Source organism: Alcanivorax sp. VBW004, from assembly GCF_009718865.1.
Lineage (GTDB): Bacteria > Pseudomonadota > Gammaproteobacteria > Pseudomonadales > Alcanivoracaceae > Alcanivorax.
This window is the reverse complement of sequence record NZ_WNHC01000001.1, coordinates 2,344,505-2,402,175: the sequence shown is the minus strand read 5'-3', so window position 1 is coordinate 2,402,175 and position 57,671 is coordinate 2,344,505. Positions and strand designations below refer to the sequence as shown.

48 protein-coding genes and 1 tRNA gene (1 of these 49 cut by a window edge) are annotated in these 57,671 nt (G+C 56.5%); 22 read left to right on the top strand and 27 right to left on the bottom strand.

Annotation, left to right across the window (positions count from 1 at the left end):
* Window positions 1-2,220, top strand: partial view of a TRAP transporter large permease subunit gene (locus tag F1529_RS10925; RefSeq protein WP_007150199.1) — the 3' portion only. 108 nt of this gene lie to the left of the window's left edge; 2,220 of the gene's 2,328 nt are visible here — the last part of the coding sequence; its start codon lies beyond the left edge, outside the window; the stop codon is at window positions 2,218-2,220.
* 797 nt (window positions 2,221-3,017) lie between these two features.
* Here the strand turns inward: F1529_RS10925 and F1529_RS10920 are convergent.
* The 4 genes from F1529_RS10920 to F1529_RS10905 form a co-directional block, all read right to left on the bottom strand.
* A complete protein-coding gene (locus tag F1529_RS10920) occupies window positions 3,018-3,707 on the bottom strand; it encodes a hypothetical protein (protein ID WP_155134674.1) in 690 nt (229 codons plus the stop codon).
* Between the two features lie 26 nt (window positions 3,708-3,733).
* Window positions 3,734-4,078 (bottom strand): STAS-like domain-containing protein, encoded by a 345-nt coding sequence (locus tag F1529_RS10915; protein WP_155134671.1) that lies wholly within the window; start codon window positions 4,076-4,078, stop codon window positions 3,734-3,736.
* A gap of 13 nt (window positions 4,079-4,091) precedes the next feature.
* Window positions 4,092-5,288 carry a hypothetical protein gene (locus F1529_RS10910; protein WP_155134668.1) on the bottom strand — a complete coding sequence of 399 codons (1,197 nt, stop codon included), beginning with the start codon at window positions 5,286-5,288 and terminating at the stop codon, window positions 4,092-4,094.
* Between the two features lie 359 nt (window positions 5,289-5,647).
* Window positions 5,648-6,742, bottom strand: coding sequence for a DUF4238 domain-containing protein (locus F1529_RS10905; protein WP_155134665.1), 1,095 nt, complete (start codon window positions 6,740-6,742; stop codon window positions 5,648-5,650).
* A 250-nt stretch (window positions 6,743-6,992) separates the two neighbouring features.
* Between F1529_RS10905 and F1529_RS10900 the strand changes: the two genes are divergently transcribed.
* The 6 genes from F1529_RS10900 (at window position 6,993) to F1529_RS10875 (ending at window position 11,445) form a co-directional block, all read left to right on the top strand.
* Window positions 6,993-7,325: a hypothetical protein gene (locus tag F1529_RS10900; protein ID WP_155134662.1), complete on the top strand. Its 333-nt coding sequence runs from the start codon at window positions 6,993-6,995 to the stop codon at window positions 7,323-7,325.
* Window positions 7,326-7,401: 76 nt separating this feature from the next.
* Complete coding sequence (radC, locus tag F1529_RS10895) at window positions 7,402-7,896, top strand: DNA repair protein RadC (RefSeq protein WP_155134659.1); 495 nt, start codon at window positions 7,402-7,404, stop codon at window positions 7,894-7,896.
* Between the two features lie 42 nt (window positions 7,897-7,938).
* Window positions 7,939-8,907: a DUF932 domain-containing protein gene (locus F1529_RS10890; protein ID WP_155134656.1), complete on the top strand. Its 969-nt coding sequence runs from the start codon at window positions 7,939-7,941 to the stop codon at window positions 8,905-8,907.
* 68 nt (window positions 8,908-8,975) lie between these two features.
* The gene (locus tag F1529_RS10885) at window positions 8,976-9,401 is read left to right on the top strand and encodes a hypothetical protein (protein ID WP_155134651.1); all 426 of its coding nucleotides are present in this window, start codon (window positions 8,976-8,978) and stop codon (window positions 9,399-9,401) included.
* 91 nt (window positions 9,402-9,492) lie between these two features.
* Complete coding sequence (locus F1529_RS10880) at window positions 9,493-10,500, top strand: YqaJ viral recombinase family protein (RefSeq protein ID WP_155134648.1); 1,008 nt, start codon at window positions 9,493-9,495, stop codon at window positions 10,498-10,500.
* Between the two features lie 72 nt (window positions 10,501-10,572).
* On the top strand, window positions 10,573-11,445 hold the full coding sequence (locus F1529_RS10875) for a hydrolase or metal-binding protein (RefSeq protein ID WP_155134645.1): 873 nt from the start codon (window positions 10,573-10,575) through the stop codon (window positions 11,443-11,445).
* Here the strand turns inward: F1529_RS10875 and F1529_RS10870 are convergent.
* On the bottom strand, window positions 11,442-11,774 hold the full coding sequence (locus F1529_RS10870; protein WP_155134642.1) for a helix-turn-helix domain-containing protein: 333 nt from the start codon (window positions 11,772-11,774) through the stop codon (window positions 11,442-11,444). The two genes, F1529_RS10875 and F1529_RS10870, sit on opposite strands and share 4 nt — an antisense overlap.
* Window positions 11,775-11,941: 167 nt before the next feature.
* Here F1529_RS10870 and F1529_RS10865 point away from each other — a divergent pair, with 167 nt between their 5' ends.
* A complete protein-coding gene (locus tag F1529_RS10865; RefSeq protein WP_155134639.1) occupies window positions 11,942-12,286 on the top strand; it encodes a hypothetical protein in 345 nt (114 codons plus the stop codon).
* A gap of 44 nt (window positions 12,287-12,330) precedes the next feature.
* Here F1529_RS10865 and F1529_RS10860 read toward each other — a convergent pair whose 3' ends face one another.
* Both F1529_RS10860 and F1529_RS10855 read right to left on the bottom strand, forming a co-directional pair.
* The gene (locus F1529_RS10860) at window positions 12,331-12,525 is read right to left on the bottom strand and encodes an AlpA family transcriptional regulator (RefSeq protein ID WP_102790838.1); all 195 of its coding nucleotides are present in this window, start codon (window positions 12,523-12,525) and stop codon (window positions 12,331-12,333) included.
* 54 nt (window positions 12,526-12,579) lie between these two features.
* Window positions 12,580-13,299, bottom strand: a complete 720-nt coding sequence (locus F1529_RS10855) for an inovirus Gp2 family protein (RefSeq protein ID WP_063520886.1) — start codon at window positions 13,297-13,299, stop codon at window positions 12,580-12,582.
* Window positions 13,300-13,695: 396 nt separating this feature from the next.
* On the opposite strand from F1529_RS10855, the gene F1529_RS10850 reads away from it, so the two are divergent.
* Window positions 13,696-14,316: a hypothetical protein gene (locus F1529_RS10850; protein WP_063520675.1), complete on the top strand. Its 621-nt coding sequence runs from the start codon at window positions 13,696-13,698 to the stop codon at window positions 14,314-14,316.
* A 7-nt stretch (window positions 14,317-14,323) separates the two neighbouring features.
* Here the strand turns inward: F1529_RS10850 and F1529_RS10845 are convergent, their stop codons facing one another.
* Complete coding sequence (locus tag F1529_RS10845) at window positions 14,324-15,679, bottom strand: site-specific integrase (protein ID WP_063520676.1); 1,356 nt, start codon at window positions 15,677-15,679, stop codon at window positions 14,324-14,326.
* 308 nt (window positions 15,680-15,987) lie between these two features.
* On the opposite strand from F1529_RS10845, the gene mutS reads away from it, so the two are divergent.
* Both mutS and fdxA read left to right on the top strand, forming a co-directional pair.
* The gene (mutS, locus tag F1529_RS10840; RefSeq protein ID WP_230457771.1) at window positions 15,988-18,543 is read left to right on the top strand and encodes a DNA mismatch repair protein MutS; all 2,556 of its coding nucleotides are present in this window, start codon (window positions 15,988-15,990) and stop codon (window positions 18,541-18,543) included.
* 355 nt (window positions 18,544-18,898) lie between these two features.
* Window positions 18,899-19,222: a ferredoxin FdxA gene (fdxA, locus tag F1529_RS10835; RefSeq protein ID WP_155134633.1), complete on the top strand. Its 324-nt coding sequence runs from the start codon at window positions 18,899-18,901 to the stop codon at window positions 19,220-19,222.
* Window positions 19,223-19,827: 605 nt separating this feature from the next.
* Here fdxA and F1529_RS10830 read toward each other — a convergent pair.
* The 4 genes from F1529_RS10830 to arsS form a co-directional block, all read right to left on the bottom strand.
* Window positions 19,828-20,172: an Hpt domain-containing protein gene (locus tag F1529_RS10830; protein WP_230457770.1), complete on the bottom strand. Its 345-nt coding sequence runs from the start codon at window positions 20,170-20,172 to the stop codon at window positions 19,828-19,830.
* A 111-nt stretch (window positions 20,173-20,283) separates the two neighbouring features.
* Complete coding sequence (locus tag F1529_RS10825) at window positions 20,284-20,910, bottom strand: TIGR04282 family arsenosugar biosynthesis glycosyltransferase (protein WP_370457003.1); 627 nt, start codon at window positions 20,908-20,910, stop codon at window positions 20,284-20,286.
* Window positions 20,907-21,593: a TIGR04283 family arsenosugar biosynthesis glycosyltransferase gene (locus tag F1529_RS10820; RefSeq protein WP_155134630.1), complete on the bottom strand. Its 687-nt coding sequence runs from the start codon at window positions 21,591-21,593 to the stop codon at window positions 20,907-20,909. The genes F1529_RS10825 and F1529_RS10820 overlap by 4 nt, the downstream gene beginning before the upstream one ends.
* Complete coding sequence (arsS, locus tag F1529_RS10815) at window positions 21,590-22,546, bottom strand: arsenosugar biosynthesis radical SAM (seleno)protein ArsS (RefSeq protein WP_155134627.1); 957 nt, start codon at window positions 22,544-22,546, stop codon at window positions 21,590-21,592. Before arsS ends, F1529_RS10820 begins: the two co-directional genes overlap by 4 nt.
* Window positions 22,547-23,288: 742 nt before the next feature.
* On the opposite strand from arsS, the gene F1529_RS10810 reads away from it, so the two are divergent.
* From F1529_RS10810 to F1529_RS10800, 3 genes are all read left to right on the top strand, one after another.
* Window positions 23,289-23,365, top strand: a tRNA-Arg gene (locus F1529_RS10810).
* Between the two features lie 114 nt (window positions 23,366-23,479).
* Window positions 23,480-24,691, top strand: coding sequence for an MFS transporter (locus F1529_RS10805; RefSeq protein ID WP_155134624.1), 1,212 nt, complete (start codon window positions 23,480-23,482; stop codon window positions 24,689-24,691).
* 82 nt (window positions 24,692-24,773) lie between these two features.
* Window positions 24,774-24,950 carry a PLDc N-terminal domain-containing protein gene (locus F1529_RS10800; RefSeq protein WP_007149801.1) on the top strand — a complete coding sequence of 59 codons (177 nt, stop codon included), beginning with the start codon at window positions 24,774-24,776 and terminating at the stop codon, window positions 24,948-24,950.
* Here F1529_RS10800 and F1529_RS10795 read toward each other — a convergent pair.
* Both F1529_RS10795 and F1529_RS10790 read right to left on the bottom strand, forming a co-directional pair.
* Entirely contained in the window at window positions 24,907-25,662 is a 756-nt protein-coding gene (locus F1529_RS10795) for an START domain-containing protein (RefSeq protein ID WP_230457769.1), read from the bottom strand. The genes F1529_RS10800 and F1529_RS10795 overlap by 44 nt on opposite strands.
* A gap of 215 nt (window positions 25,663-25,877) precedes the next feature.
* Complete coding sequence (locus F1529_RS10790; RefSeq protein WP_155134617.1) at window positions 25,878-27,329, bottom strand: phospholipase D-like domain-containing protein; 1,452 nt, start codon at window positions 27,327-27,329, stop codon at window positions 25,878-25,880.
* Window positions 27,330-27,697: 368 nt separating this feature from the next.
* On the opposite strand from F1529_RS10790, the gene F1529_RS10785 reads away from it, so the two are divergent.
* Both F1529_RS10785 and F1529_RS10780 read left to right on the top strand, forming a co-directional pair.
* Window positions 27,698-29,089, top strand: coding sequence for a KamA family radical SAM protein (locus F1529_RS10785; RefSeq protein WP_196220398.1), 1,392 nt, complete (start codon window positions 27,698-27,700; stop codon window positions 29,087-29,089).
* 230 nt (window positions 29,090-29,319) lie between these two features.
* A complete protein-coding gene (locus F1529_RS10780; protein WP_007148671.1) occupies window positions 29,320-29,751 on the top strand; it encodes a DUF3332 family protein in 432 nt (143 codons plus the stop codon).
* 158 nt (window positions 29,752-29,909) lie between these two features.
* On the opposite strand, the gene F1529_RS10775 is transcribed toward F1529_RS10780, so the two are convergent.
* Entirely contained in the window at window positions 29,910-31,310 is a 1,401-nt protein-coding gene (locus F1529_RS10775; RefSeq protein WP_007149247.1) for a PLP-dependent aminotransferase family protein, read from the bottom strand.
* A gap of 155 nt (window positions 31,311-31,465) precedes the next feature.
* Here F1529_RS10775 and F1529_RS10770 point away from each other — a divergent pair, with 155 nt between their 5' ends.
* From F1529_RS10770 to recD, 4 genes are all read left to right on the top strand, one after another.
* On the top strand, window positions 31,466-32,167 hold the full coding sequence (locus F1529_RS10770; RefSeq protein WP_007150010.1) for a LysE family translocator: 702 nt from the start codon (window positions 31,466-31,468) through the stop codon (window positions 32,165-32,167).
* A gap of 257 nt (window positions 32,168-32,424) precedes the next feature.
* Window positions 32,425-35,829, top strand: coding sequence for an exodeoxyribonuclease V subunit gamma (gene recC, locus F1529_RS10765; RefSeq protein WP_155134610.1), 3,405 nt, complete (start codon window positions 32,425-32,427; stop codon window positions 35,827-35,829).
* Entirely contained in the window at window positions 35,826-39,422 is a 3,597-nt protein-coding gene (gene recB, locus F1529_RS10760) for an exodeoxyribonuclease V subunit beta (RefSeq protein ID WP_155134606.1), read from the top strand. The genes recC and recB overlap by 4 nt, the downstream gene beginning before the upstream one ends.
* A 169-nt stretch (window positions 39,423-39,591) precedes the next feature.
* Window positions 39,592-41,529 carry an exodeoxyribonuclease V subunit alpha gene (recD, locus tag F1529_RS10755; protein WP_155134603.1) on the top strand — a complete coding sequence of 646 codons (1,938 nt, stop codon included), beginning with the start codon at window positions 39,592-39,594 and terminating at the stop codon, window positions 41,527-41,529.
* Window positions 41,530-41,664: 135 nt separating this feature from the next.
* Here recD and F1529_RS10750 read toward each other — a convergent pair whose 3' ends face one another.
* The 11 genes from F1529_RS10750 to F1529_RS10700 all read right to left on the bottom strand — a co-directional run bounded on the left by F1529_RS10750 (window position 41,665) and on the right by F1529_RS10700 (window position 54,349).
* Complete coding sequence (locus tag F1529_RS10750; protein ID WP_155134600.1) at window positions 41,665-42,771, bottom strand: OmpA family protein; 1,107 nt, start codon at window positions 42,769-42,771, stop codon at window positions 41,665-41,667.
* 204 nt (window positions 42,772-42,975) lie between these two features.
* Window positions 42,976-43,299 carry a YdbL family protein gene (locus F1529_RS10745; protein ID WP_007150870.1) on the bottom strand — a complete coding sequence of 108 codons (324 nt, stop codon included), beginning with the start codon at window positions 43,297-43,299 and terminating at the stop codon, window positions 42,976-42,978.
* 9 nt (window positions 43,300-43,308) lie between these two features.
* Window positions 43,309-43,503: a YnbE family lipoprotein gene (locus F1529_RS10740; RefSeq protein WP_007150851.1), complete on the bottom strand. Its 195-nt coding sequence runs from the start codon at window positions 43,501-43,503 to the stop codon at window positions 43,309-43,311.
* Window positions 43,500-46,145 carry a YdbH domain-containing protein gene (locus F1529_RS10735; RefSeq protein WP_155134597.1) on the bottom strand — a complete coding sequence of 882 codons (2,646 nt, stop codon included), beginning with the start codon at window positions 46,143-46,145 and terminating at the stop codon, window positions 43,500-43,502. Before F1529_RS10735 ends, F1529_RS10740 begins: the two co-directional genes overlap by 4 nt.
* A gap of 92 nt (window positions 46,146-46,237) precedes the next feature.
* Window positions 46,238-46,798, bottom strand: coding sequence for an FMN-binding protein (locus F1529_RS10730; RefSeq protein WP_155134594.1), 561 nt, complete (start codon window positions 46,796-46,798; stop codon window positions 46,238-46,240).
* A complete protein-coding gene (locus tag F1529_RS10725) occupies window positions 46,795-48,420 on the bottom strand; it encodes a lipoprotein insertase outer membrane protein LolB (protein WP_230457768.1) in 1,626 nt (541 codons plus the stop codon). Before F1529_RS10725 ends, F1529_RS10730 begins: the two co-directional genes overlap by 4 nt.
* 71 nt (window positions 48,421-48,491) lie before the next feature.
* Window positions 48,492-50,162 (bottom strand): class I adenylate-forming enzyme family protein, encoded by a 1,671-nt coding sequence (locus F1529_RS10720; RefSeq protein ID WP_230457767.1) that lies wholly within the window; start codon window positions 50,160-50,162, stop codon window positions 48,492-48,494.
* An 11-nt stretch (window positions 50,163-50,173) separates the two neighbouring features.
* Complete coding sequence (locus tag F1529_RS10715) at window positions 50,174-51,064, bottom strand: oxygenase MpaB family protein (protein WP_155134588.1); 891 nt, start codon at window positions 51,062-51,064, stop codon at window positions 50,174-50,176.
* 166 nt (window positions 51,065-51,230) lie between these two features.
* Entirely contained in the window at window positions 51,231-51,857 is a 627-nt protein-coding gene (locus F1529_RS10710; protein ID WP_007149012.1) for a TetR/AcrR family transcriptional regulator, read from the bottom strand.
* A gap of 137 nt (window positions 51,858-51,994) precedes the next feature.
* Window positions 51,995-53,119, bottom strand: a complete 1,125-nt coding sequence (locus F1529_RS10705; RefSeq protein WP_155134585.1) for an acyl-CoA dehydrogenase family protein — start codon at window positions 53,117-53,119, stop codon at window positions 51,995-51,997.
* Between the two features lie 27 nt (window positions 53,120-53,146).
* Window positions 53,147-54,349, bottom strand: coding sequence for an acyl-CoA dehydrogenase family protein (locus F1529_RS10700; protein WP_155134582.1), 1,203 nt, complete (start codon window positions 54,347-54,349; stop codon window positions 53,147-53,149).
* Between the two features lie 205 nt (window positions 54,350-54,554).
* Between F1529_RS10700 and ylqF the strand changes: the two genes are divergently transcribed.
* A complete protein-coding gene (gene ylqF / locus F1529_RS10695; protein ID WP_155134579.1) occupies window positions 54,555-55,493 on the top strand; it encodes a ribosome biogenesis GTPase YlqF in 939 nt (312 codons plus the stop codon).
* 337 nt (window positions 55,494-55,830) lie between these two features.
* On the top strand, window positions 55,831-57,171 hold the full coding sequence (locus F1529_RS10690) for a site-specific integrase (protein WP_062817548.1): 1,341 nt from the start codon (window positions 55,831-55,833) through the stop codon (window positions 57,169-57,171).
* Between the two features lie 205 nt (window positions 57,172-57,376).
* Here the strand turns inward: F1529_RS10690 and F1529_RS17535 are convergent.
* The coding region (locus tag F1529_RS17535) for a DUF3147 family protein (protein ID WP_196220397.1) at window positions 57,377-57,671 on the bottom strand (295 nt) is incomplete at its 5' end.

Genomic DNA, 57,671 nt, shown 5'->3' with positions numbered 1-57,671 from the left:
GTGATTCATTCCCAGTTACTCAAGATTGGTGAGAGCACATGGGAAGGTTACTTCAAGCTGCGAACAGCGGGACTTGTCGGCGCCCCCACCTGTAATTCAGATCCTAACATTGAACAGGAGATCCAGAAGGCCATCACCGAGAAGAAAGCACGAATGGCGGCCGATCCATTAGCCGGAATTTTGGGATCAGAGGTGAACGAAGGAGCGATACGTCAATCGCTGGAGTCATCCCGCTCCATTTGTCGCAATAAATGGAGCGACTACAGGATGGTTCAAGAGAACGCCACTCCTGGAGTGATTGCCTTCCGCAACCTGGAAACAGGGGTCGCCCATCTGGTCACCACCCTTGGGGGTTACAAGCGCCTTTTACTCTGCCTACTTATCATAATCTGTGCAGCAACAGCTACATTCTCCCGACACCACATCGCACTTCGGCCTGCTCAAACGCGCAAGGATCATTTGGTCTCAACTGTTGGTCAGCTAAGTGCAAACCTGATGCTATTGGCGTCAGCATGGGTTTATCGCAGTGCAGAATTATCCGCAGTGGCAGATGGAGTCAACGTTGATCACTTCTATCTTCATCAGTTCTGGATTGCAGGATTTAGTATTCTCAGCCTGGCAGCGTTCTACCAGTTGCTCCGTCCGCCGAAAGATCTAAGCGATGGCGGCTCTTGGGGGAAATCGCTGCTGACCATTCCGCTGTACAGCATCATGTGTATTTCCGCAGGTATCCAGTTCGCCCAACAAGGTTACTATCACGGAATAAGTGTATACCTAGGTATGCTCATGGAGCTTTCCACACTGTTTTTGAGCCTCGCGCTGTATATCTGGATAGGCATGATGTTACGTCAAACCAAACTCGCCCACCTGGTATTTGATGTACTGCGACCCTGGAAAATGTCTCCAGAGCTCATGTGTTTTGTCGTGCTAGCAATTACCGCAATCCCGACAGCGTTCACCGGCGCTTCAGGTATTTTTGTAATCGCAGCTGGCGCCACCGTTTACCATGAGCTGATTCGCGCCGGAGCCCGCAAGCAGTTAGCTCTGGCAGCCACTGCTATGTCTGGCTCTCTCGGCGTCGTTCTTCGACCTTGTCTTCTGGTAGTGATTATTGCCGCATTGAATAACGCAGTGACGACAGATGAGATGTTTTCCTCAGGCTTGAAGGTTTTCTCTTTGTCTTTGTTCTTGTTCTTCGTTTACAGCCAGTTTGTACGCACATCACCCGCCCGTATTGCACCCTTATCTGAAGCAGTACCCGCCAGTCTTAAACGCCTGGTCCCACTGCTTCCCTATATAATCATCATGGGCACGGTGGTAGTATTTTTCCGAGATATTCTGGGTGCGGAGTTAAACGAAATCTACGCCCCCATCATTTTGCCTGTAATGATGCTGTCGATTCTGTGTTACGAGAAACTTAGCGTAAAATCTCTACACGTCTTCTCGTTGACGCTAGTCCCCCTCATTCTCTACTCCTCTTACAATATGGCTGGTATGCAGGAGGCCCTGAATAGCGGCAACATTCCTACTGGCACTTCAAAAAATGAACTTAACAGCCTGTTCTGGGAGCTTTTCTGGCGCAATATGTTACTTAGTGTCAGCCTGATTCTGCAGCATCTAGTAAAAAAACCCTCGGCAAAACCTCACCACCAGCCTGAACCAGGCACAGGAGAGAAGCTAGAGTCTTCACTGCGTTTTGCCACCAATGAAACCACCGGACATATCGGTGCCTTGTTGATTTTGATGGGCATGTCGGTAAGCCTTGGTGGCATCGTAGAACGTTCTGGGATGATGGAAAACTTACCTGAAACTTTTGCCAATATCTGGGTTGCAATGACTATATTGGTGATCACTATGGTAATCATTGGCATGACCATGGATCCGATGGGCGCGGTGTTACTGGTGAACGCCACGATAGCTCCTGTGGCGTTCGCCAATGGAATTGAGCCCCTGCACTTCTGGATGATCACTCTAGCGGCCTTCGAACTGGGCTACTTGTCACCACCGGTGGCACTTAACCACTTATTAACAAGACAGGTGGTCGGCGACGAGGAAGTGGAATCCGCCAAAGTTCACGGAGGCAGCTTTTACCGTCGCCACGAGAAGTATCTTCTGCCTATTGCCGTGATGCTGACCGCTCTATTGATGGTATCCTACCTGCCACTGATGTCAGATACGCTCCACGGCTATATGTTCCAGAAAATATCGCACGGTGGTTAATCGCGAGTCAATTTTAAAAGTTGGCTTTCAATAACTGATTCCATCGCTCAGCGAAAATTAAAATGTAAACTGATTGCATTTACAATAAGACGAAAAATTTTGGTCAGGAATAATCAAACTTTATCTGAACTCCTGACCAAATCCGCCCCCCCATCAACAGATGATGACCAGGGCAAACTCGACCGGCAACGTGCCGGGTTTGAGGCCCCAGCCACACCGCCGTGATACGCCCCTACTCCTATTTTGTATATCACACTCTGTCGTGACTGGATGCCTACGAAATCTGCCGCTTTTGCATTAGAAAAGACGATGGAGAGGGCGATGCCATTACCTATTTCTGAGGTGGCAGGCTCAATGACGCACATTCACTGATCGGCGCGGGCAAATGTGGTGTCGCTCTGTACCATGCATCACCCAGAGAGCAACGCCAGCATGACTGAAAACGATTCGCCGCCGCGCCAACTGATAGAACTCATGCCGGATAGTCGCGTGAAACCCCAATCGCCCCCCTGATTTAGTACTGACGTGCGTTTTGGGGATGTCCTCAATTGAGAAAGGAAAAATCTCGCTCCCTAGAGCAATTTTCATATCATGCCCACTTTTATTTAATGAACCAATATTCGGAGGTAAAGTGAGTTTTTTCTGATTCAACATACATCAATAATACAAAGGTGTGTAAGGCAATTAGAACAAGCCTAATATTTTATATAAAATAAAAAGTCATACTTTTTACTACACTTATTTATTTCCCAAGGCCTCCACGCAAATCATTACATTCATCAAAAACCAAAAACTGATCAGCAATTGGTACACTCAAGCTTTGAAATCAACGAGTGACACTTCTGAGATATAAGCGTTGCCCTCCATACATCCACCGCCCTCTCATCTTTACCGTATTCCTCTCCGCCAGTAGCCAAATCATAAATCTCAAAAAGCTGATCCAATGTATTGAAACCTTCTTTTCGAGTTTTAATCAATGGGAGCACCCACCCCTTGGACTCCGCGGTGCTTTTTACTGATATCTTTTCTTGTAAAACCTGAGAATATCGAAATAGTGGCTTCATTTTTACTTCAAGCCTAGACTGCAACTTCAAACTATCTATAGCACTAAGACTGTCATCACCCCAGTATTCCCAAGCATCACTTTCGAATTTTTTTATAGAAAGAATCATCGACTTTTTTATGCTTTGAAGGTGCTCATTATCTTTTGTTAGCTTCCAATGAATTCTTGTAAAAATATAAGCAAAAACCGAACCACAAAACGCGCCAATAAGTGCCACCAAAAACGCTATATGAATATCAGTGTTGGGCTTGGCATCTTCAGCAATCTTTGCCAACTCCACACGAATTATTCCATCCCCCCCATCAACTTTAACCGCCGTGGTATTTTTTTCTTCTACAATCTGATCCAAGACATCATAAAAGTCATAGGTACAGATTTCGCTATCCTTGTAGCCTTTCTTCTCACCCCCGATAACAGATGTCATTATCTTCCCCAAAAAATCCACCAATATCATTTATTAGAGTTATAAGGAGTTTCTTTAATATAAGAGACTATTCTTTTTTCAAAAAACAAAAAATCCGGATCGTTGTATTTAAATTCCAAAATACTTAAAAACTTATCCGACTTTATATACCCACATTTAATCATTCCCCCAAACCCTTCTGAAAGAAAAGATGAGCCATAGCCATCAACTCCGTCATCCAGAATAATCATCAACTTCTCACCGGGCTGAAGTTTATCAACAGCCGGTTTTAAAAGCTTCTCCCGAAAGGCCTCTCCATTTAGAGGGCCATTTCGAGGCCCTCTACCGGTTGGATCACGACCGAAATCTTGCCCGATATTTAATATTGCCATCACAGCCTCCAAGCTAGGCAGCCAACTTGGTTTTCCATATTATCAAAGTCCCATACACTCTATTATCAAAACTTTGTGTTTTAATTTTTACATCATCATTAACAATTTCATATTTATAGAGTCCTCTACCACTCATTATAGAAAGGTAGCCATTGCCTCTCTCATTGATAAATTCTAGCATATCTGGAAGACCCCGCCCCCTATCTTCTTGCCCCGTACGGGTGCGGTGCATCTCTACCGCGGCCTTCAGAAGATGCTCATCTTTGTAACCATGACTCAAATGCCGCCGACTCAACCAATCCAGCAGTTTTTCACCCAATTTAGACGCCGGCAAAGATGCCGGTATGCCAACGCCCTGATCGTAGAAAACAATTTTCAGCTCTGCTGTTTTTTTGTTATAGCCACCAGTAAGATACCAGTTCTTATCTTTATCCCTAAACCCTTCTCCATCTGGATATGCGTGATCCGCCACATTATTTATTGCCTCATCAAGCCCACACTTCAGAATCGGCCATTTATTAATATCCTCCCCAACAATTGACGTAACCTCCTCCTTAAAATCCCTCACCTGGGCAACACCTAATTGGTTTCTTTTTATATACTTCACTAGCGACAAACCAGTTCCCTCCCCAAGCCCTTCCACATATTTATGATCGATATCGCAGTCAAACAAATCAAAAAAACCAAGCCTATAAAACCTTCTTATAATTTCTTTATCCCAACTTTCTAGCAAAGGCCTTAAACTCATACTCTGCGAGTCTTCCCACTTTGCCAGCTCAGCTGTCAACACAAGCCCTGCCGAAGTCGAAACTTTTTTTAGATTACTAAAATCAACTTTTGCCAACCTGTACTGCTTTATTGACCTCACCTTTTCTGCCAGCCGCCTGATGGACTGAATAACCAAGGTGGTTTCTTCGTATTTTGTTGAAAAATTCATCTCTTCGGGAAGAATAACTGAAACTTTGTTGGTGCCAAGAAATTCAATATTAAGGCCATCCTTCCTCTTCTTATCTACCCAACTATTTCTCTCTAGGCAGTAATCTGACAATCCAGCCCCACCCCTCCCCTTTGATATCTTTTTCCAGTTCCTTCTTAATCGTAAATCTCTCTGGATATCGAACTGCCGCTGTTTTTTTGAAATCCTTCTCATCTCTTCCCCATCACAAATACTGGACCACCCAACATGCGATCCATGATTCATTAAATCCATTAAAGGTTATTACTAATTCAACAAAGTAATAAGCAATAATTTCAGAAGCCCAATATCATCGTGCATTGGTTACTGCAGTTTCAACGCCCATCCTCGCATTCACAATGCGCCCTCACCTTTACCATAGTGCCTTAGCCTGATTAACCAACAGCCAAACTTGCAAAATCCCTACTTCACACACTTCATGACAGAAAAAGGAACGACATATCACCTTTCATCGCCACTCACGCCCCGATATTACACCCTCCTCTCAATAAGTATGGAAGCTTTTCCTCAAACAACCTTTCAACGCGGAGGACTCCTGCCCAAATAGCGTCCATAAAGATACGGACGGAAACTCTACATTACCAACCCAGGCATCAACGCTTCGTATATAGCTTTCTATATTTAGGCCCTCCACGCACTTCACTTTGTGAACGACGGACACATCCAACACCTGTTCCATTCACCATACCAAACCCCTTTTTCCTCCAACGTAGAAAACTTGGCCACATTGTCGGCTCAGGGAAAAGAGCTTGAGAATGTACAATCGCCTCCTGGTGCTCTTCTTCATCAGCACTGGCAACCACTCTAAACCTTTTATGCTCATCTTCTATACCATCCAATACTGCATATTGAAGAACGTGGCGTTCCTCGATTCTATTTTGTCGGCATGAGTTATAAACTTCAATCAAGGCCTGATCACATTGATGTTCGCCCGGAAAAATATTTGCCCGGCAGTTCAAAAACTGAAATTGATTTAATGCTCTGATATCGTCAGACTTCTTAGATTTAAAAATTCCATTCTTTTTTGAAACAGAATACACATCTGGATCATACGCAATAAAAACCATTTGTGCCGACAAAGGAAGAATCGCGATGATGCCTGCAGACCCCAGCCCATAACCTGCCTCCTTAAGCTTAGGGTCAGCCTTAAACCAACGATTAGTTAAAATGGCCGGATCATCGGAAGCGACAACCTTCATCTCGGAGTTCAATTTCACCAAGCAACCACGAAGATCGTCGGTTATTTTCATAACCTCTGCATAGGTCCGCATTGACTCGATTACCGCCTCCTTAATTTCCATTCGATAAGATTGATCCTCTCCGACCATTTCACCAAGCTTGCTATTCATTTCCACCATACGTCGTGATGCGGCTTCAGTTCGCATATACTGAAAGAGCCAGAATCTCTTGAGAAGCAATTCATCGCCCTCTTCAAGTTTATTATAACAATCCAGTCTGACTCTACGAAGGACTCCAGCATAAGCCTGCTCTAATGATTGTATAGATTTTTCTAAATCCTCATCATCTCCATAGAAGTAGTCTCCTGAGCATTGTTTTTTTACTGCCGCTTTATCAATAAAGATTTCCCTATCTATGTTAAATATCTTAATCGCCTTCCCTTCCTCGTCATTCGTAAATGGCCTCAGATAACATCTTGGAACGAAATGCTGATTTTTATTTGTCGGCATATTATCTATCCCCGATTTAACATCTTTCTCTATTTTTAGCAGACGATTTCAGCCAGGCTATATACGAAATCTCTAGAGACACCTAAAGCTCAACACCCAGATAAATCACTTGGAAATTGATTCCCTCTCGTCAATAAACCTCTAATAGCTTCAACCATAACAACTTTAATGATTCTAGATAGTTTCAAACACATATCACCTCCATGAAGCCAGGAAGGAAGACTTCCTGTCCCCACTTCATGGAGGTTTCATGATCATTCAATGTCCGTCCTGCCGCTCTATCCGGGCCGTCGCCCTGCAAAATGGCCGCAAGGTTGGCGGTTCTGTCGGCACGGTTGCTGGAGCTGCCAGCGGCGTTGCCATGGCGACTAGCGGGGCTCGCGTCGGTGCGACCGTCGGCATGGCGTTTGGGCCTGCTGGGTCTGCGATTGGCGGCATCGCCGGTGCCGTGCTCGGCGGTCTGGCTGGTGGCGTTGCCGGCGGTGAAGCCGGTGCTGCGCTGGGTGCCAAGCTCGACGAGATCTATCTCGACAACCTGGAATGCCTGGACTGCGGACACAGCTTTCGCCTGGATTCCGAGTAACCCCTTCTCTTATCTCTTTCTCTCACCCTAGAAGCCCGCCTAGCGCGGGCTTCTTTATGCCGCTTTGGAGGCCTGAATGGATATTCCCACTTTCGTAAAGAACGAGCAGGGCCTGTATCACGTACAGGGCTGCGTTAAGCCTGAGGAGATTGTCAGCACCGCTGCCACCATCCTGCTGGATGAGCTCACTGATCGTGAAGCACTAACGGCACCCACCGATGTTGCCCAGTTCCTGCAGTTGGCCCTGGCCCAGGAGAAGAACGAGGTCTTCTCGGCCATCTTCCTCAACAACAAACACAAGGTGCTTCGTTTCGAGACGTTGTTCAACGGCACCATTGATAGCTCTGCGGTTTACCCCCGTGTGGTGGTGCAGCGTGCTCTGGAGTGCAATGCCGCTGCCGTCATCTTCGCCCACAACCATCCCTCTGGTTGTAGCGAGCCCTCTAATGCCGACCGGCAGATCACCAAACGCCTCACCGATGCCCTCGCGCTGATTGATGTCCGTGTACTGGACCACTTTGTGGTGTCCCGTTCCGGCTACGTCAGCCTGGCCGAGCGCGGCTGGCTATAACCCTGCCCTTTTGGGCATTCCTTCTTTAACAGGAGATTCACCATGGCACATCTTGTCGAAAACATGGCCTATCTGGGCCGTACCCCCTGGCACGGGCTGGGTAACCAGCTGGCCACCCAACAACCGCTTGAAGTCTGGATGCGGGAAGCCGGCATGGATTGGGAGATCCGTGAGACGCCAGTCCGCTTTATTAGTAGCGAGGCCGGCGCTCTCGGTCAGATCTCGTCATTCCCGGATCAGAAGGTGCTATTCCGTTCTGACAATCAGGAGCCCCTGTCGGTAGTGAGTAACCGCTTCAAGGTGGTTCAACCCCGCGAGGTGCTGGAGTTCTATCGAGATCTCACCGAGCAGTCCGGCTTTGAGCTGGAGACCGCTGGTGTCCTGAAAGGGGGCCGCAAGCTGTGGGCCCTGGCGCGTACCGGGCAAACGGGTACTTTGGCGGGTAATGACCAGACCAACGGCTATGTGCTGCTGGCCACGGCCTGTGACGGCACCTTGGCGACCACGGCGCAGTTCACCAGTATCCGGGTGGTCTGCAATAACACCCTCGCCGTCGCACTGAGTGGCAACACCCATGCGGTGAAGGTACGCCACAGCACCACCTTCGATCCGCAAGCGGTGAAGCAGCAGCTGGGGATTTCGGTCTCTGCCTGGGATGACTTCATGTATCGCCTGAAGGCCCTGAGCGAGCGGCGCATCACGCGCAAGACCGCGGAGAAGGTCATGCAGACCATTTTCACGGATACCGGCTATCCGCCACAGGGCATGCCGGTGAAGGGCAACGAACAGGCCATGAAGAAAGCCATGACTTTGTATGACGGTGCCGGTCGCGGGTCGGATCTGGCGTCCGCCAAGAACACGGCCTACGGCCTGCTGAATGCTGTCACCGAGTTCGTGGACCACGAGCGCCGCGCCCGCAGCACGGATAACCGGCTTGACTCTGCCTGGTTCGGGAAGGGTGCGCAGATCAAGCAACGGGCTTTGGAGCAAACTTCTCTGCTGGTCGCCTGATCCCGCCTGACCACTTGCCCCTCCCTTCTCTCTAACTCCTCTTTTTAATAGAAAACCTGGAGAACACCATGAACTTGAAATGGCTCTACCGCCTGTTGGCGGTATGGGACTGTCGCCCTATGCCTGCTGAATTGTCAGCGGTGTGGGGCGCGTTCCTGCATGAAGGCCTGATGTGCCATCCCGGCGATCCGGGCCGGACTCGTCGCATCCTGGAGACCTGGGACAGTGGCTGCATCGAGTTGATCATCGCCACCTGTGAGTACCTGGACCCGCTCTGGCAGACGGTCTCCCACATCTGGTTCGAACCCCGTGGTCGCCCTGGCGTCTTCGAGTACGAAGTGGTCAGCGAGCTGGGCGAGTGGCTGGGTGAGCAATTACTGACTCACGGCCACCTTCCCAGCAATAAAGAAACGGAGCGTTACATCGAAGCGTTGGTGAATGACTTCTTCGAGATTGGCGAGGAAGGCCCTTCTTCTTCAGGTCGAGCCGCATGATGCCACTTAGCCATCATCCTCATTCACCTTTCCTTCCTTACCCCTAGCCCCGGCCACTGTGCCGGGGCTTTTCTTTGTCTGGAGCATTCTCATGGCACAACCGAAAAGTACCTCACCTGGCCAGCGCCCTGCCCTGCGCCTGGTGTCCACCAAACGCATGAACCGCGAAGACTGGCTGAAGATCCGTAAGCAAGGCATCGGTGCCAGTGATGCCGCTGCGGCGGTAGGCATCAGCCCGTACCAGTCCCCACTGGAACTGTGGATGATCAAGAGCGGACGGGATGGTCTGTTACACGCCCCTGATCCCGATGACATTCAATCCCCCCTGTACTGGGGCACGCTGCTGGAGCCTAAGGTGGCCGAGGCTTACGCCAAGATCACTGGCAACAAGGTTCGGCGCGTGAATGCCGTGCTGCAGCACCCGGATGACGACAAGCCCTGGATGCTCGCCAACCTGGATTACGCTGTCGTCGGTAATGACGATGTGCAGATTCTGGAGTGCAAGACCACGGGCCAGTACGGGGCCAAGCTCTGGGCGGACGGAGTTCCCGAGTACATCCAGTGCCAGGTGCAGCATCAGCTGGCCGTCACCGGCAAGCAGGCTGCCGATGTGGCCGTACTGATCTGTGGGCAAGAGTTGCAGATCCACCGGATCGCGCGGGATGAAGCACTGATTGCTCACCTGTACGAGCTGGAGCGGGAGTTCTGGCAGCTGGTGGAAGCGGACACCCCTCCGGACCCGGATGGCTCCGACTCTGCCGGGAACGCCCTGCAAGCCCTCTACCCCCAGGACAAAGGGGAAACCGTGGACCTCACGGATAACCCCGCCATGGAAGGCGACTTCAATGAGCTGCTGGATCTGCGTGACACCCTGGGTCGACTGACCGAGCGGGAATCCACCCTCAAGCAACGTATCCAGCAGACCATGGGGCTGGCCAGCAAGGCCACCTTCACCGAGGGCTCTGTGACCTGGAAGCGCAGCAAGGACTCCACCAGCCTGGATAGCAAAGCCCTACTTCAGGATCAGCCTGATTTGATCAAGCACTACCCCAAGCACAAGGCGGGCAGTCGCCGGTTCCTGGTGCGCCCCAACCCCTAACCCAAACCTCAAGCGGCATAACAGCCGGGCCAAGCCCGGCTGTGTGTCTGTGCCTGCTATCAGGAGAACCTCATGATCAAAGGACTCGCCATTACCCCACCCGTGATCGGCCGTATCAGTATTGGCCGCGTGGTGGAGAAGAACGGCAAGCGTATGCCGGAGAAAGACGATCAGTTCACCATCACCACCCAGATCCAGACCAGGGAGGGTTGGCTCCCTCACCCGCTCGATGAGGCCCTGCGTAAGGAAACCCAAGGCAGCAAGCTGCGTAGCATTCCCATTACCCTGCCCTTCAATGACCCAGACCTGAACTTGAGGGCTGAATACACCTTCTTCGAGCGCAAAAGTGGCAGACCGCTGTGTGCCGGAGACGGAGAGACATGCCGACGTCATACCGACAAAGGCCTGGAATCCCTGCCCTGCCCTTCACCGGATTTATGTGACTACGGCAGCCATGGGCTGTGCAAACCTTACGGGCGGCTTTATGTGCGGATCGGGGAGGAAGATGAACTCGGCTGCTTCGTATTCCGCACCACCGGCTACAACAGTATTCGCACCTTGGCCGCACGGCTGCGTTACTTCCACGCTATCAGTGGCGGCAACCTGGCCACACTGCCCTTAGAGCTGAAACTCAGAGGCAAGAGCACCACCCAAAGCCACCGGGCACCGATCTACTACGTGGATCTGACCTTGCGAGCAGAGCAATCCATGAAGGAGGCTGTCACCCATGCACGGGAAGAAGCGAAGGGGCGTGAGAGTCTGGGGATCAGCCAGTCCGAGTTGGATAAGGTCGCTCAGGCGGGGCTGATGAATGCGCAGTTCGAGTATGCGGAGGACGAGGGGCTGCAGGTAATAGATGAGTTCGCTCATGGGGAACAGAAGAACCCGGCAACCCAACAACCCTCTCAGGCGCTGAGGCAAAAATTAAGCGAGAAACAAGGCTAGCCAAGCATGGCGAGCAGACCTGCTCGGCGCTCTTTCGACAACCCCCGGTAGCGCTTGACCAAGGTGGCCTCTTCTTCGGAGTTCACCTGTGCACCATAGCGCTCAACAGGGTCAGCAATGCTATCTGGCTCCAGACCACAAACCAGCCGATCCAGCGATACTCCAAGCACCTCTCTCAACGCAGGCAAAAGCGCGAACCGAGGCTTCTCTCGACCACTTTCCCACGCAGAAACCGATGCCTTGGTGACGTGAAGCATCTCGGCAAGCTGTTCCTGTGTTAACCCCAGCTGCTTTCGCGCAGACCTTAACCGCTCAGGAAACCCTGACATGCAGGACCTCACAACAAAAGTGAAGTCACCAAACTACGGCCAAGCCTAACACCTGTCGTATGGCATTTCTTGACTATAGATATTCAGATTAACCATACTTCATGGTTTGGCATTGCCTGACCATTAGACAAACCACCGCAAAAGGACTCAACAACAAGGAGTTAACCATGAGAAAAACAACTTTCGCTGCCGCCCTAATGGCCATCACTCTTTCCGGCTGCTCCGATCTCTCGGAGGTCATCGAAGTCGGCACCGCAACAAGACACACCGCATATGCCGCAATGAACCCCCAGTTCGTGACCATCAGAAGCCTCGTAGAGGAAGTGGAAATCCAGGAGGTCACAGTTAACCGGGGGGAATGCCGCGTCATCAAATACAACGGAAGAAGCCAGCTGCCCAAGACAATCAAATTTGGGAAAACAGCCAAGATCCAAGTCAACAATGACTGCGACGTTCTTGAGGCTGAAATCGAAACCGATCAAGGGGCTGGCACCTACAGCTTCGGCAGTTAACCCCCCCCAATACAGCGGCTCGACAGAGAGCCGCTGCCTACCTTTTACTCCCCCGCCAAACGATCCCTTTCTTCAATTCTCTCCAAAATCCAGGATTCCACCTCGTCAGACACCCACCCAGAGGCTCGCCCGCCCAACTGCACCGGCTTGGGGAAGGCACCCTCACTGGCCAACTTGTAGATGTACGAACGGCCCAACCCGGTGGTGTCCATGACTTCCTTCAAACGCATGATCTTCATGAGACTCTCCTTCAACTCATGAGATAGCGCTCGCCTGTATTTTTTTACTCACTCCTATCTCCGGCTGGTACCGAAGTGTCTGATCCCCATCCCATATTGCTTGGTCTTGGCTTTCGCCAAGTAGCTGATGCGGCTAAACAAACCCGCCACCTCAGCTTCCCCACCAGCTGAACCCACATTGACTCGGTATACGCAGCTGTAGGGGAAGTGAACCAATCCACTGCCCTCATCTGGCCCCAACCCGACGGCTCGTGACCACGCCTTCACAATGCGCTCGGCAAGGTTCTTCGCTGGCCTGTCCGCCAGCGAGTCTCGCGGCACGTCCGGATCAGGCATTGCAGCCCCTTCCCCCTTCGCAGAAGGCAGGCTCCCTAGCTGCCGGTAAGTATCCTTGTTAAAGAACAGGCAGACGTGGAAATGAGGTTGATCGCTGCTGTCCTGCTCTCGTACCCAGATATACCGGACAGCGGTGTCATGGACCCGCTTACCTTCGCTACGTCTACGATTAACGTCAGCTTTTATTTGTTCTCGCAACGAGCTGATAAATCGACCCATCACAAACTCCAGCTGAAAGGGATGACGCTCAGGCAGACGCAGATCGAGTCTCACAGCCAACGTTCGAGGGTGTTCAGACAATGACCAATCCAGGGTCTCTTTGAAGCGGTACAGGTATTCATGCACTAAAGGTCCATGCTGAAGCTGGACCTCATAGCCATGCCAGGAGCCTGTGTGGTGTAGGGAAAGATTGGTGTTAAGAGGGTGCCGGTTAATCATTAATTTCTCCTATGAGAATTGTTTGCTCATAGGAGATGCCTGTGTGTAACTTTCGACCGGCACCAAGGTGGATAAATAGCGCTGCCCGGCTTTAGGGAGCCGGACAGCTAATAATCCTGATTGGGTATCCCAGCCTTCAACAAGTGGGCTGGATGGAAAACCCTATATATCTATTACCGACAAGCCAATGCTGGCCAACGCCATGCACAATCAAGCTCTTATGATCATGAAAACTATCATTTTAAAATACCCAACCCCTTGTTTTTATTAAACTATAAATAATTTAATTATTCTTAAATTAGACATGCATTAGACATTAACTTGACGTTAATGCAACTTTATTGCTACTTTTTTTTCACTTAAATATTACTATGTAATAAAGATTGGAACAGGCCCATGATCACTCAAAATGATGAGATCGAGCTATCTCGACAAACATTCAGTCGCTGGCTAGCCAGAAACAATAGGGAGCAAATCTCTTGGCTGGCACGCTACCTGAACGAGAACAAAACAGCCCAACGATTACTCCTTAAACAAGTAGAAGGAATGCTAGAGGGATCAGGGCATCAGGTAGTTGTGGTTGAAAAATACGACGCGCTTGTTCTACGAATGGCAGAGCTTGATGTTCTTTGCGGGAGAGAAGGAGCCAAACTTACAGCGAGAATCAAGTCAGCCTGGAGTCAGCACAAATACAGGACAAAGCTACGGCTAACCGACTATAAGAACATCAATATGGTCCTCAGCATGAGGGCAATTAACAACTTGAAGAAACTGTCTGAGAGCATCAACAAACCCCAAAACAAGGTTATTGAAGATCTGATAGAGGAAAAGCTCGAGCTCTTATTGAACACAGGGCAAATACACCAGCCCCCTCCCCAACATCGGGAACTCCAAGTGAGCGTACCTGACCTCGCTTCGACAACACCTCCTGCGACACCATTGCCAGGAGAAGACCTTCATGAGAGTGAGACATCCCATGACAATGCGAGCACACCCGGAAAAATCTCTTCGGTATGAATGCTAGCTATGTCTCGTAGAACAACTGTATATGATCAGCCCACCGCTGCAGCCACTCACGGCACTCCGCCTCGTAGCTATGCAGGTCATAGGTTCCTTCAATACCCTTACGGGAGTGCCCCAACACCGCTTCAGCGACCTCGCTGGGGCAGCCCAATCGGGCCAAGCCAGTCCTGACGGTCCGCCGTAGGTCATGGGGTGACCAGTCAGGAATGGAAGTTAGCCAAAGCTGCGCAGCTGTGTAACTCCGTCCAGATTTCAGTTTTTCGGGGTTCTTCAGGTGCCATTTTGTCTCGGTTAGCGACTTTTGCTGGATTGGCTTCCTGGTGCGAGTTGACGGAAAAGGGTAATTATCCGTAGTCAGCTTCAGCTGACTCAGAAATTCGATGGCCTGTGTTGGCAACTGAACGTATCGCTCCGCTCCATTCTTTGAGTCCCTCAAATGCCAAGAACCTGCCTCCAGGTCGATATCCTTCCACTCAGCGTTACACACCTCCCCTGTCCGGCAACCAGTCCAAAGAGTGAACCGCATGACATTCTTCTGAGTGGTGGAGTAGCCCGAGCCCGGCAGCCAAGCCAGAACCGCCGCCAGCTCTTTGTCCGAAAGCACCCTCTTGCCCTTGTTCGGGCTCATACGGATCCTGGCAGTCTTCAAGCTGGCCTTGGCCAACCAGGCCGGGTTAGGGAAATCGTCAGGTAGACGCTCCAGCCCAATGGCGTACTCATAGGCAGCAATGAACTCCCGGAGCACATTCCCAGCTTGGACCCGCGCGCCTCGATCCAGGATCTCCTTGATCAGGTCGACCACATCCTTTCGCTTTACCTCCGCCGCTGGCTTATCGCCTAACACCCGGACAGCGTCATTATGGAGAGTACGTCGCACCTCCCACTGTCCTTTGGGCTTCCTGGCCCCAGGCATCCGTCTCTTCTCCCCGGTTCTCGGATCTGTCACCGTCCGATCCTCAATGACTTCCGTCAGATACTGCTCGACCAGATCTGTCACAGTATAAGCGGCCACGGCTTCGGCTTGCGCCTGTGCAGCCTTTGCCTCCTTTTCTGCCTGGAGCTGACGATCCCGTTCGGCTTTGGGACAAATCCCTTTGGCTCTGAGCTCCTTCATTTTGGAGACCTCAAGGCGGGCTTCTGCAAGCTTCACACCAGGGAAATTGCCGATCTTGACCTGAACCAGCTTGCCCGTCTCGGGGCTTCGGTAGCGATACGTGAAGGTTTTCAGACCCGAGGAACCGCAGGTAACTCGCAACCCGGCGTTCTCAGCCCCGTCGGTTTTGACCTTGTCTCCTGGCCGCATTGCCTCAATGGCACGGACCGATAGTTGCTTGCTTCCTTGTTTGCTATGCTCCATCGCTTTGATCCACCAACACTAACGCTTTCAAGCAAATCCCCGCATCGCAGGCCCCGTCTGGCCTACAGAGGATTTGGTATAGGTTTTTGGCAGTATACCACCTTCAAAACCACCTTTTCGAAGGAAAAACCAAAAACCTATACTAAAACCTATACTAATTTTGCGGATTTGGATGGATTTCCGTGGACACCCACGGACACTACCGGAAATCACATATTTCGCTAACTGTTTGAATATATAGCGAAATAAAAGGAAAAACAGGCTGAAACGCACATATGACGAACCCCAATTTATCCGCACACACACCTATGATGCAGCAATACCTCGGTATCAAGGCCGAGCACCCGGATCAGCTGGTGTTCTACCGCATGGGCGATTTCTACGAGTTGTTCTTTGGTGATGCACAGAAGGCGGCGCGGTTGCTGGACATTACGCTGACCCAACGGGGCCAGAGCGCCGGCAAGCCGATTCCCATGGCGGGGATTCCCTATCATGCGGCGGAGAACTACCTGGCCAGGCTGGTGAAGCTGGGCGAATCGGTGGCGATTGCCGAGCAGATTGGTGACCCGGCGCTGGCCAAGGGGCCGGTGGAACGCAAGGTGGTGCGTATTGTTACCCCCGGCACGGTGAGTGACGAGGCGCTGCTGGAAGAGCGTCGCGACAATCTGCTGTGCGCGGTGTTTGATCACAATAATCAGTACGGCTGCGCCAGCCTGGATTTGGCTGCCGGGCGCTTCGTCGTGACTCAGGTAGAAGGTACTGAACAACTGCAGGCTCTGTTGGAGCGCTGGTCACCGGCGGAGCTTCTGCTCAGCGAGGAACACGGCCTGCCAGGCCGCTGGGCCGAGCGCCCGGGCACCCGCAAACGCCCCGGCTGGGAGTTTGACGAAGACGCCGCCCGCCGCCAGTTGTGTCAGCAATTTCAGGTACAGGATCTAGCCGGCTTCGGTGAACCAACCGCCGTGGCGGTGGCCGCTGCCGGCGCCCTGCTGGGGTATGCCAAGGAAACCCAGCGCGGTGAGCTGCCGCACATTACCGGCCTGGCCGTGGAAAGCTTTGATGATGCAGTGGCCATGGACGCAGCCACCCGCCGCAACCTGGAGCTGACCGAAACCCTGGATGGCCAGGAGCAGCACACCCTCGCCTGGGTACTCGACAGCACCCAAACCGCCATGGGCGCGCGCCTGCTCAAGCGCTGGGTGCACCAGCCGCTGCGTAACCGCACCACCCTCACCCAACGACAGGACCAGATCGACGCCCTGCGCCAGGGCTGGTGTTTCGAATCCGCCCGCGATGTGCTCAATGACATCGGTGACATGGAGCGTATTCTCGGCCGCGTGGCCCTGCGCTCCGCTCGCCCCCGCGACCTGACTCGCTTGCATGCCAGCCTGAAGGCGCTACCGTCGTTGATTGGCACTTTGCCCGCCGCCGACTGCTTCTTTGAGTTGATCGAGCGCATCGGTCAGTTTCCGAATCAGGTGGCATTGCTGGGCACTGCGGTGATTGAAAACCCGCCCATGCTGATTCGCGACGGCGGCGTGATTGCCCCCGGTTACAGCGAAGAGCTGGATGAACTGCGCTCCATCAGCGAAAACGCCGGTGCTATTCTAGTAGACATTGAAACCCGAGAGCGCGAACGCACCCAGCTGTCCACCCTGCGGGTGAAATACAATCGCGTGCACGGTTATTACATCGAGTTATCACGCCGGGAATCGGACCAGGCGCCGGCCGATTACCAGCGCCGGCAAACCCTGAAAAATGCCGAGCGTTTTATCACCCCGGAACTGAAAGAGTTTGAAGACAAGGCGCTGTCTGCCTCCAGCAAGGCACTGGCCCTGGAGAAGCGTCTCTACGAAGCATTGCTGGAAAAAGTGGCCGCCGAGCTGCATGCCCTGCAACGTAGCGCCGCCGCCGTGGCCGAACTGGATGTACTGACATCCCTGGCCGAGCGCGCCGAAGCACTCAACTGGGTACGCCCACAGTTAGTAGACGAAGAAGCCATTATCGAAATCGTGGATGGTCGCCACCCGGTGGTCGAGCAGGTGCTGGACGATGCCTTTGTCCCCAATAGCCTGCACCTGGATGACGCCCGCCGCATGGTGATCATTACCGGCCCAAACATGGGTGGTAAATCCACCTACATGCGCCAGACTGCGCTGATCGCCCTGCTTGCCCACTTGGGCAGCTGTGTGCCTGCAGCCAGTGCCCGCATCGGCAGCCTGGACCGGATCTTCACCCGCATTGGCTCCTCGGATGACCTGGCCGGCGGGCGCTCCACCTTTATGGTGGAGATGTCCGAAACCGCCAACATCCTCAACAACGCCACCGCCCAAAGCCTGGTGCTGATGGACGAGATCGGCCGGGGCACCAGTACCTTTGATGGCCTGAGCCTGGCCTGGGCCGCCGCCGAGCACTTGGCGCGTAATCTCAAGGCGTTCACCCTGTTCGCCACCCACTATTTCGAGCTGACCCAACTGCCGGAGCAACTGCCCGGCATCTACAACGCCCACCTCACCGCCAGTGAACACGATAACCGTATTGTGTTCCTGCATCGGGTGCAGGAAGGCCCGGCCAGCCGCAGCTATGGTCTGCAGGTGGCGCAGCTGGCGGGTGTGCCGGCCAGCGTGATCCATGAAGCGGGGAACAAGCTGCGCGAGCTGGAAGAAGGCAAACCCCTGGCGGCGTCTGGCTCTGCCGTGAACACCACGCCCGCCAGCACCACACCGGCGGCAGCAACGCCGGCCCAGGCCAGCCTGTTCAGTGAGCCCAGTGCCGTGGAGCACGCCCTCAAGGAACTGGACCCAGATGATTTGACGCCGAAGCAGGCGCTGGAGGCACTCTACAAACTGAGGGGACTGCTTTAGCGCTGCAGGAACGGCGCTGGGTTGGTGGCGCGACAAGCCCGGTGACGAGAAGCGAAAACCGTCAGACTTTACCGTGTTTTCGGGTTTGCCTTTCGAAACTCGCTTCTCGCAACTCGACACTCTATCTATCTACAGGCTGTCTATCCGCAGGGCACAGCGAGCGACGCCCCTAAAGGCGGCAGGCGGCGAGTTGTCCTCTGATAACACTCTGGGCTATTACCTTATATCAACGCTGCGTTTGCCTGCCTCTGGGCATATCGCTAGACTAGCGCCACCCCAAGCGAGACCGTGCCTATTGCTGCTATAATCAGCCCTTGGCGCTGTACAAAATGAAGACACCTGGCGAGGACAGGATATGACGTTCGTAGTAGGTGAGAACTGCATTAACTGCAAACACACCGATTGTGTGGAAGTGTGCCCGGTAGACTGTTTCTACGAAGGCGAAAATTTTCTGGTCATCCACCCGGACGAGTGTATCGACTGTGCACTGTGTGAACCGGAGTGCCCGGTTAATGCGATCTTCTCGGAAGATGAACTGCCGGACGACCAGCAGGACTTCCTGGAGATCAACGCGGATCTGGCAGAGAAGTGGCCGAACATTACCGAAATGAAAGATGCGCCGGACGACGCTGAAGAGTGGGACGGTGTGCCGAACAAGCGGGAGCAGCTGGTCCGCTAAGCGCGGATCACTTTTCTCCAGGCAAAATAAAAGGGCGGCATCCTGCCGCCCTTTTTGCGTCGAGTCATCCTGACCCTTTTGCGCTCACCGCAACATCCCTGTACTGCATTCCTTGCAAATCCTTGTGCTCAATTCCCTGAAGCACGGAAACACTATATCAACCGTATTTTGCTCTGTGGGTAAAATAAATATTAAAAGTCTGGGCAAAAACCACACAAAACCGAAAAACAGCATAAAAAACAAAAGGTTAGCTTTTAAAGATTTGCTTTTGAACGCCAAAAACAGCAGAAAAAAACTGTTTTTTCCTACAGTCTTGTAAGAGATCTCTTACAAGCTCGTCCCACCGCACCAGACCCGCGCCCCAGAAGACTACATCCCGACGCCAAAAGGCGCCCAAGCTTTTACATTTCCTCACTGCTTTTTACAGCACGACGTCACACTTCTGGGTAGCATTAATTCTATGGAAAACGTGGTGTTACACAGCATCACCAAGCCAACCAGTATCCCCCCAAGGCGCTAGCAATAGCGCTCACAACCCCCCTCTTCCACCCCAATTTCGGAAGAGGGTTTTTTTTGCCTGAAATTTGCCGCTGCACGGCCCCATTTCACGCCAACGTGGCGTTTAACGCCGCACAGGCCTGCTGGAAATGTTGTTTCAGGGAGTGAATCAAAGCGGGCGCATTGGCAAGATCACCGCTGGAAGCCAACGTTTCCAGCCCCATACACAGACCTGCAACATGAATGGCCCCCAGGTTGCTGCTGCTGCCCTTGAAACTGTGCGCCTGGCTGCGCAGGGTATCCGCATCGTCCCCCGCAAACGCCTGATCCAGCGCGGCCAGGCGTTGCTCGCCATCGCGCTGAAACGATTCGACCAGCATCTGAAAATCTTGGCCCATAATATCCTGCAATTCGGAAACGACCTCGACATCGAGGACCGATCTATCGTGCATCAACCTGCTCCGTCATCCTTTACGGCGGCTACCATAGCAGCTACAGAAACCCTGTTATGTGTTACAAGCTGGAAATTTAAGCAAGCACGGGCACCGCTGACACCCGTCAAATCAGGAAAAAGTGACAGACGGTAAAAGTCCGGATGAACGGGCCCGTGCCACATCGCCCGGCTCATCCACATCCCACAGGGGCGCCAACACCCCGGTTTGCTCCGGGGCAAAACAGGCCCGGCTGTCCTGTAACGCATGGGGACCACCGAAGCGCACGCCCCGAAAACGCCCAGAGGACCAGAACGCTGCCCGGCTGCTGCCCAGCAGCACATAGCCACCGTCTTCACTGGCGCCGAACACCACAGGGGTGTGCCCCAGCGCATCCAGCGCCTGCTCGAAATAAGGCCGATCCAGCAGCAGGCAATCGCTGCCGATGAGCAAAACCCGGGAAGCGTGGCACAAGCCCTGTGATAACGCGCCAGCCATGCGTTCCCCCAGATCCTCACCTTCCTGCAAAAAACTGGACCAACCCCGTGCCGCTGCCTCCTGCTGCAACTGCGCATCCGGCTTGTCGAGCCACAGCTGCACCTCACCGGGAAACGCCTCTGCGGCAGCAAACGTCTGCCACAGTAGCTGCCGATAAATCTGCAGGGCGCCATCGGCCCCGAAAGCAGGGATCAGGCGGGTTTTCACCTGACCGGCGTGCAGGGCGCGGGCGAAAATGATCAGCAAGGGCTCGTCGTTCACCCGGCATCCCCCCGGTAATACTCCCGGTGCAACGCTTCAGGGTTGGCCCCGCGCCAGTAACGAAAGCGCAGGGACCACATCAGCCAGATGGTGCGCCAGGCACCGTGGCGCTCCCAGCGCCGGCTGCTGGTGATCACCGGCGGGCGCAGGCACGCCGGGCGCGCCAGGGCACGCAAGCGGCGCGACAGGGCAATATCTTCCATCAATGGCTGCTCGGGAAACCCGCCCTGTTCACGAAACACATCCCGGCGCACAAACAGGGCCTGATCGCCGGTGGCGATCCCGGTAAGGCGCGAACGCCAATTCATCATGAACGCGATAACGCGAAACAGCGGCCGGGGCTGGCTCAGCCGAACATCAAAACGCCCCCACAGGGTGCGACTGGCCAGGCTACCCAGCGCCTCGCGATGGCGGGCATTGAACACCGTGTCCGCATGGATGAACCAGAGCCATACGCCCCGTGCGCATACCGCGCCGGTATTCATCTGAAGGCTGCGCCCCTGATCACTGGTGAGCACCGTATCGGCAAGTTGCCGGGCAATATCGATGCTGTGATCGACACTGCCGCCGTCTACCACTATCAACTCATCATCGTCCGCCAGCGCCGTGCGTAGCCTTGTCAGCGACTCGGCCAGAGTGTCCGCCTCATTGAGCACCGGTACGATGACACTGACGCGGCTCATTCCAGCGAGCCACCACAGCTGCTTCCTGCGCCCGCCGTGCAACCAAAGCAGTGATCGGCCACATAAATCGGCTCGCCCTCAATGTCGTCTTTCAGCAAGCTCGACAAATGCTGATGGCCCTCATGGTGACCTTGTGGCATGTCCAGCATCTGGTTGAAATCACAATCGTAGAGATAACCCTGATAATCCACGCTTACCATGGAGCGGCACATCAAGGCCGGCAGGGTCTCGCGATTGTAGCTGTCGCGCAGCAGCTGCATGTAATCGTTGAACTGATCGTGGGCCAGCAACACCGCACCGAAACGACTGATAGGCATGTTGGTAATCGTCAGCAGATGATTGAAGCGCAAACCGAAATGCGTCATCAATTCACGCTTGTAGTCAGCCTCCAGAGACGCCTGGGGAGGCGGCAGCGACGCGCCAGTGGGGTTATAAACAAGGTCCAGCACCTTGTCGTCCCCGTAGCCTTTCTCGTTCAGGCGGCGAATGGCTTCAAGGCTGCCCTGAAACACGCCCTTGCCCCGCTGCTTGTTCACGTTCTCTTCGGAATAACAGGGCAGAGACGCGACCACATGTACGTCGTGGTCAGCCAAAAACTGTGGCAAATCTTCGTAGCCCGGCTCGAGCAGAATGGTGAGATTACAGCGGTCGATGACCTCCACACCGAGTGCATGGCATTCGCGCACCAGGTAGCGAAAGTGGGGATTCATCTCCGGCGCGCCGCCGGTCAGGTCGATCACCTTGATATCCCGCTTGCGGATGACCTGAAGAATCAGGTCGATGGTGGCCTTGTCCATCAGCTCGGTGCGGGTGGGGCCGGCATTCACATGGCAGTGCACACAACTCAGGTTGCACAGATAACCCAGGTTTACCTGCAACACGGAAGTGGCATGGCGACGCAGTGGCGGAAAATCCGTGCTGCTGCGCACCAATAAATCGTGGGTGTCCTGCATATTTCACCTGTTTCAATTTCCTTAATGCTATCAATTGGATGCAGGCTTGTCGCAAACGTTACGTGAAAGTGGCCGGCGATATAGGGGCCGTCCCAGGATGCCGTGCTAGTAATGGCGCTCTTGTTTGCGGCGATGCCGTAGCAAGGATATAAAGGCAGTGCCAGCATGGTTCTTGCTGTAGGAGCGCCGCTCGCAGCGCGATCCCAACCTTGTCGATCGCGCCGCGAGCGGCGCTCCTACAGCACAGAAGAAGCATGATCCAACGTATTCAATGGCCGGTTTAATAATAGCCACGTGCTATTCCAGGGCTGGCACCACAACCAAAAGTCCTTACAATTACCCCCCTTTAAAGTCCCGGTAGCTCAGTTTCGTAGGTCGGATTAGCCTGAAAGGCGTAATCCGACACAGAGGCGACACCTTGCCGTGTCGGATTACGGCCTTCGGCCTAATTCGACCTACGGAAAACCTCCGGGCTCAGGATTGGCCCCACAGGAGTAGCCCCTTGGCGGCCTAAAACTGGCACCAAGAACAAAACTCCGTACAATCTGCCCGCGTAATAATGCCCCGGTAGCTCAGTTGGGTGAGGTCGGGGCTTTCCAAAGCGTGCTTTGGCCGAACGAACGCGATGCGGATACCGCCGCTTCGCCGGCGCCCGCAGGGCGAGTAAGCGCCGACAAAATAGCCGCTTGCTCCCCGGAAACTGGCACCACGACTAAAAGTCCTTACAATCGTCACTGCTTCAGCCCCGGTAGCTCAGTTGGATAGAGCAAGCGCCTCCTAAGCGCTAGGTCGGACGTTCGAATCGTCTCCGGGGCACCATCTTTCCGTTTTTGTCTGCATCACCTTTTTCTATCAATCCGATCAGCTAACTACTCTGGCTCCCCCTTCCCCTTTGCCAGACACTGTCGCCGCGCACGGACACCAGGATTCCGCATGACCCACGACACCCCTTCCTCTTCGCCACTTAGCCCGCTTCTCGTGTTGCTGATGGCCACCACGACCGGTCTGGTAGTGGCCAGCAACTATTACGCCCAGCCGCTGCTGCACACCATCGCAGATCAACTCAGCCTGAGTTACGCCAAGGCCGGCATCATTGTGACGACCGCCCAGGCCAGCTACGCCGTGGGGCTGATTCTGCTGGTGCCACTCGGTGATCTGGTCGAGCGGCGCCGCTTGATTGTGATCATGATGCTGCTGGCCATGGTCGGGTTGCTGATCAGCGCCAGTGCCCGTTCGTTGCCGATGCTGTTGGCGGGCACCGCCATCACCGGGGCATTTTCGGTGGTGGCACAGGTGCTGGTGCCGTTTGCCGCCACGCTGGCGCCACTGGAAACCCGCGGCAAGGTGGTGGGCACGGTGATGAGCGGGCTGTTGCTGGGCATTCTGCTGGCACGCACCGTGGCGGGAGCCCTGTCCTCCCTGGGCGACTGGCATACCGTCTACTGGGTGGCCGCTGCGTTGATGTTGCTCAATACGCTGGCCCTGTGGCGCTTGCTGCCCCGCTACCACCAGCCCGCCTCGCTGCACTATGGTCAGCTGATTACCTCCATCGCTGGATTGTTTCTGCGGTACAAGATGTATCGCCAGCGCTCCGTTCTCGGCTTTCTGGGCTTTGCCATGTTCAGCGTGCTGTGGACATCCCTGGCCTTCCTGTTGTCCGCCGAACCCTGGGGCTACAACGATGCCACCATCGGCCTGTTTGGCCTGGCCGGGGCAGCGGGCGCCCTGTCGGCCCGCCACGCCGGCGTGCTGGCCGACCGTGGCCACGGCCAGCGGCTGACGATCATTGGCATCGTTATCCTGCTGCTGTCCTGGGGGTTACTGGGGCTGGGCGGCACCTCGCTTATTGCACTGCTCGCCGGGATCGTGCTGCTGGATCTGGCGCTTCAGGCCGTGCACATCACCAATATGAACATGGTGTTTTCGCTGGATGAAAGCGCCCGCAACCGGCTCAACTCCGGCTACATGTTTGTGTATTTCCTGGGGGGCGCCTCCGGTTCACTGGCGTCTGCCGCTGCCTACGAGCACCAGGGCTGGTGGGGTGTTGTTCTGCTGGGGGCCGGCCTGGCAGTGGTGGCTCTGCTCTATAGCGGCTTGATGCTGGTCGGAACGCGCCGCCAGCAACTCCATCGTCAGGAAAGTTGACCGGGTTTTACACCCCGGTGATTTACCGCTTCGCCCAAGTCCTCTAGATTAAGGTTTCACGTCGGACAAAAAGGGAATGTCGATGAAATTACTGGGACTGTTACAACTGGCCGTGGCGATTTACGCCATCGTAATGATTATCCAATCGTCCGCAGAGACCGGCGCCAAGGTGCTGTGGGTGCTATTGGTGCTGATTGTGCCGCTGATCGGCCTGATTATCTGGGCTCTGATGGGGCCGGGCTCCCCCCTGAAGCGCTAGCCTTGGCTTCACGGGAGGCATCGGCCACTTCACGAACCTCACCGGCTTGCTGCCAGGCGCCCGGCGTCTGGTAGTAACCGTGGGCAATGCCCTGGAAACGAGGCTGATTGATCACGCGCTGCAAGCGGCGTAGCGAGAAATACGGAATATCCCGAAGAATGATGTTGGCCAACCAGGCCGGCAATGCGCCACCCGGATCCAGCACCACTTCGATGGTCACCTGCACCTTGCCCGCCTCGCCTGGGGAAAACCGGTAATACCCTTCCATTTGCGGCATGCGTACATAGTGCGCCTGCTCCGGGTAAGCCGCTGCATGCAACGCAAAGGGCATCACCAGATCCAGCGTGTCCGGCTCCTGATAAAAGGTCACCCGCAGGGGGGCATCTCGGTCTTTCACCGGCCACGGCAGGCGTGTCGTCACGTAGACGTCCCGTTGATAGGGGGAGTTACGTTTCAGGTCACGGATTTCCGACACCATGTGCATAAACGACGCCACCGCGTCGTAATCATCCAGCAAGGCGCCGATGGCGTTAAAGTCGTTCACCTGCAGATCGGCCACGCCCCGGAAGGTTTTCAGGCGTGAGTCCACGTCATCCTGGCGGAATACCTGAATGCCGTCCCGGTCGGTCACCAGCACCCATTCCCCATCGCTGGCCAGGGCCGGCATGGCTACCAGCACCAGCAATAGCAGTGTTGTCAGTTTTTTTATCATCATCGTCCTGACAGTGTTGCGCGCAACGTCCGCGCTGTTACGCAATGTTCCGTATTGGGTGGCGATTAAACACCCTGTTTAACCGGCTACTTTATAACCAAGAGTTCGGCCGATGTATCCCTTGAAACCGGGAGACCGTGATCAAGACCACACAAATAATGGCATTTTGCCATTGCGGCTCAACTCTACCCCATCGCCACACCGTCCCTGCGTGCCTACAGATAAGGCTCCATCATGTGCGCCAGTGCATTGCGCACCCGCCGCCAGGGCGCCATTTGCCGGAAGCCGGCCTGATCCAGCCGTTGCGAAAGCGCAATCCGCTCATCCAGCGCTTCATCAATCTGCTCCGCCAGCGCCTCCCCGTAACACTCCAGGTCAAACTCGAAATTCAGCCGCAGGCTGCGCGCATCCCAGTTACCCGACCCCAACATGACCCAGTGCTGATCCACCGTCATCACCTTGCTGTGATCAAATGGCGGCGGCGACAGATAGAGCTCAGCCCCTTCGGCGACCAGCCAGCGCAGGGCATGCAGGCTGGCCCAGTGCACCAGGCGCAGGTTGTTCTTGCGGGGCACCACAATCTGTACCCGCACCCCTTTCAGCAGCGCCAGTTGCAGGGTGGCCAGCAAGGTCAGGTCGGGCACGAAATACGGGGTGACGATGCGAATACGGGATTCAGCGCTGCCAATGGCCGCCAGCAGCGTCATGCGACGCTTGTCGAAATCCGCATCCGGGCCGGCACTGATGCCCCGGGACTGCACACCGCCCAGCCAGGCCGGGCCGCGGTAACTGGTGTCCAGCAACTCACCGCTGGTGAAATACCAGTCTGCGGCAAAGCTGCGCAATAACTGCCCCACCACCGGCCCTTCGATGCCGGCATGCAGGTCGGTAATCTTCGGCGGTTGTTGTATATAGCCGGCGCGGATGTTCATGCCACCGGTAAAGCCATAACGGCGGTCCACCACCATGAATTTACGATGATTGCGCAGGTTCAGGTACGGCATACGCCAGGGGGCCAGGGAATACAGAAAACGCTCTACCGGCACCTTGCCACGGCGCAGGCGCCAGACCACCGACGGCAGGGAATACAGCGCGCCGACGCCGTCCACCAACACCCGCACCTTGACCCCACGGGCCACTGCCGAAGAGAGCGCATCGGCCAGCGGTTTACCGGCGGCATCGTTGCCGAAAATATAGGTGGCCAGATAAATGCTTTCATTGGCATTGTCGATGGCGTCTAACATGGCCTGGTAGGCGCCGGGGGCATCCAGCAGGGTAATACGGTTGCCGTCGGTGAGTGGCAAGTGGGTCAGCCGCCCCACCAGGCGACTGAGGACTTTCAAGTGTTTCAGGTCCGGTTCCGGCTCGGCTGCAACGCGCCAGCCATCATTGCTGTCAATCAGGCCACCGGTCAGCTGACGTGCCCGCCGGCGAATACGATTGACGCCCAGGATGTAATAGAGCAGCGCACCCAGCACCGGCACCAGCCAGACCAGCCCGGTCCAGGCCGCCGCCGCACGGGCATCCTGCTTATTCTGAGCGACATGCACCGTCACCGTCACCGCCAACCCGATACTGATGGCCGCCGCCATATAGGGCCAATAGGGGTCCAGCATCGTCAGTAAGGCGTCAATTTCAGCGGTCCAGTAAGTGACATCCAAAGGCATTCAGTTCCGTCTCTGAAGCGGGTATCCGCTCAACGATAGCATAACCGGCGAGGCCCGCATCCGCCGGGCTTTGCGCTTTGAGCGCCGCTTCCCTAGAATACGCTCTCTTTTGGAACACTGGTCGGCTGGCGCCTATTAAACAGCGTGCAGCAAATGACCACTCTCCTCCCCGATCAGGCTGGGGGGCGATCCGTTCCAAGTCCTCTGCGTCGCCTTGCCGACGCACGTTAAACGGGCCAGACAAGCCCGACTCAGCGCCAGCCGCCGCTGGCCATCAGTAGTAACGACTAATTCCGCTGGTTTAGGCAACCAGTGTACCGGTGTTGACGGCGTTATCGTCATGCCGGCGCATGATGAGGAGCGATACCATGCCCGAAACCAATACGGTTATTCCGCTGCACCAGGACACTCGCGAGAGCACCGACAAGCTGGCTCAATCATTTGAACACGGCTACGACGAACCCCGCCGGTTCAAGGTCTACACGGCCCGCCAGCTCGACAAGATCGAGCCGCTCAAACGCCTGGACGACGAGACCCGCTTTGCCATGGACGTGGTAGCCAATGTGCTGCCGTTTCGGGTCAATGAATACGTCATCAATGAGTTGATCAACTGGGACAATGTCCCCAATGACCCCATCTACCAGCTCACCTTCCCGCAGAAAGGCATGCTGGCTCCGGAACACTTCGACAAAGTGGCCGAGGCCATGCGCGGCGGCGACAAGGCCGAAATCAAGGCCACCATCGCCGAAGTACGTGAAGCGCTAAACCCGCACCCCGCCGGGCAGATGGAACACAACATGCCGGAAGTGGACGGCGAGAAGATCGATGGCGTGCAGCACAAGTACAACGAGACTGTGCTGTTTTTTCCCAGCCAGGGCCAGGTCTGTCACAGCTACTGCACCTTCTGCTTCCGCTGGGCCCAGTTCATCGGTGATAACGACCTGAAAATCGCCACCAAGGAAGCCGGCCAGCTGAAGAAATACATTCAGGCCCACCCGGAAATTTCCGATGTGCTGATCACCGGTGGCGACCCGCTGGTAATGAAAACCAAGAACCTGCGGGCTCATATCGAGCCGCTGCTGGAACTGGAACAAATTCGCACCATCCGCATCGGCTCCAAGGCACTCACCTTCTGGCCCCAACGCGTGGTATCCGATGCCGACGCCCAGGACCTGCTGGACCTGTTCGAGGAAGTGATCGCCAGCGGCAAACACCTGGCGCTGATGGCGCACTACAACCACTGGCAGGAACTGGAAACCGACATCGCCCGTGAAGCGGTGAAGCGGGTACGCGCCACCGGCGCGGTGATTCGCGCCCAGGGCCCGCTGCTGGCACACATCAACGACAACGCCGACGACTGGGCGCGCCTGTGGCAGACCCAGGTCGAGCTGGGCATCATCCCTTACTACATGTTTGTGGAACGCGACACCGGCGCCCGCCATTACTTTGAAGTGCCCCTGGCCAAGGCCTGGGAAATCTATCGCGACGCCATGAAACAGGTATCCGGCATCGCCCGCACCGCGCGAGGCCCGAGCATGTCCAGCCACCCGGGCAAGGTGGAAATCCAGGGGGTTACCGAGATCAACGGCGAGAAAGTGTTCGCCCTGCGCTTCATTCAGGGCCGCAACCACGACTGGGTGCAGCGCCCCTTCTTCGCCAAGTACAACGAAGACGCCACCTGGCTGAATCACCTGGAACCGGCCTTCGGTGAAGACAAGTTCTTCTTTGAAGACGAGCTGGCAGAGATGGAAAGCGAGTAACGCCAATTAATAATTAATAGTGGATAATTAATAACGGCGCGAGAGCGTTGTTAACTTTAAATGCAAGAGGCCGCGCCCGGAGTACGGGTGCGGCCTCTTGCGTTTACAACAACACGACACTTAAATCGCGTCGTTATTAACGATTAATTATTCACTGTCCCTGCTTCCCCTCTTTTCCTCGTGGCTGAATGGCAGTAATAATGAACTCACCCAAACCCGAGGAGAGTCCGATGAAAAAGATCATCACCAGCGTATCTGTCGCCGCTCTGCTGACTGGCTGCCTTGGCCAGAATGCCCTGTTCGATACCGTGCAGGACTGGAACGCCGACGCCACCAACAACAAATTCGTCAACCAGGGTATTTCCTTTGCCTTCTGGTGGATTCCCGTTTACGGCCTGTCGTTGCTGGGCGATATCATCATTTTTAACTCCATCGAGTTCTGGACTGGCACCAACCCGATCAGCAAGGAAGGCGCCAAGGTGGCTGGCACCACCGAGACCGTGACCGACGGGTTGGGCAATGAAGCTGAACTGACCTATAACGCCGATGGTTCCATCTCGGTCATCGCTACGCAGGAACGTTATACCCTGATCAAGGAAGGCGGGCAGGTCATCAAAGTGCAGGACGACAAGCGCGAAGTGCTTGGCTCGGTGATGATGTAAGCCAAACCCGGGCGACGTCGCCGAAGGCATAAGAATCCGAGTTGCGAGAAGCGAAATGCAAAACCGGTTTTATCTTCTCGCTTCTCGCTTCTCGCTTCTCGCTTCTCGTAACTCGTAACTCGTAACTCGTAACGACAAAGTAGCATTCCATTCCGCCGTTACAACAACCTCGACAGCGTCACCAGTGCCTGCTCCACCCGGTTATCCCACTTCACGGCACAATTGAGCCGCAGGCAATTGCTGAATTTCCCGGACGCGGAAAACAAAATCCCCGGCGCAAAGCTGACGCCCTTTTCCAGCGCGGCCGCCATCAACTCTGTGGTGTCCACGTCGTCGGGCAACTCTACCCACAGAACGAACCCGCCGGCCGGACGGCTGACCCGGGTTTGCCGGGGAAAAAGCTGGGTGACCCGCTCCGTCATTCTTGCCACCCCCAATGCATGATCTCCGCACAACTGGCGAAGAAAACGGTCATAACGCCCGGTTTCCAGATACTTTGCCAAGGCCAGTTGCCCCGGCGTATTCACCGAAACGGTATTGATGAACTGCAGATATTCTGCGCGTTCCTGCTGCGCCGGTGGCGACACCAGCCAGCCCACCCGCAACCCGGCAGACAAGGTTTTTGACGATGAAGCGCAGTAGTACACCAGGCCGTCATCATCCCAGCTTTTGATGGGCCGGGGACGAGGTCCGGAAAGCGGCAGATCTCCATAGATATCATCTTCAACCAGGGGCACCTGATAACGGCCCAGCAACGTCAGCAGGGCCCGCTTGCGGGCATCAGACAAACACACGCCCAACGGATTGGAAAAATTCGGCACCACCACACAGGCGGCCACCGGCCAGCGCTCCAGGGCCAGTGTTAACGCCTCCAGCGAGATCCCTTGCTCCGGGTCGGTGGGAATCTCCAATGCCTTCAACCCCAAAGATTCGATCACCTGCAGCAGGCCGTAATACGTGGGCGACTCAATCGCCACGGTATCGCCGGGGCGCGTCGTGAGCTTCAGGGCAATCGCCACGGATTCCTGGCAGCTATTGGTAATCAGCACCTCTTCCGGTGCCACCGCGCATTGCATGCCCGCCAATCGACGGGCGATCTGGGTGCGCAACTCCGGTGCCCCGGGCGGGAATTCATACCCCACACAACGACGCCGTTGCTCACGCAACACACCATGAAAAACCCGCTCCATGGCCGCCACCGGCATAAATTCCGGCGCCGGCACCGCCGCGCCGAGATTGACCACCGCCGGGTTGTTCACGTTCTGCAGCATCTGCAGAACCTGTTCCTGCCCGGTGATCTTGCGAGGTTTACGGCTGGCCGTCGCCACCCTGGGAGGCTCGCGCAGCACCGGCGGCTGCCGGACGTAATACCCCGAGCGGGGGCGCGCCTCCAGCACACCGCGCTGTTCCAGCTCCCGGCACGCATTCACCGCCGTGGACACGCTGACCTGTTGCTGTTCCGCCAGCACCCGCACGCCGGGCAGACGGCTACCCACCGGGTATACCTGATCACTGATCAGCCCCTGCAAACGATCAGCCAGACTTTGATAGAGGGTCATAAGGCCTGTTACCGGTACAGTTTTTTGCAAAAAAAGCGGTACAGATGGCTATTCACATAATCTGTACCGCTCCAATTTAATTTTTTTATATCTGTATTGACCTGCGCTGTCCACCTAGTCTGTTGAACCATCTTCAGAAAAGAAGGATCACTGCCATGTCGACGGAACAGTTTGTGGCACTTATCGGCTTTGTCGCCGTGATGACCGGCACCCCCGGCCCCAACAACCTGATGCTGATGGCATCCGGTGCCAACGCAGGTTTCCGCCGTTCCTTGCCGCACATTCTGGGCATCGCCATCGGCTGTCAGGTAATACTGCTGTGCGTAGCGCTGGGGCTCGGTCAGCTACTAACCCGCTTCCCACAAGCCGTTACCGCACTGCGTGTGGGCGGTGCCTTGTATCTGTTGTATCTGGCCTGGCAACTGGTGCGCACCCGCAACCTGAAAAGCAATCGCTACAACGCCAAACCGCTGACCTTCATGCAGGCGGCCCTGTTTCAGTGGGTAAACCCCAAGGCTTGGATGATGATTCTCACCGGTGTGGCCACCTTTACCCAGCCGCAGAACTTTACCCTTAGCGCAGCAATCATTGCTGGCACCTTCCTGATTGTCGGATTACCGCTGATCAGCAGCTGGAACCTGTTTGGCGCGGTGCTGAAGAACTGGCTGCATCAGGGGCAGCGTCTGCGCGCCTTTAACCGAGCCATGGCGATGCTGCTGGTGGCATCGCTGTATCCGACCTTCGGCATTCAGCCCAGCCAGGCCAGTGAAGCCGACACCCCGCCAGCGCAAGAGCAGCAGGAAAAACCACAGCCGCAAAAGCGCGAACGGCTTAACTGGTGGATGAGCGTGCTGTAGCGATTCAGTAGCGAGTGGCGAGGAGCGAGTTGCGAAAGTCAAAACCTTCAACCGAAGAATGGTTTTTGCTTTTCGAGACTCGCTTCTCGTCACTCGCCCCTGCCACCCAATTATTTCCCCACAACACAATCTGGCTACCTCCCTCCTTTAGCATCCCCTCCTTTGCACCAGATGTGGCTAGCTGTTGTAGCGCGGCAATCGCTTCTCCCTTAGGCTAGGCCCTTTCGCACAAACGCAATTTCGCGCAAGGAATGTCCATGCAAAACGGGCTGATGGTGCTGCACGGCAACCGTCTGGAAACCCTCACCGAGCTGGTGGCGGACTGGCTGCAGCGTGAGCCACTGCCACCACTGGAAACGGAAACCTTTCTGGTGCAGTCCAACGGCATGGCCCAATGGCTGAAACTGCAACTGGCGGATGCCCTGGGTATCAGTGCCGGTTTCCAGTTCCAGATGCCCGCCCGGTTCCTGTGGGGCGCCTACCGCACCGTGCTCGGTGAAGACCAGGTGCCGCGCACCTCACCCTTCGACAAGTCCCGCTTGCTATGGCGCCTGTACCGGCTGCTGCCTGCCTTGCTGAACAACGAGCACTTTGGCCCCCTGCGCCATTTTCTCGCCGACGACGTGGATGGCCGCAAACGCCATCAGCTGGCCGAACGGCTGGCGGATCTGTTCGATGCCTATCAGATGTATCGGGCGGACTGGCTGGCAGATTGGGAAAGCAGCAACGACCGCCTGCGCAAGGCCCAGGATCGCGACGCCTTCGATGACTTTCCCGCCAGTCAGTTATGGCAAGCGCACTTGTGGCGTGCCTTGCTGGCGGACATGGATGACAGCAAACAAGGCCTCAGCCGCAGCGCCATCCACCGGGATTTCATGGCTGCACTCACTCAACAACAGGAACAGGGCACGCCACCGCCGGGGCTACCACGCCGGCTGATCATCTTCGGTATCAGCGCCCTGCCCCAGCAGGCCCTGGAAGCCCTGGCCGCGCTCAGCCAGCATTGCCAGATCCTGATGCTGGTACAAAACCCCTGCCAGCATTACTGGGCGGATATCGTCGAAGACAAACAACTACTGCGCCGCCAGCTGGACAACCGCAAACGCCACCTGACCGCCCTGCCGGAAAACCGGGTCAATCCACTGCTGGCCGCCTGGGGCAAACAGGGCCGGGACTTTATTGGTCTGCTCTACGACCACGACGACCCGGACAGTTATCGCAGCGCCTTCCAGAACCAGATCGATCTGTTTGAAAACCGCGAACCGCACACCCTGTTGCAACAATTACAGCAGGACATTCTCGATCTGGAGCCCCTGCCCGCACCGGACCGACGCCCGCCCCTGGAAGTGGACAGCTCTCTTCAGTTCCGTATCGGCCACAGCGCCCAGCGTGAAGTGGAAATCCTTCAGGATGAACTGCTGGACCGTTTCAGCAACGATCCTACCCTGCAGCCCCGCGACGTGATCGTGATGGTGCCGGACATCGAAGCCTACGCGCCGCACATTGATGCGGTATTCGGCCGACTGGAACGGGACGATCCACGCTACCTGCCCTACACCCTCAGCGACCGCAGTGCCGGCGCCGCCTCGCCGCTGGCCCAGGCAGTAGAATCCTTGCTGCACCTGCCGCAATGGCGCTTCACCGCCACCGATATTCTCGACCTGCTGGATGTGCCCGCGGTGCGCGAGCGCTTCGGCATCGACGAAGGCGACCTGCCGCAACTGGCCCGCTGGATCGACCAGGCGCGCATTCGCTGGGGCCTGAACAGCCCACAACGCAAGACCCTGGACGTGCCCGGCTTCGAGCAGAACAGCTGGGCCTTCGGCCTGAAACGGATGCTGGCCGGCTACCTGCTCGGCGACGGCCCGGCCTGGATGGGCATCGAGCCGCTGGACGAAGTGGCCGGCCTGGGCGCGGAGATGGCCGGGCGTCTGTCCCGCCTGCTCGACACCCTGGAGCAGCACTGGCAGCAAAGCCGTACAGACGCCAGCGCCCGACAGTGGCAACAACGCTTCACCCAATTGCTGGATGACCTGTTCGCCCCCGGGGACGAAGCAGACCAGACCCTGGACGCAGGCCTGCGCGACGCCCTCAACGACTGGCTGGCCGCCTGTGCCGAGGCCGACTTCGACAGCCCCCTGCCACTCACTGTGGCCCGCCGCCCCCTGCTCGATGCTCTGAATGCGGAAAGCCTGTCGCAACGATTCATGGCCGGGCGCATCAACGTCTGCACCCTGATGCCCATGCGCGCCATTCCCTTCCGCCATGTCTGCCTGCTGGGCATGAAGGACGGCGACTACCCCCGTCAGCAACAGCCCATGGATTTCGACCTGATGCGGCAATGGGGGAACTACCGCCCCGGCGACCGTTCCCGCCGTGACGACGATCGTTACCTGTTTCTGGAAGCCGTGCTCAGCGCCCGCGACAGCCTCTATATCAGCTGGACCGGTCGCAACGTGCGCGACAACAGCGAACGTCCGCCCTCGGTGCTGGTGGCGCAACTGCGCGACCACATCAACCAGCGCTGGCACACAGACCTGGGCGAACCGGTGGATGCCCTCACCGTGGCGCACCCGCTGCAACCGTTCAGCGCCCGCTATTTTTTCCACAGCGACCAGGATGCGGTCCCCGATACGTCACTACACACCTACGCCAACGAATGGCGCGCCCTCCACAATGGCCAGGCGCACAAGGTCAGCAATGACCAACCCCTGCCGCCACTGGAAAACGACGAGCCGATTACCTGCGCCGCTTTGGGCCGCTTTCTCAAACAACCCGTGGCGCACTTTTTCGAGCAACGGCTGAAAGCTCGCCTGAAACAGCAACGCCAGGTCCTGGACGACAGCGAACCCTTTTCCTTCGACGGCCTGCAACGTTTCCAGTTACAGGACCAGTTGCTCAGTGAAGCCCTGCGCGCCGGCCCCGAGCATGCCGGCGACGCCATGACCCACACTCTGGATCGCCTGGCCGGCAGCGGCGACCTGCCCCTGGCGCCCTTTGACGAGGGCAGCCGTGACAGCCTGCTGATGCCCCTGTCGCAGCCACTGGAGCAGTACTTTGCCCTGCTCGCCGAGTGCGGCACACCGCAACCGCAACAGGAAATCCGCCTCAACGCCGGCCCTTTGCAGATCGAAGACTGGCTCACGGATTTGCGCGGCTCCGCTGCGAATGCCCAACGGCTGGTACTGCACACCGGCAAGCTGAAAGAACGCTTCGACAAACTCACGCGGGACTGGACCCTGCACCTGGCCGCCTGCGCCGCCGGGCATCCGCTGACCACCCACATCCAGGGACAGGATGGCCGCATCACCCTGCCCCACCTGAACCGCAACGACGCCCAGCAATGCCTGGACCAACTGGGTCATGCCTGGCAGCAGGCCCTGTGCGAACCGCTGCCCGTGGCCTGCGCCACCGCCTTCGCCTGGCTGAAAGGGGAAGAAAAAGAGCGGGGGGAAAGCGAAGCCCGCAAGGTGTTCGAATCCGGTTTCATGCACACCGGCGAACAGGAAAAGGAACCGGCCATTGCCCGCGCCTGGGCCGACTTCGACACCCTGCTCGCGGTTCGCCACGGCGACCAAAGCGCCTTCGCCTACTGGACCGAACAACTCTATGCCCCGCTCTACCAGCATGCTCAATGGCGTGAACCGGGAGATGACGCATGAACATTGAACGTCCGCTTCCGATCACTTTCCCGCTGCACGGCACCCGGCTGATCGAAGCCAGTGCCGGCACCGGCAAGACCTTTACTCTGGCCGCCCTCTATCTGCGTCTGGTGCTGGGTCATGGAGACGAAAACGGGTTTTCACGTCCGCTGCTACCACCAGAAATTCTGGTGGTGACTTTTACCGAAGCGGCCACCGAAGAACTGCGTGAACGTATCCGCGATCGGCTCGCTGATGCTGCCCGCATTTTTGCCGATGGCAACGCCGAAGCCGACGACCCGGTACTGGCAGAACTGCTTAACGACTATAGTGCCCCGGACGACCGCGCCCGCTGCGCCCAGCGCCTGGACGCCGCCGCCCAGTGGATGGACGAAGCCGCCATCTACACCATCCACGGTTTCTGCAACCGCATGCTCAAACAGCACGCCTTCGATTCCGGCAGCCTGTTCAGCCTGGAATTGCAGGAAGACGCCAGCGACGAACAACAAATGGCAGCGCGGGATTACTGGCGCACCATCATTAGTAAATTCCCGGTGAGCGCCGCCAATGCCCTGCAAAGCGACAACCTGGGCAACCCGGATGCGCTGCTGGAGGCCTGCCGCCCCCTGCTCGGTTTGAAAGAAGCCGACCCGGAAGAACTACCGCAAAGCGTCACACACTGGCTCACCCAAACCGGCCCGCAGGCAGACAAGGATCAACAAGCCCGCCAGCAACTGGCGGACGAACTGCCGGAGTTTCTCGAATGGGTGCGCGCTGCCCGCGATAACAAGTGGCTCAACGGCAACAGCTACCGCACCACCAGCCTGCCCGGCATGCTGCAGACCCTGCAGCGCTATGCCAACGGCGAACGATTGAACGGCAAGGCCTACGACACCCTGGCGAAGTTTTCCCATGAGGGCATGAGGCTCACCAAGGCCGGGCAGGCGCATCGGCCGGGCTTTGCCTTCTGCCAGCAGCTGGATGCGGTCATGGAAGGCCGGGCAAACACACAATTACCCCGCACCGACCTGCTCGCCCATGCCGCCGCCTGGATCGACCGGCGCGTGGATCAGGTCCGTCGCCAGACCGCCACCATGGGCTTCGACGATATGCTCAGCCGCCTGCACGATGCCTTGAAAGGCGGCAACGGTGAGCGTCTGGCACAAGTCATCCGCGACCAGTTCCCGGTGGCATTGATCGACGAATTCCAGGATACCGACCCGACTCAGTACGGGATCTTTTCCGCACTCTATGAAGGGCAAGAAGGCACTGGCTGGTTCATGATCGGTGACCCCAAGCAGGCCATCTATGCGTTCCGTGGCGCCGATGTCTTTACCTACCTGAAAGCCCGCCGGGCCACCGAAGGCAACCACTACACCCTGGACAAAAACTTCCGCAGCGCCGACGCCATGGTCCACGCCGTGAACCATCTGTTCAGCTACAGCCAGAATACCTTTGGCGATGTGTTCATGATGGATAACGCCATTCCCTTTGAAGCGGTACAGGCCAACGGTCGCAAGGACGTTCTGTTAGTCGACAACAACGAAAAATCCGGCATTACCCTGTGGGTGGACGAGCAGGAAAAACCGGTGAGCGCCGGCCAGTACCGCGATGAGCAGGCGGCACGTTGCGCCAGTGAAATTGCCCATCTGCTTAACGGTGCCGTAAAAGGCGTCACCGGCTTCCGGAAAGCCGACCGCTTCCGGCCCCTGCACCCCAACGATATTGCCATCCTGGTACGCGATCGCACCGAAGCCAAAGCCATCCGCGATGCGCTGATGGAACGCGAGGTACGCAGCGTCTATCTGTCCGATCAGGACTCCGTGTTTGCCCAGCCCGAAGCGCACGACCTGCTGCTGATCCTGCACGCCTGCGCCACTCCGGAATCCGACACCCGGGTACGCAGCGCCCTGGCCTGCGCCGTCCTGGACCTGGCCTACGCGGAACTGGATGCCCTCAATCAGGATGAAGTGCGCTGGGAAGAAACCGTGGAGCAGTTTCACGGCTATCGCCAGCAATGGCAGACCCAGGGCGTGCTGCCCATGTTGCGCAACCTGCTGATGGATTTTCATGTACCCGCCCGGCTCAGCCAGAGCCTGGACGGCGAACGGGCCCTGACCAACCTGCTGCATCTGGCGGAACTGTTGCAACAGGCCGCCACCCAGCTGGATGGCGAACAGTCATTGATTCGTTATCTAGAAGATACGGTTGAGGAAGGTCGCGGCAATAGCAAGGAAAGTATCCTGCGCCTGGAAAGTGACGACGACCGGGTCAAAGTCATCACCATCCACAAATCCAAGGGTCTGGAATACCCGCTGGTGTACCTGCCCTTTATCTGCAGCTTCCGCCCGGCGGACAAGAGCAAGCCGCCGCTGCGTTACCACGAAAACGATCATCTCAATGTGTCGCTGGAACCGGACGAGACGGTGGAAAACAAGGCGGACCACGAACGGCTCGCCGAAGACATGCGTCTGCTCTACGTGGCCCTGACTCGCGCTTGCCATACCTGCACCCTGGGAATCGCACCCTACATCAAGGGCCGCGGCAAACAGAACCAGCTGGAGAAAAGCGCCATCGGCCGTTTGCTGTTCGGCAATGGCGTAGCCAACGACGGCCTGCGCACTGCGCTGGTGCCGGTGGCCGATGATGCGGTCGCCATCATCAACGCACCAGACAGCAATCCGGAATGCTATCAACCGAAAGCGCAAGCACGGACCCTGCGCACGCCGCTGATTCCTGTGGCGCGACAACGGCAACCCTGGTGGATTGCCAGCTACAGTGCCCTCAAACAGGTACAGGAAACCCTGGCCCCGGCGGACCCGCGTGGTGATCAACTGGCCGAGCAGCAAGGCGACACCGTTATCGATGACGCCGAACCACTGCCCGATACCATCCACGCCTTCCCCCGTGGCGCGGCACCCGGCACCCTGCTCCACGATGTGCTGGAGCAGGCCGCCAACCAGCGCTTCACGCAAACCCTGGCCGACCCCGCCGAGTTTGAAACCAGCGTGGAAGAAAAACTGCAGGCCCGGGGCTGGCAAGATTTTATGGAAGTGATCCGCCACTGGTGGAAGCAGGCAGTCACCACTAGCCTGCCGCTGGAAAACGATAAGATCGCCCTCAACACCCTGCACACCTATGTGCCGGAACTGGAATTCCTGTTCCCCGCCCACCAGGTGAAAGTGGCTGAGATGGACACCCTGATCCGCCAGCATATCCATCCACAGCATCCGCGCCCGCGACTGGAAGCCGATACCCTCAACGGCATGCTCAAGGGCTTTATCGATCTGGTGTTCGAGCACGACGGCAAGCACTACGTGCTCGACTACAAATCCAACTGGCTGGGCGTGGATGACAGCGCCTACACTCTGGATGCCATGACCGATGCGGTGCTGGAAAAACGCTACGAAGTGCAATACGTACTCTACCTGCTGGCCCTGCACCGCCTGCTGAAAAGCCGCCTGCCGGATTATGATCCCGACCAGCACCTGGGCGGCGCCGTCTATGTCTTTCTGCGCGGCTTGCAAGGTCCGGCGGCGGGAACGGTGTTTGATAGACCGGCGACAGGATTGATTGAAGCGCTTGATGTGATGTTTGAAGCAAGGGAGAGTTAAAAGTTGAAAGTTCAAAGTTTAAAAGCGCGAACACGCCCTTCTGCCACTGCAATGCAGTGCCCGCGCCCCACAACATATCAATCGCGGCGTAGACCCTGCTCGGCCGGCTCAGGGCTTTCCCGCGTTTCAACTTTCAACTTTCCACTTTCAACTGGGTCGGAGGCTTTCCATGCAATCTGACCTGTTCTCCGCCCTCACCTGGGAAGATGCCCTGCTTCTGCTGCGTGACAACAGTTTGCTGCGCGATCTGGACGTGGCCATTGCCCGCTTTCTTAAACAGCAATGTCCGCAGGCAAGTTATCCCGTCCTGCTACTTGCCGCCTTCACCAGCAATCAACAAGCCAGCGGCCACCTGTGCCTGGATCTGAAAAACCGGGAGCTGGCCACTCAGCTGTGGGGCACCAGCCCGCCGCCGGAGCTGGTCTCCCTGCTGCCCGGCAAGCCGGACGATTGGCTCCATGATTTACAGCAAAGCCCGCTGGTAAGCCAGAACGGCAGCACACCGCTGGTGCTTAACGGCAGCCGCCTTTACCTGCGCCGTAACTGGGCCCGGGAAGTGGCCGTCGCCGAAGCCATCGACCAACGACTGGCCACAACCAACCCGTTACCCGCCGAGCGCCTGCGCGACGCCCTGGCCCGATTATTCCCGAGCACCAACGACCAAACCGACTGGCAGCAGATAGCTTGCGCCCTGGCCAGCCGCAGCGGTATCGGCATCATCACCGGCGGCCCCGGTACCGGCAAAACCACCACCGTGGTTCGTCTGCTGGGGCTGCTGCAAAGCTTGGCCATGGCGGACAACCAGCGCCTGCGCATTCGCCTCGCCGCGCCCACCGGCAAGGCGGCGGCGCGGCTCACCGAATCCATCGGCGAACAGGTAGAAAAACTCGACGTGGAAACCGCGGTACGTGACGCCATCCCCACGGAAGTCACCACCCTGCACCGCCTGCTCGGCACCCGCCCGGACAGCCGTCATTTTCGCCACCATGCTGACAACCCCCTCCACGCGGATCTGGTGGTGGTGGACGAGGCCAGCATGATCGACATGGACATGATGGCCAGCCTGCTGGAAGCCCTGAGCCCACACACCCAGCTGATTCTTCTCGGTGACAAGGACCAGCTTGCCAGCGTGGAAGCCGGTGCCGTAATGGGGGATCTGTGTCGTCATGCCCACGAAGGTCGCTATCAACAGAGCACCATCGATTTCATTAACGACACCTGCAACGCCGACATCAGCGACTTTAAGGAAACCGAGCAAGCCCCGGGCAACGATCTGGCCCAGCAAACTGCCATGTTACGTACCAACTGGCGCTCCAAGGACAGCCCAGGTATCGGGGCACTGGCTCGGGCGGTGAACGAAGAAAACCTGCCGCAGGTACGCAAGGCCTTTCAACAATACCCGGACAGCCTGCATCGTCACCCCCTGCCCAGCGACGGCCAGCAACTGGAAACCCTTCTGCTCAACGGCAGTGGCGATCAACCGGGTTTGCGTGCTCTGTTTCAGGCAGTGGCGATGCCACCGACACAACGGCAAGAGTTCGATGGTTGGGCCACCGCATTGCTCAAGCAACTTACCCACCAGCAACTGCTCAGCGGTTTGCGCAGCGGGCCGTTTGGGGTGGAGCAACTGAACCAGCGCATCACCCGCCACCTGCAACAACAGGACCTGGCCCCGGAACGAGAATGGTATCCAGGCCGCCCAGTAATGATGACGCGCAACGATTATCAGCTGGGCTTGATGAACGGCGATGTGGGACTGACGCTGCCCTTGCTTGAGGAAAAATCAGGGAACCCGGAGTTGCTGCTGAGAGTGGCATTCCAGTTGCCAGACGGTCGTATCAAGTGGGTCCTACCCAGTCGCCTGGACGGCGTGGAAACCGTCTATGCCATGACAGTGCATAAATCCCAGGGCTCGGAATTCAGGCATACTCTGTTGGTACTGCCAGACGCTTCCCATCCGCTACTCACCCGGGAACTGATCTACACGGCCGTCACCCGCGCACGGGATCGCTTCACCTTGCTGGAGTTCGGCAAACCGTCAGTACTGGACAGTGCGGTGAAAAAACGGACCTGGCGGGCGTCGGGGTTGGCAGAACGGTTGAGTTGAAAGTTTAAAGTGCAAAGTTGAAAAAACGGCAGGCTCATGGCGTGTTGCCTGTTGCGTGAACCGTGTGGCGGCCGCAGAGCGGCATAAAAAAACGGGATGCCGAAGCATCCCGTTTTTTGTTTCTACATCACGCGCTTATTTGAACTGCGCTTCTTTCTCTTCGGTTTCCACGATGATGTCCGCGCGGCGGTTCTTGGCACGACCGTCAGCAGTGCTGTTGTCTGCCACCGGCTTGCTCTCACCGAAACCTTCCGTGGTGATCTTGTCAGACCCGACGGAGAAGTCCTTCATGAGGCGGTCTTTCACTGACTGGGCACGACGCTCGGACAGGCCCTGGTTGTAATCGGCCGGACCAGTGCTGTCAGCATGGCCTTCCACACGGATGCGCCCTTGCTCGCCCGCATTCAGACGATCCGCCACACCTTTGATTTCATCGCTGAACTGACCCTGAATGGTGTCGCGGTCAAAGCCGAAGTAGATCACCGAGGTTTCACGATTCTGCATGGACTCGTAGACCTGACAGCCGTCCGCATCCACCACCGCACCGGAAGCGGTGTTCGGACAGCGGTCCTTGTCGTCATTGACACCATCGCCATCACTGTCGCCAGTCACCACTTCCGCGGGGGTTGCAGCAACCACTTCATCGTCACTGCTGCCACCGTCGTCATCGCTGATGCCAAACGCCAGATTAATACCGGCATAGACCTGGCCTTCCCAGTATTCACGGTCCTGGCTGTATGCCTGACGGGTACCCAGATCCAGAATCACGTGTTTGAAGAACGCGCGCTGCACACCCAGTTCCACACCGGTCATCAGCTCGTCGTTATCGTCACTGTTGGGGTTATTCAAGCTTTCAATCAGCTGCTCGCCCACATTGATACCGGCATAGGGTTCGAAACCCAGCAGGCCATGGTCATCAAAGTGGTAACGGCCACTGACGTAATAATTTTTCATGTCCAGACGACGACCGGAGTTGTATTTACTCTCCGCGTCACCGTCTACTTCTTCGTACCAACCCTGCACGGACCAGTTTGGAGCGAAACGCCAACCCAGCTGAGCGCCATAAAACGGCACATCGTCCAGGCCATCACCACCATTACCGATGACGTCATTGTCATAAAAAGTATAGTAGCTGGCATGCCCACCGATGTACCCGTATTGGTCAGGCACATTTTCCCCAGCGAATGCAAAGGGGCTGATCAGCAGAGGCACCGCAGCGGTCATACGCAAAAAGGTTTTCATGGCAGATTCCTTTCCAGTTGTTCCCGAATTTCTTAGGGAATTTAAACACTGGAAAGGAAAACAAGCAGCCACAAAGAGGCGCCAGGCCCCTGAATTTACCGAAATTTAACCCCTCTACTATCAACGGTTTACACTAAACCAGTACGAAAACATTACCTGGAACTTTCATCCCAATGCTTTGGTAGAAAAACTTTTTTTATACAATTATTTTTCAACCCACTGACCACCCGGCGTCTTCACGTACTGCCCGGCTTCGGTTTTATCAATCGCTTTTTGGCCCGCCAGCCTGGCCACCTGCTCCAGCGTGATGCCGTTTTGCTTGGCAATGCGTTCGTAAGCGGCCCGACGTTTCTGATTAATATCCGCCGCCAGCTCCACCGCCGCCGGTGTCGCTTTCACAACGCCCAGGTAACCATCCGTCTGCTCACCGACCAGACCCTGGCTTTTCGCTGCGTCCAGATCCAGCGCAAACGCGGCCATACTCAGCAGCAAGGCCACCATGGCCAATGCAGATTTCAACATTTTCATACCCACTCCTTAAAACAGGTCGCTGTCTTCACTGAACAACTGATCGATATCCTTTTCCACTTTCAAACGGATTTCATGATCAATTTTCACATTCAGGTTAATAGTGATGGGATCTTCCGGTGCTTTCAGGGCCACCGTGGGCGTACAAGCCGCCAACAGCCAGCCGGCCAGCAACACCGTGCCCAGCCCGAGTTTTTTCATCATCGATTCTCCGTGCGCAGTTGTTCAGTGATTTCATCGCCAATGCGCAAGCTGCGCATCAACGCCAACACGTTTTCCCGGTGTGTGTAGTTAAACACTACCGGCAGATTTTTTCTTTGCGGGTTTATCCCTTTAATGGTGATCGCCGCATCCAGCCAACCCACTTTATCCATGGCCATGCGCGCCTGGAAGTCGCTGATCAACAGGGTGCTAAGGCTGTCCAGCGCCAACTTCACCGCCTGATTGGAGTCGGCCATGGCCTGCACGCTGGACGAAGCAGGAATGATCAACGACAGAGGCTCTTCGTTGGCTAATCGCCCCTGTTCGATGACCAGAAAATCCGCTCCCAACTGCAAGGGGACATAGCCGCCGATTCGCCCGGACAGGGACACCGGTGGCGGGTTTTGCAATGCGGCCACTTCGGCGAGATCAATACGGCTGATCACCACCGGTTGCGGGCGGACGGAGGGCCAGTCCAGTGCCGGGGATCGCAAATAACCGCCCAACAGATCGGCCCGGATATCAGTAAATTGCCATTGAGACAGGTCGCTATTCACGGTGAGCTCGAGATCAGTGATCGGCGTGCCAATATCCAGGGTGTCCACCGTCACGGGGCCGGTGCTGCTGAGCTGCACTTGACCGTTATCATATTCACCATGAAGCACCCCGGCAGCGCCACGGGCCGTCACGCTGCCCCAGTCCAGATCCGCACCGGTGAGCGTGATATCCCCGGAAGCTTTCAGCGTCCGCCGCCATTGCCAGCGGCCGCTGCCTTCCAGCTGACCTTGCCGTGGAGTAGCGGCCAGGCCCACCCCCATGGCAGGCACCAGCGCGCTGCGCATGGTCAAGGTGCCACTCGCACCACCATTATTCTCAAGCGCACCCTTGGCCCGCAATTCGCTTTGCCACTCACTGACGGTTAACCGGCCCTGCACCCGCTTGCCTTTCATCGTCGCCGTTCCTGATATCGGCGGCAGCCGCCAGCGGGCGGCCAGTAAGCCACCGCCATGAATGGCCACGGTGCCGGTGATGCCCTGTCCATTGATCTGCAACGGCCCCGTTGCACGCAGCGATACCGGCCGGATCAAGGCCTGCCCGATAAGCCCTTCGGAAATTGACGCCCGACTCCCTGCCGCCACGCTGACCGTGCCATCCGCCAACGACCAGGGGGCCTTTACCGTCACCTGCCCGCCACGCTCAAACTGCGGCAAGGTGGTACTGGCCTGGAGCGTACCGGCCCAGCCGGCCCCGGACTGGGCAAAAGCCAGGGTGCCGTCCAGCGGGTAACCGGACATGTTGCCGCTCACCTTGGCCTCGGCACCATACGGGGCCTGCTGCAAGGTATTTACCGGCATCAGAAAGCTCAGACGATCGCTCCCTTGCCGCGCCGTGAGCTTGACGGGCTCACCCTCCAGCCCATTACTGCCGACAGCGCCCTGCCACTCTCCCTGCCATTGGTAGCCCTGCCACTGGCCCTGCAGCGACAGATCGCCGGCCCACTGCCAATCGAGCTGACTCGCGTCTTCAGCCCCTGCCCGTTGCCACTGAATCTGGCTGGAACTGGTTTTCACGTTCAAGCCGTCGTAACCCAACCGCAACGGCAGATCGGCCCGGCCGGAACGGGCCATGGGTATCTGCAGTGGCTCCTGCCACTGCGCGGTGAGATTTTGTGGCAAGGTCAGCGACGCCGGCTCAAGCACCAGCACGCGGTCCTGCCAATGAAAGTCCAGCTGACCGCCCAGGCTGTCGCCCTGCAACAGCAACATCCCCCGGCCCTGTTCAAGCCCCGCCGGGTTGGTTGCGTCGGGATCATTATGAGCCTGCAATGTCACCGTGCCCGGCGGGCCTGCCAGTTGCAGCTTGCCCCTGGCGTTCGTCAACGCGAGGCCGTTGCCCGCCACCTCAAGGGGCTCTGCGGCGGTCAGTTGCCAGTCATTGTTCAGCGCCAATGGCTGGGCCAGATCCGCCTGCAGCTGCCAGTCGACTCCCTGAAAATGGGCTTGCGCGATCAGGTCCGCCCGTTGCGATTGCGTGACCGGTCCGGCCGAGCGCATCTCCAGCTGTATGTCCCCGTCTGGCTCTCCTTGCCAACGCCCTTCGCCATGCAGTTGCCAGTGGCCCTGCCAATCCGGCAACAGCGCGCTTAGCGCCCCTTCACTGTTGATTGTCCATTGCCCCTCGGCGCGTTGGTATTGCGCCTGTAGCGCCACCTGCGGTGCAGACGCTTGCAGCTGCCAGCGCTGCTCCTGTTGATTAAGCTGCATCGCCATGACGGGAAGGGGGGTATCAATCAATGCAGACAGGTCCAGCTCGGCAACCTGCAGATCAAAGGGCGGCGTCCAGGGAAGCCCGTCGGGGAACCCCTCACTGGAAGCCCCCGGGGCGCTCCCGGCACTGCAATCGTAGACGGCAAGCACCCGCTGCTTGATCTTGAGCGGCCAGGCGCCCTCAAGCGTCAGGTCCGTGCCACGGGCGGCCACACAATCGTCGCGTATCAGGCGCCACTGCCCCAGTGTCAGGCCTTGCTGCCAACCCGGTTCACTAACGCGCACGCCTGCACCATAGGCCCAGCCCACCGCCACCAGAATCAGTAGCAGCACGGTGGCCAGCAGTAACAACAAGCCATATGCCCAGCGGCGAAGCATGCGCGAGGAGAATCGAACCATAAACGTTAGAGGGCCGGCAGCGTCAATGGTTCGATAGTGAGACGTCAGGGCGGGTTTGGAAAGGCCGGGGTTCAGTCTGTGGCCGGTTCTGCCTGTGAGGCCATGACGTGTTGATGGAGCAGCAGGGCCATGGCCGCCACGCGGCTGACGGCATCCACCGACAGGGTGGCGCCGGTAATACCATCCACCTCACGGGACAGGCTCAGGTCATCCTGCAGGGTCATCCCGACAAATTGCTGACGAAAAAATGCCTGGTGCACTTCCCCGCCCCGAGGTTCGCGGTATACCAACACGTTCAGGTAAGTAATGCCGGCCGGCCCCACGGCCACGGCCAGGGTCATCGGCATGTCCTTGCTTTTCTCGTCGATGATCCAGGTCGTCACGTTCCCCTGCTGCCAGTAACGCAAACGCAGGCCGCGATACCGGTGCCCCAGTGCCGTCTCTACCTGGTCACGCAGGTCGCCACGTAACGGCAACAGAGACATCCCCGGCAATGGCTCGCCATAGACCTGGGACAAAAACGCATCCACCGTCATAAACTCGGTTTCATCATAGCCGCTGATCGCCAATGCCCGCGCACTCATGACAAGCCACAGCGCCGTCATCACCAGATTGATGCCGCGCCTCTTCAATTGACCAGCCGCTCCTTATCGAAGAAGGCTTCAATCAACCACTGGTTATAACCGCCCAGCCGCTCACCTTCCAGACGCGCCTGTGCCTCATGATAAATCGGGTGATACTCCATGCTCTTCGGCATCAACACCTGGGCGGTCCAGGTGGCGCCACGAATCCAGCCATAGTTGAATTTCTGCCACCAGCCATACTTCATGTCGTACTGATCCCGAATACGCGGTGGCAATTCGGCGGCGGTGATGATTTTCTGCCCCCAGAGTGGCGCGATCATCCAGATGGACTTGGCGTCAAACAGGTCTTCCTTCAATTGCATGGCATTGGGCGTTACCGTCAGCTGCGGGCTTGCCCACATGGCACGGTTATAATCCATGAATGCATCCCAGTCTTTAGGCAGCGCGCTTTCCGGAATCCCGAACAACATGGCAAACAGTTTGGTTTCTTCGTAGAACTGATTTTTTTCTTCCGGGGTCAGATCATCTTCCAGCTTTTCGTACATGTGGACGATGGTTTCCCACAGTGTTGCATGCACCCAGATCATGGCGTTGATTTCGTTGGCCCGGTATTCGGAACCCCGGTGGAAAGCACCGGCCTCTTCAGTCATTTCACCGTCAATTTCCTCATGGATATCCCGCACCTGGTTCGCCGAGGCCATCGCCTGGGGCATGCTGCCAAACACCATGCTGGAGATATGATAGAAAGTACGACGAGCCCGCCCCATGGGGTCATTACGCACTTCCGAGTGCTGATCAATACCTGCGGTTACCCAGGGGTGTGCTACCTGCAACAACAGTGCACGACCGGCACCAAAGGCGGGTGGCGCGCTCAAACCATCCAGTTTCCACATCATGGAATCCGGGCCAAAAAGCCCCTCGCGGGGATTGGGCATTTTGTTGTTATGGACCTTGGCCAGCTGTTTACAGAAGTTGGCTTCATCAATCCACAGCGGCAACGGCGCGCTGTCATCCTCCGGCACCAACCGCTTCACCGCATCATCGCTGGCATAGTCATAGGCACCGTCAGGGCTATCCGTTTCCTGATCATCGGCTATGCCCTGATCACAGGGGCTGGTGAGAAACCCGGTTTCCGCTCGCACCAGTTCCAGATCCAGAGACGCGCCCTCAGATTTCATTTCCATATCTGCAGGCAAGCGATAGCCCCCCTGCACGGACATGTAATCCTGGTAAGCAATCTTCCACCCGTTTTCTTCGATGGACTCCGGCAGGTATAGATTCTCCTGATAGATCACCGCATTGGCGGTGGCAGGCAGCCCCCGCACCCAATAGGACAGATCTCCCGCCTGGAGCTGGGCATGCAGGTGCTCAGCCACTTTCTTGGCGCTCGCCCCACCGATCACATCCAGCGTTTCCTCTTGCGGCGCATAGACATTGCCGCTGATCACCGCCTTGGGGGCACCCACTGGATCATCCATCAACACGGCCAGCTGGTAATTTTCTCCCAGCTGCTTGAAGTAAAAATAGCTTTTGCTTTTTATGCCATCCGCACGCAGCACAAACTGACCTTCCACCATCCACTCATTCAGTGTTTCCGGAGAGGTAGGCACATAGCTCGACTCTTGTAGGGAAGAGCAGCCCTGCAGGCCAAGCAGCAGGACCAACAGCATTTTTTTACCCTGTTGAGGCAGCAAGGAGATCATCATCATTCACCTAATTGTTGTTGGTATTCGGGCTGCTTTTATGCGGTTTGTCGCAAGGCTTTCTTGTCGATCTTGCCCACGGAGGTAAGAGGAATGGCATCAATGAAGAAAACCTCTCTGGGTACCTTGTAAGGCGACATATTGGCTTTGCAGAACGTGGACAACTCTGCTTTAAGGTCTGACTCGGACGCCTGATTGTCCGGCATGCGCTGAATATACAGCTGCACCACATCGTTACCCGGCCGGTCATGGTCCGGGCGGCCGACAACTGCGCACATGGCGACCCATGGCAGGCTCTGCACCTTGCTTTCCACTTCCACGGAAAACACCTTGTAGCCGCCGACAATCAGCATGTCCTTGCTGCGGTCACAGACGCGAATAAAACCGTCTTCATCCATGACGCCAATGTCACCGGTGTGCATCCACGTCTGACCATCCATCACCCGCAGTGCCTTTTCAGAGGCTTCCGGCATGGCCAGATAGCCCTGCATGATCTGTGGACCCGCTGCGATGATTTCTCCGGCTTCGCCCAGGGGCATCGGGATATTGCCGTCTTCAGCATCCACGATGCGCACATCCGTGCCCGGCAGCGGAATCCCCACGTGGGCTTCCTTGAAGTGTGATGCCGGATTCAGCGTGATCACCGGGCTGGTCTCCGTCATGCCGTACACTTCGCAAAACTTGCCGGCACCGACCACGCTTTCCAGTTTCTGTACTTCTTCCTTGGCAAACGGTGCGGCACCGGAAATGGCCATGCGCAAGCCGCTGAAATCCAGTGATTTGAAGGTGTCGTTAGCGCACAGCATTTGGTACAACGCCGGCACCGCCGCCAGCACCGTCGGTGTCCGCTTCTGCATTTCGCCAACAAAATGATCAATGTCCCGGGGATCCGGGATCAGCAGGAACGTGGACGCTGTACGCAGGGCATTGAACAACACGGCCGCCCCGCCGATATGAAACAGCGGGAACGCCGAGGCGACGGTTTCTTCACCGGTGCGATAGCCATAGAACACGTTGGCTTGCAGGTTATTCATGAACAGGTTGAACGAACTGAGCCGGGCCCCTTTCGGCATACCAGTGGTGCCACCGGTGTACTGCAGATACAGCACGTCATCCATCGCTACCTTCGTGTTGACCGGATCCGCACTGGACGGCAGGTGATCATGCAACGACATGACATTCACACCGTCCCGGGATTCCTCCACGCTTTCTCCCTGGCCAGTAACCAGATCCATGGGCCCGGACACAATCACCGTGCTCAGGCTTTCAACCTTGCCCAATACCGGTGGAATGGAGGTCTGCCAGAACGGCATCAGCGTCATCAGGATTTTTACTCTGGCATCGCTGGCCTGGTGAATAATTTCCGGCGGAGTCATTAAAGGCGAGATGCTGGTACTGACCATGCCCAGACGCGCCGCCGCAATAAAGGCCACCACATATTGCGGGGTGTTTGGCATCTGCAGGCCCAGCACGTCGCCCGCTTTGGCGCCCTGCGCGACAAACAACGCCGCCATGCGATCAGCCATCTCATCCAGTTGCCGGTAGCTCATGGCATGCCCCAGAAACACCAGCGCTTCGCGATCCGGAAACTGCTCCGCATACCCTCGCACATAGTCCGACAGGGTTTTCTCGGGCAGCTCTGGCAGGGTGTGCCAGTCATAGCCCATCGATTCATAGGTAGACAACCAGGGGCGAGTATCCGACTTCATAAAAAGCACCTTCAGTTATTGCTGTTATAGGCTTCAGGGTGGCGCTGCGCATCCGTGTAGGCTTTGCGGGCCAGTGGAATCAATCGCCACTTTTTCGGTGTCAGGGCATGCATGGTGCGATAAGTGCCACACCACAGACGGAAAAGGCGCTCGTCATTAGTCGTCCAGGGAATATGGAAGGTTTCGCGGAACGCATCGGGCAGCGTTGCGCGCAAATTGAATCGCATAAAGCGCCCCATCACGGCGAGGATCATGCGCCAGGCGGTATCGGGTATCTTGCTGTTTGGGGGCTTGGGGATTTCCAGATAATGCTCGGGGCGCATGAGATCCTGCACCACCGCTCCCCACTCAAGCTTGTCGCGGATCATGCCGTGGAAGTAATCCCAGTATTCGCTCTCCGTGGCGGGCAGGTCCTTGTCACGGATGCCCATCAGTTTTCCCAGTTGCCGCCATTCGGCAAACATCGCATGGCGCTGCCGGGTGGTGGGCGACGTGCCGTAAAGCTCATGCATGCGAAGGGTGGCGTCGTAACCGGTGATGTGCACCCAGCTGTAGGCCTCCGGGTCCAGCGCAAAGTACTTTTTGCCGTGCTTGTCGACGCCCTTGATGGAGCGATGCAGGTCGTACAGTTTCACACCCATCTCGATCGCACGCTGGGGGCGCGCATACACGATGGGCCACAACAATTCCGTGGACCGTTTGGCGCGGCCCCAGGGGTCCGTTTTATAGACGGAGTGTTCCCCCACACCCGCATCAATAATCGGGTGCGCCACCTGCAACACAAAAGCCTGTGGCAGCATCAAATGAAAACGCCAGGAACCGAAATCCTGCCAGGTCAGGGAATCTGGCCCTAAAGGTTGAAGGTCCAGGCGTCGTTCTGTTTGTTCGGCGCTCTGTGTCATGAAACATTCGATCACTGGCTGTGAGACAAATTAAAAAATACGTCTCACGCAGACCGAAAAGCAACCCATGCATACAGCTTTCCGCATTATGTTTAGAACAAAAGGATCAATTACCCGTTACTTTGAGTCAGGAAGAATTGGGTTAGTAAGAGGGTCAGGAAGGCTATCAAGGAGCCAGAAGCGGGCGCAGGTAGTCTTCTGCTACCTGACGAACGCTGGCCGCATCGGCCGGGTTCAATATGCCATCAGGGGACAGCACCATGGATTGCATAAGCCGTAGCATCAGCTCAGCCATGGGCTCCATGGGCTGCTGCCGTATGGCGCCGTTGTCTTGCTCCACTTGCAACAGCCCGGCCAGATAGATGCGAAAGAATCCCATCATTTGCCACAGCCGTTGCGTCAGTAACGGCAAAATGGTTTCCGGTTCCGAGGTCAGCAACCGCTTCAGCAACGGGTGCCGATGGGCTCGGGTTACCGCCAGTACAAAGGACTCTAGAACGCGTTCAAGACCATCGTCCACTTTCTCCAGGTCGCTCTCTATCATCGCCAGTTGCTGCTGGCATTCGCGCAAAATCACCACCTGAATCAACTGGTCCTTGTCCGCAAAGCGGCGATAGGCCGTCGCCCGACCAATGCCCGCCCGGGTCGCCACATCCTCCATGGTGGTACGCCGCAGGCCGAATTCCACAAACAGCGCCAACCCGGCATCGAGAATTTTCTCGTAGGTTTTGTCGCCCTGGGGAACCTGAATATTCTTGAGCAGTGCCTCCGATGCGATATGTTTACGCGACATTCCAACTCCCTGTGATTCAAACCGGATACACGAGCACCCCAAGCGAACGCCCTCATCAGGGGTATATACCTTATGGCTTCCCGGCCCGCAATCATCACACACAGCGGGGGCGGCCAGCCCCCCGCCCCGGCATCGATTCAGGCAGGCTTTACCATCCCCCTTAAATGCACATCGGCGTTACCAAACAGCCCATCCGCTGCGGTCAGACGCTTCACGAAATGGCCCACACCCAGTTCATCGGTCATGCCCATACCGCCATGGATCTGGATCGCTTCCTGACCAATCTTGCGCCCGGCGCGGCCCAACTGGGCCTTCATGGCATGCACGGCCTTATCCGCATCAGCGTGACCTTCCACGTATTTCAGTGTCGACGCCAGCAACAGGGAGCGGGTCTGCTCCATGGCGATGAACATATCCGTCATACGGAACTGCAATACCTGAAACTTACTGATCGGCACGCCGAACTGTTTGCGGGTCTTGGTGTATTCCACCGTATCATCAAGTAATACGGACATGCTGCCCACGCTCTCCGCCGACAAGGCCAGCACGCCTTCCTGCAGAACCGCCTTGGCCACGTCGTAGCCCTTGTTCAATTCACCAATACATGCATCTTGGGACACGCTCACGTCAGCGAAGCGGATTTCCGCACCCTGGCGGCCATCCATCATGCGATGCGGCACACGCTCAATCCCTTCGGCATTGGCATCCACCAGGAGCAGGGACAAGCCCTCCTTTTCACCCGGCTGCCCCCCGGTACGAACCAGCACCACCAGCAGATCGGCCTGATCACCATTCATGACCGATGCCTTGGTGCCATTCAGCACCACATCATTGCCTTTCACTGCGCCCTGAAGGGTCGTGTTTTCCAGGCTAAAAACCCGTTCGTATTCTTCAGCGGCAAACGCCAACTGCAAACGGCCTTCGATCAAGGCGGGAAGGGTTTTCGCTTGCGTCGCAGCATCCGCCCGGCGCAGAAACCCGCCGCCCAACACCACGGTTGCGATATACGGCGACATAATCAAACCTTCGCCCAGAGCTTCTAACAGCACCATGGTTTCCAACGGCCCCATGCCCATGCCGCCGTGTTCTTCCTCAAACGGCACCGCCAGCCAGCCCAGCTCCGCAAGCTGCTGCCAGGTGGCTTCATTCAGGGGCATCAGTTTTTTATTCTGCCGATGGCTTTCCACATTACTGTTGTCACGGACAAAACGTTTGGCACTGTCCGCCAACATCTGCTGCTCTTCACTCAATTGAAAATTCATGACGATCTCTCCTTTATTGGCGGACGTTTACAAACCCAGTACAGCTTTGGCGATGATGCCGCGCTGGACTTCGTTGGAGCCGCCGTAAATGGAGCAGGCCCGAGAATTGAGATAATGAGGCATCGCCGTGAGCGCATATTCCGGCCCGATAACCGGCTGCTCGTCACCGGGCACCAGCGCCTGGGGCTGCCAGATCGTCGCCTGTGCCCCCAGGGTTTCAATTCGCAGCTCCGTGATGGCCTGCAGCAATTCCGTGCCCAGGATCTTGGTCATGGATGACAGTGCGCCAGGGTCCTTGCCAGCTGACAGTGCCGACTTGATACGCATTTCCGTAAATTCCAGAGCCAGCACATCCGCTTCCAGCTGAGCCAGCTTGTACTGCCACACCGGGTCATCCTGCAACGAACCGAACACTGTCTGTTGTCTGGAGGCCATCATCTTGATCTTCTCCAGCTGCACATGAAGGCTGGGAGCATACTCCTGACCTCCACGCTCGAACGTCAGCAGATATTTAGCCACAGTCCAGCCATCGTTTTCTTCACCGACCCGGTTCTTCTGCGGGACGCGGACATTGTCGAAGAATACCTGGCACTGCTCCGGGACTTCATCCAGCCCCACGATGGGCTCAATGGAAATGCCCGGCAGATCCATATCCAGCAACAGAAACGTGATGCCCTGTTGCGGTTTGCCGTCTTTACGGGTGCGCACCAACGCGAACATCTTGTTGGCATGGTGGGCGTAGGTGGTCCAGATCTTGGTGCCATTGATGATGTAGTCATCACCGTCTTTCTCGGCAAAGGTTTTCAGTGATGCCAGATCGGAACCGGCTCCGGGCTCGGAGTACCCCTGACACCAGAAATGTTCACCACTGAGGATCTTTGGCAGGTATTCCTTCTGCTGCTCTTCGGTGCCGCAGCCAATCAGGCAGGGCCCGCACATATGCAGCCCCATGGGTACCAGCGGGGGTGTTTCCGCACGCACCAGCTCTTCGGCGAAAATGGCTCGCTGGGTCACACTCCAGCCGGTGCCTCCAAACTCTTTTGGCCAATGCGGTGCCGCCCAGCCCTTGTCATTCAGGATCGTCTGCCAGGCCATGGCCTCTTTCACCGGTGAAAACACCGATGTCACCATCTTGCCTGCCTCGCGAATTTCATCGGTGAGGTTTTCCTCCAGAAACGTTCTCACCTCATCCCGAAATGATGCTTCCTGTTCCGGCACCTGCAGATCCATGACGCACTCCACTGTTTATAGACTCAATCAGGTCAGTGTACGGGAGGCCATATGAGACACTAATGACGATTCGTGTCACCGGGCTGGCCAAAACCGTCAAAAGCCCGGGAAATCTGTTCCCAATATGCCCCCAGCCAACCCTCAACATTCTCCCACCCACCTGGTTTATACTCCCTCCACATTCAATGAACACGATACGGCGCCCATGAGCATCAACTGGTTCCCCGGCCACATGAACAAGGCCATCCGCGAAATCCGCGACATTCTTCCCAAGGTGGAGCTGATCATCGAAGTGGTAGACGCCCGCCTGCCCTATAGCAGCGCCAACCCGGTAATCGAGCAATTCCGGGCCGACAAGCCCTGTCTCAAGCTGCTTAGCAAAAGCGACCTGGCCGATCCCGCCGTCACCGAACAATGGCTCGCCCATCTGGAACAGGATCCAAGCGTACGCGCCCTGGCCATCACCACCGAAAAGCCGGAACAAATCCGCAAGCTGGTGGATACCGCCCTGAAAATGGCCGGCAAGCGGACCGACCGCGCCACCAGCGTTACCGCCCTGATCACCGGCATTCCCAACGTGGGCAAATCCACCCTGATCAACAACCTGGCCAGCCGCATCATCGCCAAAGCGGGGAACGAACCGGCGGTGACCCAACGCCAGCAACGCATCGACCTGCGCAACGGCCTGGTGCTCATCGACACCCCCGGCATCCTCTGGCCGAAAATCGAAAACCCGGACAGTGGTTACCGCCTCGCCCTCTCCGGCGCCATCAAGGCCACCGCCATGCAGGAAGACGACGTGGCCCTGTACGCCGCCGAATACTTAATGCAGGCCTACCCGGAGTTAATGAAGGAGCGCTTCAAACTGGAGACCCTGCCGGATGAAGGCGTACCTTTCCTGGAAACCATCGGCAAGCAACGCGGTTGTATCGGCAAAGGCGGCCACGTGGACTTTGACCGCACCGCCGCTCTGCTCATCAACGAGTATCGCAGCGCAAAGCTCGGCCCCATCACCCTGGAAACCCCGGCCATGGCGGAGAAGGAGCATGTAAAGGTGGCAGAAATCCGGCGCAGGAAAGAAGAGGAAAAAGAGGCAAAGAAAAAAGCACGTAAAGCGGCGTATAAAGCGAAAGGGAAGCCCTGACTGATGCGCTTCAAGTTCTTTATGCACCGCACAAAGCCCCCGGTGAAGTACTCTGTACGCTGACACCAGGCACAAAAAAGCCCGACTGTTTCCAGCCGGGCTTTTTTGTATCTCGATTGGTCGGGACGGGAGGATTCGAACCTCCTACCCCTTGCACCCCATAAAGGTTACAGCTTGTCCGTCGCCGTCCAACAGAATCTACAAACCATTAAATATCAGTAAGTTAGTTAAAAATACATCTTTGCATTGTCCAACAACGTCCACTAGAATCCACCGAAAGCGATTGAGAAACGGTGACGGAACGGTGACGGAACGGTGACGAGATTTCGGAGCATACATGGGCATCATCACAGATAGACACCTCACTCCAAAAGAGCCCAAAGATGCCTGGCTAACCGAAGACGGCCCACGTGGGCATGGTCGATTCATGGTCAGACTTCAGCCAAACGGGAAGCATCTCTTCTACTTCCGTTACAGTGACCAGACAGGTAAACGCCAGTTTCACCCGCTTGGAGTTTACTCACGCACTGGCACCACCGGGCTCACTCTCAAGCAAGCCCGCACCCAAGCCAGCGAGTTATCGCGGCTCTACGTCTCAGGCATCAAGAACATTGGAGAGCACCTTAACTCAGAACGGGCCGCTCGAGAGGCCGCTAGGCAAGCAGAGCTATCACGCCTTGAGCAAGAAGCGGCACAAAAAGAGGCCGAGGCCGCTGCACTGGCTTCTCGGCAAACCGTTTCCCAGCTCTTTGAGCGATGGATGGAAATTGACGTGTCACACCGGAAAGACAAGGGTACAGAAGTCCGGCGCATGTTCGAGAAGGACGTTCTCCCCCTCATTGGCCAAGTCTTTGTCGCAGACATCCGTAAAGGGCACATCACTCAGGTGACAGATGCCATGGCGGCACGGGGTGTCACCCGCATGGTGAAAGTCGTATTCAGCCTGATGCGACAGATGTTCCGCTTTGCCGTGGACCGAGACATCATTGAATTCGACCCCAGCAGCAGTATTCGGAAAGCCAAAATCGGAGGTAAGGAGACTGAACGTGACCGAGTGCTATCCGAGGACGAGATTCGACAACTGACAAACGCCCTACCCTCTGCCAACCTGCTGAAAACCTCTGAATTGGCTGTCTGGATAGCACTTTCCACCTGTTGCCGCATTGGTGAACTTCTGGCGGCACGCTGGGAGTATATTGACCTAGAGCAAAGAACTTGGCTTATTCCTGCCGAAAACAGCAAGAACGGCAAGCCTCATCAAGTACACCTGTCAGCCTTTTCTGTCAGTTTCTTCCAACAGCTGCAGGAAATGACAGGCCTGTCCCCATGGTGCTACCCGAACAGAGCGGAAACCGGCCCTCTCTGCTCAAAAACCATAACCAAGCAGCTTTCTGACCGACAGCGCCCGTCAAATAGTGGCACCATGAGCAATCGCACTAACAACGCGCAAGCTCTTTGTTTACCCGGTGGCAAGTGGACACCTCACGACCTTCGCAGAACCGGCGCAACCATGATGACCGCTCTAGGCGTACTTCCTGAAGTCGCAGAACGCTGCCTGAACCACACCGAAGAAAATAGGGTTAAAAGGACCTATCAACGCCATAGCTATACCAAGGAATGCAGCGAGGCTTGGGAGAAATTGGGCTCCCGGCTCCAGGATCTGACAGAACCAAGATGATAGCTGATGCGTTAAATGAGAGTTTTCGCTCCAAGTGACATCTAGAGCTCAACTAAGCATTCAGGCTACCTACTCTTTCTATGAAGAATATACTCACATATTTGACCCACGCCTAAATAACACGCCTATTATTGAATTCTGACAGCCAGCAATCGACATTAGTCTAAACAGGATTGGGCTATTTTCCGCAAAATAGTCGCTTTCCTCACCATAGATCAATTCCCCAGCGTTTTACCAAGAAAGCAAGCAGAGCAAAACAAAACACGGTCAAAAAAGCTGACACTAATAAAGCCAGCCAAAATCCCCAGCGCTCAAGCATTGCTGGGAATAAGGCGAACATGGGCAGCGTTGGGAGCACATACCAAAAGGTATACCAAGCATGATTGGCCAGTTTGGCAGTGGGTTGGCCCTCAAAATAAAGCCACACCAAGACCATTAGTGTAACGACAGGCAGTGACGCCAATAGCGCCCCCACCCTATCACTCTGCTTAGCCAGCTCG

Coding starts and splice junctions, on each gene's coding strand:
- F1529_RS10880 (WP_155134648.1), top strand. CDS start 9,493: ATGGCACAACCGAAAAGTACCTCACCTGGCCAGCGCCCTGCCCTGCGC.
- F1529_RS10910 (WP_155134668.1), bottom strand. CDS start 5,288: ATGGATTTAATGAATCATGGATCGCATGTTGGGTGGTCCAGTATTTGT.
- F1529_RS10785 (WP_196220398.1), top strand. CDS start 27,698: ATGCCCGAAACCAATACGGTTATTCCGCTGCACCAGGACACTCGCGAG.
- radC (WP_155134659.1), top strand. CDS start 7,402: ATGGATATTCCCACTTTCGTAAAGAACGAGCAGGGCCTGTATCACGTA.
- F1529_RS10830 (WP_230457770.1), bottom strand. CDS start 20,172: ATGCACGATAGATCGGTCCTCGATGTCGAGGTCGTTTCCGAATTGCAG.
- arsS (WP_155134627.1), bottom strand. CDS start 22,546: ATGCAGGACACCCACGATTTATTGGTGCGCAGCAGCACGGATTTTCCG.
- F1529_RS10725 (WP_230457768.1), bottom strand. CDS start 48,420: ATGCTGTTGGTCCTGCTGCTTGGCCTGCAGGGCTGCTCTTCCCTACAA.
- F1529_RS10900 (WP_155134662.1), top strand. CDS start 6,993: ATGATCATTCAATGTCCGTCCTGCCGCTCTATCCGGGCCGTCGCCCTG.
- F1529_RS10710 (WP_007149012.1), bottom strand. CDS start 51,857: ATGTCGCGTAAACATATCGCATCGGAGGCACTGCTCAAGAATATTCAG.
- F1529_RS10735 (WP_155134597.1), bottom strand. CDS start 46,145: ATGCTTCGCCGCTGGGCATATGGCTTGTTGTTACTGCTGGCCACCGTG.
- recB (WP_155134606.1), top strand. CDS start 35,826: ATGAACATTGAACGTCCGCTTCCGATCACTTTCCCGCTGCACGGCACC.
- F1529_RS10890 (WP_155134656.1), top strand. CDS start 7,939: ATGGCACATCTTGTCGAAAACATGGCCTATCTGGGCCGTACCCCCTGG.
- F1529_RS10820 (WP_155134630.1), bottom strand. CDS start 21,593: ATGAGCCGCGTCAGTGTCATCGTACCGGTGCTCAATGAGGCGGACACT.
- fdxA (WP_155134633.1), top strand. CDS start 18,899: ATGACGTTCGTAGTAGGTGAGAACTGCATTAACTGCAAACACACCGAT.
- F1529_RS10770 (WP_007150010.1), top strand. CDS start 31,466: ATGTCGACGGAACAGTTTGTGGCACTTATCGGCTTTGTCGCCGTGATG.
- F1529_RS10875 (WP_155134645.1), top strand. CDS start 10,573: ATGATCAAAGGACTCGCCATTACCCCACCCGTGATCGGCCGTATCAGT.
- F1529_RS10700 (WP_155134582.1), bottom strand. CDS start 54,349: ATGGATCTGCAGGTGCCGGAACAGGAAGCATCATTTCGGGATGAGGTG.
- F1529_RS10865 (WP_155134639.1), top strand. CDS start 11,942: ATGAGAAAAACAACTTTCGCTGCCGCCCTAATGGCCATCACTCTTTCC.
- F1529_RS10920 (WP_155134674.1), bottom strand. CDS start 3,707: ATGACATCTGTTATCGGGGGTGAGAAGAAAGGCTACAAGGATAGCGAA.
- F1529_RS10705 (WP_155134585.1), bottom strand. CDS start 53,119: ATGAATTTTCAATTGAGTGAAGAGCAGCAGATGTTGGCGGACAGTGCC.
- F1529_RS10805 (WP_155134624.1), top strand. CDS start 23,480: ATGACCCACGACACCCCTTCCTCTTCGCCACTTAGCCCGCTTCTCGTG.
- F1529_RS10915 (WP_155134671.1), bottom strand. CDS start 4,078: ATGGCAATATTAAATATCGGGCAAGATTTCGGTCGTGATCCAACCGGT.
- F1529_RS10860 (WP_102790838.1), bottom strand. CDS start 12,525: ATGAAGATCATGCGTTTGAAGGAAGTCATGGACACCACCGGGTTGGGC.
- F1529_RS10795 (WP_230457769.1), bottom strand. CDS start 25,662: ATGATAAAAAAACTGACAACACTGCTATTGCTGGTGCTGGTAGCCATG.
- F1529_RS10745 (WP_007150870.1), bottom strand. CDS start 43,299: ATGAAAATGTTGAAATCTGCATTGGCCATGGTGGCCTTGCTGCTGAGT.
- F1529_RS10790 (WP_155134617.1), bottom strand. CDS start 27,329: ATGCCTTTGGATGTCACTTACTGGACCGCTGAAATTGACGCCTTACTG.
- F1529_RS10855 (WP_063520886.1), bottom strand. CDS start 13,299: ATGATTAACCGGCACCCTCTTAACACCAATCTTTCCCTACACCACACA.
- recD (WP_155134603.1), top strand. CDS start 39,592: ATGCAATCTGACCTGTTCTCCGCCCTCACCTGGGAAGATGCCCTGCTT.
- F1529_RS10740 (WP_007150851.1), bottom strand. CDS start 43,503: ATGATGAAAAAACTCGGGCTGGGCACGGTGTTGCTGGCCGGCTGGCTG.
- recC (WP_155134610.1), top strand. CDS start 32,425: ATGCAAAACGGGCTGATGGTGCTGCACGGCAACCGTCTGGAAACCCTC.
- F1529_RS10715 (WP_155134588.1), bottom strand. CDS start 51,064: ATGACACAGAGCGCCGAACAAACAGAACGACGCCTGGACCTTCAACCT.
- F1529_RS10800 (WP_007149801.1), top strand. CDS start 24,774: ATGAAATTACTGGGACTGTTACAACTGGCCGTGGCGATTTACGCCATC.
- F1529_RS10750 (WP_155134600.1), bottom strand. CDS start 42,771: ATGAAAACCTTTTTGCGTATGACCGCTGCGGTGCCTCTGCTGATCAGC.
- F1529_RS10850 (WP_063520675.1), top strand. CDS start 13,696: ATGATCACTCAAAATGATGAGATCGAGCTATCTCGACAAACATTCAGT.
- F1529_RS10690 (WP_062817548.1), top strand. CDS start 55,831: ATGGGCATCATCACAGATAGACACCTCACTCCAAAAGAGCCCAAAGAT.
- F1529_RS10885 (WP_155134651.1), top strand. CDS start 8,976: ATGAACTTGAAATGGCTCTACCGCCTGTTGGCGGTATGGGACTGTCGC.
- ylqF (WP_155134579.1), top strand. CDS start 54,555: ATGAGCATCAACTGGTTCCCCGGCCACATGAACAAGGCCATCCGCGAA.
- F1529_RS10905 (WP_155134665.1), bottom strand. CDS start 6,742: ATGCCGACAAATAAAAATCAGCATTTCGTTCCAAGATGTTATCTGAGG.
- F1529_RS10870 (WP_155134642.1), bottom strand. CDS start 11,774: ATGTCAGGGTTTCCTGAGCGGTTAAGGTCTGCGCGAAAGCAGCTGGGG.
- mutS (WP_230457771.1), top strand. CDS start 15,988: ATGATGCAGCAATACCTCGGTATCAAGGCCGAGCACCCGGATCAGCTG.
- F1529_RS10845 (WP_063520676.1), bottom strand. CDS start 15,679: ATGGAGCATAGCAAACAAGGAAGCAAGCAACTATCGGTCCGTGCCATT.
- F1529_RS10775 (WP_007149247.1), bottom strand. CDS start 31,310: ATGACCCTCTATCAAAGTCTGGCTGATCGTTTGCAGGGGCTGATCAGT.
- F1529_RS10720 (WP_230457767.1), bottom strand. CDS start 50,162: ATGAAGTCGGATACTCGCCCCTGGTTGTCTACCTATGAATCGATGGGC.
- F1529_RS10780 (WP_007148671.1), top strand. CDS start 29,320: ATGAAAAAGATCATCACCAGCGTATCTGTCGCCGCTCTGCTGACTGGC.